Source organism: Pseudomonas sp. MYb2, assembly GCF_002979955.1.
In the GTDB taxonomy this organism is placed as follows: Bacteria; Pseudomonadota; Gammaproteobacteria; order Pseudomonadales; family Pseudomonadaceae; genus Aquipseudomonas.
Genome location: NZ_PCQC01000022.1, coordinates 1 through 57,494 on the forward strand (window position 1 = coordinate 1; position 57,494 = coordinate 57,494).

Below are 57,494 nucleotides of genomic sequence, written 5' to 3' on the forward strand. Positions count from 1 at the left end.
GTCGTCAGATTAACCGTCGCCTCACCTTTGACGGTGGCGCCATCCTTGATCTGGACTTTCTGACCTTTAGCCCCGGCTCCTGAAAGTTTGACTGTGGTGTCGACGGTCGTACCGCCCTGAGGAATCGCCACCCCTTTGGAGTCCAGGGCTTGAGTGATGGTCGGTGCGACCAGTGCCACGGCTCTGATGGTGTAAGTGCGATCCGGAAACACCGTGGCCGTGGCCGCGTTATTACTCTTGTCCAGCGAAGCCTTGAATTTGATCGTCAGCGTCGAGTCGTTGCCCAGTTCTTTCACGTAACTATTGGCAAAAGTGCGAGGCCAGAAACCCTGGCTGACCCACGTCGCATTGGCGTAACTCGCGCCGCCGCTCCACACCGTCAGGTTATGGGGGCTGCCATCGGCCTTTTTGCCTTCCAGGCTCATCCAGACGTGCTGGCCTACGTCGATCAACGTCCAGAGCAGACCATGAATTGTTGGGTTTTTGGTGCCGAGCGCGATCACATCCAGAACGTTGTTGGCATCGGCGTCGATGATCTTGGGCGTGATCAGAGCACTGGCCGGCAAGGTTTGAATGTTCAGCGTCAATGGCAGTGATGTGGTGGAGACGCCATTGCGCTCAATGGTGTAAGTCACGGTGACGGGTTTGCCCAGGCTGTAGGCGAGTACCGAACGTGGCACCGCGATTTCCAGCCCGGCGCTGACCAGCCGTTGCGGGCTGGTGTAGGAACCCGCTGGCACGGCGGTGGCGCCTGTCCATTGCACGGTCAGCTTGTCGTCAGGCAGCAGCGAACCCTGTGGCACCAGCACGCGAATCTCCGGCTGGGTCGGACTGAAGTTGTTGCCGGTCTGGCCGCGTACGGTCGGGGCGGGTAGTTCGAGCGGGCGGGAAAGGTGAACGTCCAGAGTCTTCACCGTGGAGGTACTGGAGTTACCCAACTGGTCGGTCACCACGAAGTCGAGTTCGATCTTGCCGTCGCCGATTTTTTGGAAGTCAGCGGTGAACAGCGTCACGGTCACCGGTGTCGGTGGGGAAGTGACCTCTCGGGTATACAACTCATTGCCGATCCGAAAGCGGACGAGGCTAAAAGGCTCCAGGGGGGTGAAGGTGAAACCGAACTCCACCCCTTGCGCCGCCTGTTCGGCACTCACGCCGTTGGCAACCACGTCTGGCGGGATCATCAGATCAAGGTTGACCGGCGCGCGCAGGTGATAGAGCACCAACAGATCGCGCGAGGTTTCGACGTTACCGCCGAGGCGGGTCACCTTGTAATACAGGCGATTGACCCCGTGATTCAAATGCCCGTGCGGCACATTCAGTGCGATGCGCTTTTGCTCGTCGCCGGGTTGAACGGTGGCGCTGTCCACCTGCGTAAGCTCGTTGTTTATAAACAGGGCAACCGAATCGAACGCCTCCATGGTCTGGTTGCGACTTTGCATCTCAGACCACGGGTCAACGACACATTGGAGGCCTGTCGGTTTGTCATCGTAGAGCGATCTGGGAACGCCGCCATTGGCGCGCTCGTGCGGTTTGATCGGCGATATCCAGCCTGGAAGGAAAACAGGAAACAGCACAAATGATTCGTTCAAGACCAATGACTGGATATCCACGATGTACTCCTTGGCATGACGGGTACTGCCGAATATGGCATTACCCATCACACACCAGTTCCGCCAAGCTCGCTACTGTCATATCTGACAGGTTTTTGAGTATTTAAGTCGAACGGTCGAGGGGGGCGTCCTACAACGGGTCAGGTATCGATCAGCTGCACCAGCAGATCGTCAACCTGATAATCGTTGCCGACCCCTGAGCCGACATGGCTGACGATGGCCAGAGTCATCTCGCTGGCGTTGGCGACGAAGTTGCCTGACAAGGTTGTCCAGGCCCGGTCATTGAGGGTCACCGGCCCGGTAATGGCAACGCCCCCGGCACTCAGCGACAGCGACGGTGCAGCATATTCGCCACGGAAGCGGATGCAGTTGACCGTCAACGAATACCGGCCACCGGGCTTCAGATTGGCGAATTGTTTCTGCAACACAACGCCCGCCGAGTTGTTGCTGTAGGTGTAATTTTGCGCCCTGTAGTTGCCTTGTTCGAACACGATGGTCCAGTCATTCGGCAGCGTTGCCGGACCCCGACGCCAGCCATTCCAGTCGTATTGGTCAAAATTTGTCAGGTCGTGTTTCAGCGGCGGCTCGCTGGCCTTGCCGATCCGCAGTGCCAGCAGCGGTGATTGCACAGGCGCGCGCCCGGGGTTGGTCACCTTGTAGTGCACCGTCAGAGGATTGCCGGCGAAAGGTGCGATGTAACGGCTGCCTGCATCAAAGGTCAGGGGCTGGTTGGGGTCAGTAATTGTGCGCCCGAAAATAAAGAGAAGCGTGACCCCGAGTTCATCGACGACCTGCCAAAACAGCTGCACCAACGCACCGGGTTTCAAGGCCCAGTAATCGGGGATGAACACTTTGGCCATGCTGATGTTGGCAGGCAGTTCGTCTTCCACGACCTGCTCGATCATTGGCGGGCGAAGGGTAAAGGCACCGCCCTGAATGGTGATATGGGTCGGTTTGGACAGTTGCGGCGCGCCAGTGCCTCCTGCGCTGAGGGTGTAGGTCAGTCTCAGGGAACCCCGGATCAGCGCCAGCACGCGCTCATTCTCGATTTCAAAATAAATCACGCTGCTCATCCCGTCCAGGGATCGGGTGTACGTGAACGTGACCGCTTCGCCCGTTTCCGTGAGGCCCTGCAGAGTCAGTTGCAACTGGTCATTCTTTGCATAATTGCTGAGGAAGATCACGACCCGCGCCGGTCCACCAGAAAGCAGGTCATGATTGAGTATGTTGCCCGGTGTCCTTTCGACTGCCGGAGCTGGCAGCAATGTGATTCCTGGTTTGCTTTGCAGGAGCAGTGCATCCGACCAGCCGCTCTGATTGTGTACTTTGTCTGTCAACTGATAGCGCACCACCAGCGAATCGCTTGGTGGCAATGTGGCGAGCTGTTCCGGTGTCAGTTCAAAAACGATATCTGCCGTCGCATTGGTGACTTTGAACACCAACGTCAATGTCCCGAAGGCGAGTGTCACCACATCCTCCAGCGCTTGATGCAGGTAGCGTTTGATCGTCACGGTCATGCCGGTATCGATCACGCTCTGGTCAATGATCGTTTCCGAGGCGATGGGCAGCGGCAGGCCCTGGTTGAATGGCTTGCCACCGTCGGTGTCCGGATTGCCCGGCGGAAAACTTTTATAGTACAGCTGATAGGGTATTGAGCTTTCGACGTTACCGCTGATGCGCTCCACAGTGAAAGACAGCGGCTGATTTCCCGGCTGCGGATACCTGGAATTCATGTCACTGGCCGAGATATGGAACGGCACGTCTCGGGCCACACCGTCGGCATCGAGATGTTCGACGGTTACAGGAAATGAGGCCACGGGGGCAGGGTCATCGCCGAGATAGACATCGATATGGTCACCGACAGCCATCTGCAGATAGCTGAGGATGTACACCAGCAAGCCCTGAAGATCGCTGTGTACCATGCTGTAGTTGACCCCCAGCGCACCATCGCTCAGCGGCTTGTAGCCGATGACATACGGCGGTGGTACGGAGAGCAGGCCAATGTCGCCGGACGGCGGTGGAAAGATGACGACCTGTTCTTCTGAAGCGTTGGCGCTGCTGGTTGTCTGGCTCATGAGCAATAACCCATCGTCGGAGAGGCGGATGCCCTGGGGGGCGCACTGATCTCTATCGATTAGAACCGCACTGACCGGCACCGCCTACTGTCAGATCTGACAGGTAAGCAAACGTTTAAGACGAATGGTCAAGCTGTGGCCACCCGGTGGATCCGGTTATGGATTTTCCAAACCTGAAGCCGCCCCGTGCAGGAGCTGCCGCAGGCTGCGATTTTTTGATCTTGTCTTTTAACAACAACATCAAAAGATCGCAGCCTGCGGCAGCTCCTACAGGGGGTCTTTTAAAAAGTTGGAGGCATCAGGATTTGCGCAAAGTCTTCTGCCGAAGGATATAGATCGTCACCAACACTGCACTCGTCAACATGAACCCCCGTGCCCACGGCAGAGGCACCAGGTAACACGAAAACAGAATGCTCGCCCACATCAGCCCGATCGCGTAGACCTTGCCCTTGAGCGGAATGCCGTTACCGTCGAGGTAATCGCGGATCCATGGCCCCAGTCGTGGATGTTCGACCAGCCATTGATAGAAACGCGGAGAGCTGCGCGCGAAGCAGGCTGCGGCGAGCAGGAGGAAGGGCGTGGTGGGCAGGACGGGCAGGAAGATCCCGATCACCCCCAATGCCACGCTAAGCCAGCCGATGGCCAGCAGCAAGTAGCGCAACATCAGGGGGCGGTTGCCTATGGGGTTGTCCATAGGCCGGATCTTAGTGGTGACGTGGCTTGAGGATCGCCGGTTTTTCGTCAGGCGCCTGGCACAGCAGGTACAGCGCGGTCAGTGCTTCTGGGATCTGCACGATCATGTCGTCCATCAGGTTGGCGTCCTTGGCAATGTCTTCGAACTCTGGCTGCTCGTCGAACAGGCCCGAACCGACCATGATCGGCAGGAGCATTTCGCTGACTTCATCTTCAGCGGTTTCGAACCAGGCTTCTTCACGCAGGAATACGCCTTCCATGAAACCGATGCACCAGCCGCGCAGTTCGGAGTCGTCCGGCTCTTCGCCCAGATCCAGTTCGCATGGCAGTTCGAATTCTTCATCGGATGCCAGTTGACGGGCGATGTGGGCCTTGAGGCCGATCAGCGTGGCTTCGATTTCTGCGCGCTGGGCGTCATCGGCGTAATGCGGCTCCTCGGCGAACAGGGCGTCGATCCATTCGCGCTCCGGTACGTCTTCGGCGCAGATCGACAGCGCGGTCAGATAACCGTGCGCGGCCACGTAATCCAGCGCCTCGTCATGCAGCTCGTCGGCATCGAGGAAGACTTGCAGGCGGGTCAGTTGCTCAGCGAAGGACATTACGGGGCTACCTTGGGGAATAAACAATGCGTGAATTCTAGGCCTTCTTGCGCGCTCAAGCCAGCCGAACGGCAGATTTGCCCTGATTCACCCACGTCGCTGTAGGAGCTGCCGCAGGCTGCGATCTTTTGATGTGGTTTTTAAAAGATCAAAAGATCGCAGCCTGCGGCAGCTCCTACAGGGGGACGGGGGCGCATTGTGGATTGTATCGACGGGTGTCGCCCTGTGCAGGGGAGGGCTCGGGTATACTGCCGCGTTTTGCGCTCCCTGCCCGTATTGCAGCTGTCATGCAATGCGTTCTTACGATTCTGCGGTGCAGCCTTGCCCGTCATGAACCAGCCTTGCAGGGATGTTTTTGTGATTTTTGGAGTTTTTATGCTCGAACAGGCTCAACGCGTCCTCAAGGACATCTTCGGCTACGACAGTTTCCGTGGCCGTCAGGGTGCAATCATTGAGCGCGTGGCCAGCGGCGGGGATGCGCTGGTTTTGATGCCTACCGGTGGCGGCAAGTCGTTGTGCTTTCAGGTCCCGGCGCTGCTGCGCGAAGGCTTGGCGGTGGTGGTGTCGCCGCTCATTGCGTTGATGGACGACCAGGTCGCCACCCTCGAAGAGCTGGGCGTGGCGGCAGCGGCGTTGAACTCCACGCTGAGTGCCGAGCAGCAGCGCGACCTGGCCGCGCGGATCAAGCGTGGCGAAGTGAAGATGTTGTATCTGGCGCCCGAGCGCCTGGTGCAGCCGCGCATGCTGTCGTTCCTGCAGGGCTTGAACATTGCCTTGTTCGCCATCGACGAGGCGCATTGCGTATCGCAATGGGGCCACGATTTCCGTCCGGAATACCTGCAACTGGGCCAGTTGGCCGAGCTGTTCCCGGACGTGCCGCGCATTGCCCTGACCGCCACTGCCGACAAGCGTACCCGCGAAGAAATCGTCACGCGCCTGCACCTGCAGAACGCCGAGCGCTTTCTGTCGAGCTTCGACCGCCCGAACATCTTTTACCGCATCGTGCCCAAGGAGCAGCCGCGCAAGCAATTGCTGGCGTTCCTCGCCGAGCGGCGCAGCGATGCCGGTATCGTTTATTGCCTGTCGCGCAAGAAGGTCGAGGAAGTGGCGACGTTCCTCAGTGAGCAGGGGTTCCCGGCGCTGCCGTATCACGCCGGTCTGCCCAACGAACTGCGTGCCTTCAACCAGAAGCGCTTCCTCAACGAGGAAGGCCTGATCATGGTGGCCACCGTGGCGTTCGGTATGGGCATCGACAAGCCCAACGTGCGCTTCGTCGCGCACCTCGATTTGCCAAAATCCCTCGAAGCGTATTATCAGGAAACCGGGCGCGGCGGCCGTGACGGCCTGCCGGCGGATGCGTGGATGGCCTACGGTCTGCAAGACGTGGTAATGCTCAAGCAGATGCTGCAGAACTCTGAAGGCGATGAGCGGCACAAGCGTCTGGAGCAGCACAAGCTCGACGCGATGCTCTCGCTCTGCGAAGAAACCCGCTGCCGTCGTCAGACGCTGCTTGCGTACTTCGATGAAGACATGCCCGAGCCGTGTGGCCATTGCGACAACTGTGTCGATGGCGTACAGACCTGGGATGCCACCGAGCCTGCACGTCAGGCGTTGTCGGCGATTTTCCGTACCGGCCAGCGGTATGGCGTCGGCCATCTGGTCGATGTGCTGTTGGGCAAGGACAACGAAAAAATCCGCAGTTTTGGCCATCAGCATCTGTCGGTGTACGGCGTTGGCAAGGCACTGAGTGAGAGCGAGTGGCGCTCGCTGTTCCGGCAATTGGTCGCGCGCGGTCTGGCGGATGTCGATCACGAAGGTTATGGCGGCCTGCGTCTGAATGACAGCTGCCGGCCATTGCTCAAGGGCGAAGTCACGCTGGAGTTGCGCCGCGATCTCAAACCGCAGGTCACTGCCAAAACCGCCAGCAAGAGCCCGGCCAGCCAACTGGTGCGCGGCGAAGAGCGCGAACAGTGGGAAGCCCTGCGCGCCCTGCGCCGCAAACTGGCCGAAGAACACGGCGTGCCGCCGTACGTCATCTTCCCCGACTCGACGTTGCTGGAAATGCTCCGCAGCCAGCCGACTTCGCTGGCGGAAATGGCCACGGTCAGCGGCGTCGGTGCCCGCAAGCTGGAACGCTACGGCGAGGCCTTCCTCGAAGTGCTTGGCGGCGCAGTCGAGGCGCCGAAAGCGGTGGCCGACGTGCGCCATGAACTCATCACACTGGCCCGCGCCGGCATGACGCCACTACAAATTGCCGGTCAGTTGCAGTGCTCGGAAAAGAACGTCTATACGATGCTCGCCGAAGCGATTGGCAAGCAGCAGTTGTCGCTCGAGCAGGCGCTGGACTTGCCTGAAGAGCTGATGGGCGAAGTACAGGACGCGTTCCTCGATGGCGAGGGCGAGTTACCGTCGGTCGCCGAAGTGGCGGAGCTGTTTGCCGGACGTGTGCCGGAAGGCGTGCTGTATTGCGTGCGGGCTGCATTGCAGTCGGAATTCGAGATGTAATTTGGCCGTACCCTCATCGGAACGCCGCCCGCCCAGCCCTCTCCCAAAGGGAGAGGGGGCCGACCGAGGTGTCTTGCGTCCTGCATCGACCTGAAAGCCCGAGTCGATTATGGATTCAGCGCTGAGCTGTCACGTCGGCGTAATTCCCAAATATCCCCCATTCAGTCCCCTCTCCCCCTGGGAGAGGGCTAGGGTGAGGGGGCCTCGAGATGTAACGATTCAGTACAGACCGCCACTTGCCTATAACTGCAGCTCATGCTTAGCTGGCTAATAATTAGAAATTCTTTATTTTTCAGTCTAACCGTGAGTGTTTTATGCCGTTAACCGATCAACACCGCTTTGGCATGCAACTGGCCCAGATGTCCCGTGGCTGGCGTGCCGAACTGGATCGCCGGCTGGCCGGCCTGGGGTTGTCCCAAGCGCGCTGGCTAGTGCTGCTGCATCTGGCGCGTTTCGAAGAGGCGCCGACTCAACGAGAGCTGGCGCAGAGCGTCGGTGTCGAAGGTCCGACCCTCGCACGCTTGCTTGATAGCCTGGAAAGCCAGGGCCTGGTGCAACGCCAGTCCGTAATGGAAGACCGTCGGGCGAAAAAGATCGTTCTCTGCGCGCCGGCCTTGCCGTTGATCGAACAAATCGAAACGATTGCCACGCAACTGCGTCACGAGTTGTTCGAGGGCGTCGACGAGGCGGATTTAAAGGTGTGCATGCGGGTTCACGGGCACATTCTGGGTAATCTGGAAAAATCTTGAGGCACAACCCGCTGCCGTTTTTTTGAGAGATCGCGCTGAGCAGACTATAAGAACTACTGGGCAATATCGTGTTCGTACCGGATGTGCGAACGCATAGAAGTCGGTTTTGCTTATTTAAGGGATGCTCATGCTCGCAAGTCGGTACGTGGTACTGCGCGGTGGCGCCAAATGGCTGCTGGTCGCTGGCGTATTCAGCTATTCGACCTGGTCGATGGCGTTGGGGCTGGGTGATATCACCGTTCATTCAGCCCTTAATCAGCCGCTAAAGGCCGACATCGCTTTGGTGGATGTCGGCGGGCTGACACAAAACGATCTTTCCGTGAGCCTGGCCACGGCCGATGAATTCGGCCAGGCTGGGGTCGAGCGGGTGTTCTTCCTCAACGACCTCAAGTTCACGCCGATCCTGCACGGTAATCGGCAGATGATCCGGGTGACTTCGAGTAAACCGGTCAACGAACCTTATCTGAATTTCCTGGTGCAGCTCAGTCAGCCTAACGGCCACTTGCTGCGCGAATACACTGTACTGATCGACCCACCGGGCTCGCCCGGTATTGTGCCGGCCACCGATGAGCCTGACCCACGCCCGCAATCTTCTGAATTTCCCACGGTCGAGCCGGCGATTGCGCCACCGCAAGCAGCTCAGGGCAAGCGCGAAAGTGCACCCGCGGCTGCCACCCCGCCCGCCAACGATGCATTGGCCGAACAATTGGCTGCCAGTGTGCTGCTCAATCAGCAACTGCAAGCGACCCTCGACGAGCAGAAAGCCCGACTGTTGATTCAAGAGACGCAGATCGCCGAAGGCAAGAAGCAGATCGGCGAGCTGCAAACCCGCCTCGCCGAGCTGCAGAAACCTCCGCCAGCGCCTGTCGTAGCACCGCCACCAACGGCCTCTCCCGTTGTTGCCCCTGTCGAAACCACGGACGACGGTCTGAACTGGCCGTTGCTCGGCGGCTTGCTGTTATTGCTGGGAGCCTTGGCGGCCTTGTTCCTGCGTCGCCGGCAACAACAGTTGCACGCGGGCGAACCGCTGCCATTGTCAGCGCAACCCGATGCAGCGGACGTAGACGAACCGGTACCGGCAGCCCACGTCCGGGCTCACAACGCAGCCGACCACCGCGAAGAACCCGCCGCCGGGGATGTGCTGGAAGCGGTTGGTATTTACCTGGCGTATGGGCGACTTGGTGAAGCGGTTGGCCTGTTGCGTGATGCCTCGCACAAGGAGCCCGAGCGCCGCGACCTTGGGTTGCAATTGCTCGAAGTGTTGGGCCGTCAGGGTGATAACAGCGCCTACGATCAGCAGGAAAATCATCTGCGCGCACAAGGTGTCGATGAACAGCAACTGCACGACACCCGTGCCCGTCATCCGAAACTGGTCAGCGCTGTGCCGTTGGCGCCCGTTGTCGCGGCAGCGCCGATTGCCCCGGTGCAACCGACCCCGGAAGATAATTTCGAGTTGAATCTGGGGGAGTTGTCGATGGCTTCCAGCTGGGATCTGGAGGACAGTCGGCCATCTTCAGCGCAGCCGGCGTCGGGCGAGCCGGGTCCCGGTTCAAGCCTGCAGGTCTTGCCGCAGGAGTTCGATTTGCCTGCACCAGTGGCCAGTGAAGAGTCGGAGCTTGAATGGATTCCCGAGCCTGACGCACAGCCGCTGGATAACGACTTTCTCAATGAGTTCGCTGATTCGGAATCATCGTTGGTGTTGCAACCTCTGGATCTGCAATTGTCCGAACCGGCGGAGCCCATCGGCTCGGTGAAGCTCGAACAGGCCCAGACGTGCATCGACGACGGTGATATCGACAGTGCGATTGCATTGCTCAATGAATTGCTCAAAGAGGCTGATGAGCCGTTGAAGCAAACGGCGCGGACGTTGTTAGCGGGGATTCGTTGATTTCTGATGATTTGTGGCGGACCGGATATCGCCATCGCGAGCAGGCTCACTCCTACAGTTGAAATGTATTCCAAATGTAGGAGTGAGCCTGCTCGCGATAGCAAAATGGTCAGTCGATAATGAATCAGAAAGTCTGCCCAAGGTTCAGGTACACCGCCTGCTCATTCGCATCATTCAACCCATAGCTGAAATTCAATGGCCCCAACGGCGTATCGAAGCCAATGAATACGCTCGCCGCATTGATGTAGCCGCTGTCGAACTCATTGTCGTTGTTCCATGCCCGACCGCGTTCCAGCGAAGCACCGGCGTACAGCGGGAAATCCAGCGGCAGGTAGGAGCGCGGCGTCAGCCTGCGGTAATACACTGCGCGCATCAGGCTGACATTCTGCCCCGAGACCGCATCCTCGCGGAAACCCGACAACTGCCGTGCGCCACCCAACAGGAAGCTCGACGTCACCACATTGGCATTGTCCAGCGTGCGGCCATAACGACCGCCAAGAATCAGTGTGTCCGGCCCACTGCTCATGGCTTTGTCGAGTTTGAATTCCCACTGCCGGTACCGAGTGTCCGACCCCAGGCTTGGTTCGAATTGCATCAGCGTCAGGCTGATGTCCTTGCCTTCGTGAGGGAAGTAAACGTTGTCCAGCGAATCGTAGGAGTACTTCAGCGAGTAGAAGCCTTCGGTGAAGCTTTCGCTTGGCAGATCCTGATCGCCAATGCGCACATCAGCCTTGCCCCAGGCCTCACCGACACCAAAGCGCACTTCACCGTTGTTGCCGATCTGTCGACCGAGGTTGAGGCCGAAACCGTAGCGCTCGACGCGGTATTGCGCGACCGGATCGTTATCGAGCACCGAATCGACGTTCTGTGCCTCGAACGATGCATACGGCGCAACAAAGTAGCGCGAGCCGACGTCGAGGGGCTGGTAGAACTCGGTGTACAGCTCTTGTTTGTCGCCGATTTGAGCCCGGGTCAACCATTCCGCGCCGAGGCGGTTGATGCCGTTGATACGGTAACTGGCACCGAGGTTGAAGGCGCTGTCGCCGCGCATGTCGTCCGAGAGGTTGAGGCCCACGCGCAGGTAGTCGGTGCCGCTGCGCTTGCCGCGGGCGCTGATCACCAGGGTGTGATTTTGCCCCTTGTGCACCACGCGGTACTGCACTTGCTCGAAATAGTCGAGGCCGTACAAGGTGCCCATGTCCGAATGCAGGCGACCCAGATCCAGCGGCTCGCCGATGTGCTGGCGGATGTAGTAGCGGATCACATCGTCGTCGACCTTCGAGTCGTTCTCGACCTTGATGGCAGTGATGATCGGTGTGCGCTGGCCTGGCGAGCGTGCGGCGTTGAGTTCGGCGTCCTGGGATTCTGTGGGTTTAAGGGTGGCCAGGCGTGCATCGAGGATTCGGGTCGCGCGGTAACCGGCATCGATCATGTCCTGAGCCTTGCCGAAATCGGTGACGCCATACGCTGCCAGTGCGGGTTGAATTAATACGTCGGTCGGTTTGAGTGCGGCCAGTTGTTCTTCGGAGTTGCTGCGGGTCATCAGGGTGATCGACTGATTCAACACATCGACCACCGTGGTCAATTGCTTGCGGTTGCGCAACGGCGTGCCGATATCGACCACGATGGCGATGTCGACGCCCATCGCCCGTACGACATCGAGCGGGATGTTGTCGGTCATGCCGCCGTCTACCAGCAGCCGGCCATCGAGTTCGACCGGGGCGAACACCGCCGGAATCGACATGCTGGCGCGGATCACCTGGGGCAGATGCCCCTTGCGAAACACCACTTTCTCACCGTTGGCGATGTCGGTGGCGACGGCGCGGAAGGGGATCGGCAGTTTGTCGAAGTCGCGGGTGTCACTGGTGTGGGCCAACAGGCTTTCCAGCAGCAATGCGAGGTTCTGGCCCTGAATCACCCCGAGCGGCAGGCCGAGGCTGCCATCGTCACGGAAGCTGAGTTTTTGCTTCACCAGAAAGTCGCGGTCGTCCTGTTTGCGTCGAAACGGTACGTCTTCGCGCGGTGGGGCGTCCGACAGCGCGGCTTGCCAGTCGATGTTCAGTGCGAGTTTTTCCAGCTCGTCGATCTGGTAACCCGAGGCATACAGGCCACCGACGACGGCACCCATGCTGGTGCCGGCGATCGCATCGATCTTGATGCCTTGCTCCTCCAGGGCCTTGAGCACGCCAATGTGCGCCAGCCCACGAGCAGCGCCGCCGGACAGCACGAGGCCGACCTTGGGGCGCGAAGCTTCGGTGGCTTCGACGCTGGCGTGGACGAGCAGGGGCAGTAAACCAAGCAGCAGGCAGAACAGCAGACGGCGCATTGTGAGTCTCGGGGCAAGCGATAAAGCCGGCTATTATAGCGGCGCCCTCTGTCTCAGGAGTTTCAGCGAACATGACTGTAGAAAAAGCCGAAGTTGTCATCACTTATTGCACCCAATGCCAGTGGCTGTTGCGCGCCGCGTGGCTGGCGCAGGAACTGCTCAGCACGTTTGCCGATGATCTCGGCAAAGTCTCACTGGTGCCGGCTACCGGCGGGGTGTTTCACATTACCTGCGCAGGCGTGCAGATCTGGGAGCGCAAGGCGGACGGCGGCTTTCCCGAGGCCAAGGTGCTGAAGCAACGGGTTCGCGATCAGATCGACCCTGACCGCGACCTCGGCCACAACGATCGCGCTCAGTGAGATGCGGCCTCGGCGGCGACGGTTTTTTTATCGCTGGCGCCTGACATCCGCGCCGACACCACGATGGCGACAATGATCAGCGCGCCGCCCATCAGCATGCGCAGGGTCGGGTTTTCATTGAACAACAGCCAGGCGACGGTGATGCCGTAAACCGGCTCCATCGCGAACACCACCGCCGCCGTGCGTGCTTTGATCACCGCCAGACTGGCCACGAACAGGCTGTGGGCGACGCCGGTACAGAACACGCCGAGCAGGGCAATCCACAACCAGTCCAGCGCACGGACTTCGCTCAATTGTGGTGCTGCGACCGGCAGCAGACACAGCGCTACCACGACGTTCTGACACAACGCCGCCTGCACCGCCGGAATACGCCCGGAGCTGGCGCGATTGGTCAGCGACAGCAAGGAAAACAGCAACCCCGACAGCACTGACCAGAGCAGACCGATGGTCGCGCCGCTGCCCAGATCGAACGCTGGTGTCACCAGTATCAGGCCGACACTGACCAGCACCACGAGCACGATTTCATTGGCGCGAATGCGTTCTCGGAAGATCAGCCCTTCAAGAATCACCGTGAACGCCGGGAAACTGGCAAAACCCAGGGTCGCGATGGCCACGCCGGCGATCTTCACCGAAACGAAAAAACTCACCCAGTGCCCGGCCAGCAACACGCCGCTGAGGGCCAGACGTCGCCAATCCACGGCCTGGAGTTTTTGCCAACCGCTTTGGCTGGCGAATCGGGCGAAGAAAGCCAGGGCGAGTACGGCGAAGGCGGCACGACCGAAAACGATCACGGCCGGCGAGGCGGCAGCGAGTTTGCCGAACACACCGGTCAGGCCAAACATCAAAGCACCAATGTGCAGGGCGCCGAGGGCAGTACGCGGAGTCATTGCAGTCCTTCTATCGCAAACACAATTCAACTGTTGATCGATCACACGCAGCAGCGTGGGAACGACCATTTACTGTAGGAGCTGCCGAAGGCTGCGATCTTTTGATCTTGCTTTTGATCGTTCCCACGCTCTGCGTGGTAACGCCTCTAGGGACGCTCTGCGTCCAGTGACGCGGAGCGTCACGGGCTGCATTCCCACGCGGAGCGTGGGAACGATCAAAGATCGCAGCCTTCGGCAGCTCCTACATTTAAGCGTGTAGAGGTCAGTAAGTCTGTCGGCAGACTATCGTCTTTTGTCGCGGGAATCGCGCCGAAGCTGGCCGGGTGAGGCGCCGAACTCACGCAGGACGGCGGCCGAGAAAGCACTCTGCGAGTTGTAACCGACGCGGCAGGCAATTTCACCCATGGGTAAAACCGTATCGCGCAGCAGTTGCACCGCCAGATGCAAGCGCCGACTGCGCATGTAATCCATCGGCGTCTGCCCGCATTCGGCCATGAACCGAGCATGCAGACGCGCGCTGGATAACCCGGCAACGCGCGCCAGATCGGCGACTTGCAGTGGATACCCAGCGTTTTGCTCGATGTACGCATCCAGCGCCGCGTAGGGCAGACGGCGGGCGGCGAGTTCGGCAGGTTGCGCATGATTGAGGCTGGCCAGCAGCAACACCGCGCCTTGCTGCGCGATCAGCGGATCGCTGACCGGGCTGTTCGCCAGCCAGTTGACCAATTGGCTCTGCCCCGAATCCAGCGACAGCCGGGCCGGTTGTTCGAGCAAGCGGCGACTGGCATCGGCATGTTCGCCCAGCGAATGGACCAGCCATTGGCCGTCTGGGATGTCCATCACCAGGCAACGACTGCCGTCGGGACTGCCGCAGGCGTGATGGGCGCCGGACGGGATGACCACGAAACTTTGCTGGCGCACCTGGCTGCCACAGCCTTCGACCTCGAAGTCCAGCGCGCCGGACAGCCCGAACACCAACTGGGCGTGCTCGTGGCTGTGGACGATCAGGTCGCGGGTGTACTGACGCAGGGTAAGGATCGGGCGCATGAACAGGTCTCCGGGCAGGCCTGCAGTCTACACCGAGCGGCACGTGCTGCGCTGTCACAGGACTGACTCACGCTTGTCATGGTCGATTCACCGGGCAAGCGCACTCTGGCGAAAACATCGCAGAGGGTTGCCCATGACCAGCGCCGAGCTCGCCAGACCCAGCCGCAAACAACGGGTGCGAACCCTGTGGATTTCCGACGTGCACCTGGGCACGCGCGATTGCCAGGCCGAACACTTGTCGCAGTTTCTCAAAGGCTACCATGCCGACAAAGTCTACCTGGTAGGCGACATCATCGATGGCTGGAAACTGCGCGGTGGCATGTACTGGCCGCAGGCGCATACCAATGTGATTCGCCGCTTGCTGACCATGAGCAAGCGCGGCACCGAGGTGATTTACGTTACCGGCAATCACGACGAGTTTTTACGCCGTTATTCGAAGCTGATCCTCGGCAACATCCAATTGGTCGACGAAGCGATACACGTCACGGCAGACGGCCGGCATTTGCTGGTGATTCATGGCGATCAGTTCGATGTGATCACCCGATATCATCGCTGGCTGGCCTTCCTCGGCGATTCGGCCTACGAGTTCACCCTGACCCTCAATCGCTGGCTCAACCATTGGCGTGCGCGCTATGGCTACGGTTACTGGTCGCTGTCGGCGTACCTCAAACACAAGGTGAAAACCGCGGTGAGTTTCATCAGCGACTTTGAAGAAGCCATTGCCCATGAGTGCGTTAAGCGCGAGTTGCATGGCGTGGTCTGCGGGCACATTCACCACGCCGAGATCCGCAAGGTGGGGGAGGTGGATTACCTCAATTGCGGCGATTGGGTGGAATCGTGCACGGCGCTGATCGAGCATTGGGATGGCACGATCGAGTTGTATCGGCTGGCAGATGCTCAGGCCCGGGAGGCGGAGCTGAAGGCCGCCAAAGTCGCCGAACTTGCCTAGTTCTTCGGTGATTGAGAGGGCCTCATCGCGAGCAGGCTCACTCCTACAGGGGTACGCATTTCAACTGTAGGAGTGAGCCTGCTCGCGATGAACCGCGCAGCGGTTCCCGAAGATAATCACGCTGGTGAGTGTTCAGCCATCGCGGCCTTGTAAATCGAGTTCTTCGGCTGTGCAAACAACCGCTCCATCATCGGTTCGAAAAAGCTCAACGGCAGCGTGTCATAGTCAGGATCAAACGCCGCCGCATCGTATTTGGCGCAAAACTCGGCCGTTGCCTGAAACTGCGGATGCTCTTTGAATTGCTCGCGCAGGTGCCGATCCATGCCCAGGTGATGAAAGAAGTAATAGCCCTGAAACACCCCGTGCTTCTCGACCATCCACAGATTTTCGGCGCTGACGAACGGTTTGAGAATCGCTGCGGCGATGTCCGGGTGGTTGTACGAACCCAAGGTATCGCCAATGTCGTGCAGCAGCGCGCAGACCACGTATTCCTCGTCACGGCCATCGCGCCAGGCACGGGTCGCGGTTTGCAGCGAGTGGGTCAGGCGATCCACCGGAAAACCGCCGAAATCGCCTTCGAGCAATTTCAGGTGAGTCATGATCCGTGAGGGCAACTGTTTGGCGTAGGCACTGAAGTCAGCGGCGATGATCGCCCAGTCTTCCTGCGTGCCGTCCTTCATATGGGTGAAGCGGGCATTGGCATTCATTGGCTGACCCTCATTCAGAACGCAACGCGACCAAGGATCATGTCGCGGTACATGACAAAGTCACCGAGCAGGCTGTACAGCGGATGCTGAAAAGTCGCCGGTCGGTTCTTCTCGAAAAAGAAATGCCCGACCCAGGCGAAGCTGTAGCCAGCCAATGGCACCGCCAATAGAAGCAGCCAGGCGCCTTTGGCGATGGTCATCGCGAGGATGAAAATAACCAGCGTCGTGCCGATGAAGTGCAGACGCCGGCAGGTGCTGTTGTTGTGTTCGCTGAGGTAATACGGATAGAACTCAGCGAAGCTGTTGAATTGCTTGATGTTTTCCACGACCGCGTTCTCTGTGGTTATTGTTCTGGCGACGAGTTGTTCTGCGGGTAGCTTATTTGAGTCTAGAGTGATCATTGGCGTGGGCCAGTGACAATCGGCGCCACTTTAGTATCCTTCGCAAATCAGGCCGTAACATGCGGCCCATCATGTAAAAGAATAACGCCATGAGCGAACGAACGACTTCTGCAAGCTGGGCGATGGGGATTGTCAAAGCATTGGAGATGGACGGCCTGGATTGCCGGGTACTGTTCAAGCAACTGGGGCTCGATTACACGGCTCTGGATGATCCGGATGCACGTTTCCCGCAAGATTCCATGACCCGACTCTGGCAACGGGCGGTCGAGTTGTCCGGCAACCCGGCGATCGGCCTGAATATGGGCAAAGTGGTGCGACCGGCGTCGTTTCATGTCGCCGGCTACGCATTGATGTCGAGCAATACCCTGGCCGAAGGCTTCCAGCGACTGGTGCGCTATCAGCGGATCATCGCTGAAAGTGCCGACCTGAGCTTCCGTCTGCTGGAAGAAGGTTACGCGCTGATTCTGACCGTGCACGGCGACCATTTGCCGCCGACCCGGCAAAGTGCCGAAGCCTCGCTGGCCTGTGCGTTGGGTCTGTGCGGTTGGCTGACCGGGCGCACGCTGCATCCGGTCAAAGTGCTGGTGCAGGGTGATCAGCCGGAGAATCTGGAACCCTACAAACAAGCCTTCCACGCGCCGTTGGTGTTCAACGCGCCGTACGATGCGCTGATCTTCGAACGCGCTGACATGGAGGCGCCGCTGCCCACCGCCAACGAGGCGATGGCGCTGTTGCACGACCGCTTTGCCGGGGAGTATCTGGCACGATTTTCCGAAAGCCGCGTGACCCACAAAGCGCGACAGGTGCTGTGCCGGTTGCTGCCTCAAGGTGAGCCAAAGCGCGATACCGTGGCGCAGACCCTGCATTTGTCGCAGCGTACTTTGCAGCGCCGCTTGCAGGAGGAGGGCACGAGTTTTCAGCAGTTGCTCGATGACACTCGTCGCGAACTGGCCGAGCAATATCTGGCGCAGCCAAGCATGACCTTGCTGGAAATCGCCTACCTGTTGGGTTTTGCCGACCCGAGCAACTTCTTTCGCGCGTTCCGCCGCTGGTTCGACACCACGCCCGGCGATTACCGGACGCGGTTGTTGCAGGCGCCGAACGCGATCAGTGACGCCAGAAGGCCGGAATACACAGCACAAACACCGTAATGATCTCCAGTCGGCCGAGCAGCATGCCGAATGACAGGATCCATTTGGCCGCATCCGGCAGGGTGGCGAAGTTACCCGCCGGGCCGATGGTTTCGCCAAGGCCCGGGCCGACGCCGGACACGGTACTGGCGGCGCCGGTCAGCGCGGTCATCCAGTCGACGCCGAGCAGCGACAGCAGCAGGGCGATCACGCAGATGGTGATGGCGAAGAAGAACGAAAAAGTCAGAATCGAACGGACGATCTCTTCGTCGAGGCGGTGACCGTTGTACTTTTGCTTGATCACCGCGCGTGGGTGAATCAGCTGATTAAGGTTGGCCTTGAGCAGGATATAGGCGACCTGGAAACGGAAAATCTTGATTCCGCCCGCCGTCGAACCGGAACAGCCGCCGACAAAGCCCAGATAGAAGAACAGCATCAGCGAAAAGTTGCCCCACAGGCTGTAGTCGCCGAGAGCGAAGCCTGTGGTGGTGACCACCGATGTCACGTTCAACGCCACATGGCGCAAGGCGTCCAGCCAATGCAGGTTGGTCGTCCACCAGTACCAGGTGCCGAGCACCAGCCAGGTCACCAGCAACATGCCGAGCAAACCCTGCACCTGCTGATCCTTGATCAGCGCCTTGCGGTTGCCGCGCAACGTCGCCACGTACAGGGTGAACGGCAGGCTGCCGAGGATCATGATAACCACCGCAACCCAGTGCACTGCCGGTTGCGTCCACTTGGCCAGCGACTGGTCGGAGGTCGAGAAGCCACCGGTGGAAATCGCCGACATCGCGTGGTTGATCGCATCGAACGGACTCATCCCGGCCCACCAGAACGCCAGGCTGCCGAGGATGGTGATGCCGACATAAGCCGCCACGATCAGCCGCGCCACCATGTGCGAGCGCGGCATGACCTTTTCCGAGCGGTCCGAGGACTCGGTCTGGAACAGGCGCATGCCGCCGATACGCAGCAGCGGCAGAATCGCTACCGCCATACCGATAAAGCCGATGCCGCCGATCCAGTGCAGCAGCGAGCGCCACATCAGAATGCCCGGGGACATATTGTCCAGATGATTGAGCACAGTCGAGCCAGTCGCGGTGATGCCGGACATGCTTTCGAAAAACGAGTCGGTGTAACTGATGTGCTGCGTCAGCAGAAACGGCAGCGCGGCAAAGATACACACCACCAGCCAACTGCTGACGGTCAGCAGATACATGTCGCGCGGGCGCAGATGAATGTGTTCGGGCCTGCCGGGAATCACCAGCGCGAGGCCAGCGACGAAGGTGATCATGCTCGCCCAGAGGAACGACGGCAGGTCGCTGGTGCGCTCGAAAATCACCAGGGTGGCCATCGGTACGACCATGGCCACAGCCAGGGTGATCAGGAAGATGCCGATGATGAAACCAATGATCCGTAAGGTCGGCAACGCCATGAAGTCCGCTCGGGCTGATGTGGGAAGGGCGCCATTCTACCCGTGGGGCAGGGCATGTAAACCGGCATCCTGTTGGCAGATACAGCTAGAATAGCCGCACATATTTTTCAGGAGGTGGCCGATGCAGGCTCTCGACGCGTTGCTCAACCGTGTTTCCGTTCCACGTCTGGTCGAACCGGCCCCCACTGCCGAGCAGCGCGAAGCCCTGTTTGGTGCCGCATTGCGTGCACCGGATCACGGGCATTTGCAGCCGTATCGTTTCTTGACGGTCGAAGGCGCGGCACGTGAGCAGATGGGCGAGTTGCTGGCTCAGGCTGCACAGATGCAGGAAGGCGAAGTCACCGAAGCGATGATCGACAAGGCCCGCAACGGCCCGCTGCGTGCACCGCTGGTAGTTGTAGTGATTGCCAAACTGCAGGAGCACGTCAAGTATCCGAAGGCCGAGCAGTTGCTGGCTGCAGGCTGTGCGGCGCACGGGATTTTGCTGGCGGCGTATGCGCAAGGGATTGGTGCGGTGTGGCGCACGGGGGATTTGGCTTATTCGCAGCACGTAGCCAAGGGTTTGGGGCTGGAGGAGGGCGAAGAGGTAATTGCGTTCCTTTACCTCGGCACACCGCAGAAAGAACCGCGTGTGGCGGAGAAGGTTGAGCTGGCTGAGTTTGTTAGTGCCTGGCCCGCCATCGCCTGAAGATCAAAAGCCCCTCACCCTAACCCTCTCCCGGGGGGAGAGGGGACTGATTGGGGGATGCTGTAGGAATACGCCGACCTGAACGCTCTTCGCTGAATCCAGAATCGGCGTCGGTTTGAGTCGAATTCAAAGTTGATCAAGCTTCCGAATCCATAATCGACTCGGTTTTTCAGGTCGATGTCTGACGCAAGACACCGCGGTCGGCCCCCTCTCCCTCCGGGAGAGGGCTGGGGTGAGGGTAGCTTTTAGGCTCTTAAAGTTGCACCACCGCACCCGGCACCAGCGGCAATTCCAGACTCGCGACAAATCCGCCCTGCGGATGATTGGCCAGCGTCAAACTCCCACCATGGCGCTCCGCCGCCCGCCGGGCAATTGCCAGGCCCAGGCCATGTCCCGCCGCCGTCTGCCCCGGCGCCCGGTAAAACGGCTCGCCCAACTGACTCAGATGTTCGGCTAGCACGCCCGGTCCGTGGTCACGCACACTGACGATGATTTTTTCACCCTGACGCGAGGCTTGCATCTCGATCGCCTGATCTTGCGGGTTGAAGCGCTGGGCATTGCGCAGCAGATTATCGACCGCACGCTCGATCATGGTCGGCCAGCCCTTCAGGTGCAGTTGCGGATCGGCATCGAGACGCACCGTCTGCTCGGGCGATCCAAGTTGTGCATCTTTCTGCAACGTGCCCAGCAATGCATTCAGATCCACTTCTTCAGCACTGGCATTGTCAGCATCGACCCGTGCCAGCACCAGAATTTCACTGATCAACGCTTCCAGCCGATCACACTCGCGGGTCAGTCGTGGCCAAAGTTTTTCCCGTTCTTCAGGGCTGGCCCGTTCGGCCAGCGCCAAGGCAATGCGCAGCCGCGCTAACGGTGAGCGCAGTTCATGGGAGACGTCGCGCAGCAACTGACGTTGGCTGCCGATCAGGCTTTGCAGACGCGCGCCCATGCGGTTGAAGTCAGTGGCAAGCACGCCAAATTCATCGCGACGATTGGCCAGTTTCGCCAGGCTGTTCTGCTGATAAGTGGTCTGCCCCAGATCATGCACGGCGCCGCGCAAACGGCTGAGCGGACGGGTGATCGAGAAGGTCACGAGCAAACTGAACAGGGTCAGTACCACCAGTGCGATGCCCAGCGCACTCAACGGCCAGAGCAGGCTTTCGCGGTGCCAGGCGTCGAGTTCAGGGTGGGGGATGCGGTAGATGAACAGGTAGGTGTCGCCGGTTTTTTCACTGGTGAACTCGTCGGTCAGGCGTCGCCATGGCAGACGGCGGTCATCGTTGTTCTGTCGTGCTTCGAAGGCCGCCGCGCGCCGGGGGAAAGTGCCGCGCACCACCGGATCGCCGCTTTCGTTGAGCACTTGAACGTCGATGTGATATTGGCGTTTGCGCTGTTCGAGGATGTCCTGCGCGGCTTCCTCGCCCTGGGCTTCGTAGGTTTGTGTCCACTCGCCGGCGAGGGTGTTGAGACCCGGATGACGGCTGAGGATCCACGCGTCCTGATTGAGCATGTGCCCGAGCAGAATCGACAGCCCTGCCACCAGAGCGATGGCCAGCCAGAAGCTCGCGAGAATACGCCAGAACAGTGAACGCACAGAAAATCCTCAAAACAAACACAAATCCCTGTAGGAGCGAGCCTGCTCGCGATAGCGGTGGGTCAGACAAAAATCTGTCAACTGACACACCGCTATCGCGAGCAGGCTCACTCCTACATTTGGATCGATGAAAACAGGCCCATCGGGTTTGGCCGATGGGCCATGGGTCAGAACATTATTGCGCTTTTTGCGCCTGTTGCGCTTTCCACGCTTTGAACTCGGCCCATTCGGCGCGGCGTTCAGCCTGTTTCTTCTGGATCTCGTCGAATTTCTTCTGTTGATCCGGTTTCAACACGGCGCGGACATCGGATTCGGCTTTCTTGTGGTTGGCCGCCATCTCGTCCTTCATGGCTTTCTGGTCAGCCGGCGAGAGTTTTTCCAGGTACTTGTCGACCACTTGCTTACGCTCGTGCATCTGCTCGCCCATGATCTTGCGGATCTGCTCGCGCTGCTCGCGGGAGAGGTCGAGTTGGCTGTACGGGCCTTTGCCGTGCATGCCGTGCATCTGACCGCCGTGGCGTGGGCCGTCGAGCGGGCCACCCATCGGGCCGCCGTCTTGCGGCATCGCCATGGCGACGGTTGGCAGAGCGGCAGCGAACATCAGAGCGATAAGAGTCTTGCGCATGGTGTATCTCCTTGTCTCGTTCCCGGTACGTTCCGGATGAGTTCAGATTACGGAGATCAAGGTCAGCGGCGGTCAGCGCTACGTAAAGCTTGGGTAAAGACGCTTCGCGTCCGACCTGACAAACACACTTTGTAGGAGTGAGCCTGCTCGCGATAGCGGTGTATCTGGCAAGAACATGTCGACTGACACACTGCTATCGCGAGCAGGCTCACTCCTACAAGTGGGAGGTTCAGAGGCTGTAGTAGTAACCCCGGCTGCGCAGGGCGACGATGCGCGGGCGGCCGTCGGAGTGGGGGCCGATCTTTTTGCGCAGGTTGCTGACGTGCATGTCGAGGCTGCGGTCGTACAGGGTCAGCTTGCGACCGAGGGCGAGCTGCGCCAGTTCCTGTTTGTCCAGCGGCTCGCCGGGTTGCTTGAGCAGCGCTTCGAGCAGGCGACTTTCGGAAACGGTCAGGGTCAGCTCTTTCTCGTCGATGCTGACCACGCCGCGCACCGGGCTGAAACTCAGGTCGCCCAGCTCAAGCTGAGTCGACACGGCAGCCGGATGACTGCGCCGCAATACGGCACGCAGGCGCGCGGTCAGTTCACGCGGGTCGCACGGTTTGGCCAGGTAATCATCGGCGCCCAGCTCCAGGCCGAGGATACGGTCCAGCGGCTCGCCACGGGCCGAGAGCATCAGAACCGGCAGATCAGCGTGATCGTTGCGCAGTTGCTTGAGCAGTTCCAGACCGCTGCCGTCAGGCAGCATCACGTCCAGCACCACCGCTGCCGGGGCGGTTTCAGCCAAAGCCTTGCGGGCACTCTGGCCATCGTGGCAGGCACGGACCTGAAAGCCTTCCTGGCTCAGCCAGCTACTCAGGAGTTCGCACAACTCCTGGTCATCATCAATCAATAACAGCTCGCTCATGACTCACTCAATTTAGCCATTGCCGACGTTTTCGGCTTGCTCCACTGGCAAAGATACCGCAGAGCAGCGCCAATAGCGCTACTCCTGCTCCCGTGACGAACCACTGCTGCTGGTCGGTCAACAGTCGCGGCACCGGGCTGGCCTGGGCTTCCTTGAGTTGCAGCTTGAGGCGCTGGTTCTCTTGGCGCAGCCGGGCGAGCTGGGCGCTTTCGCGGGTGTTGTCGGCAGTTTGCAGTTGTTTGCTCAATTCTTCCCGTTGCTGCTCGCTGGCCTTGAGGCGCTGCTGCAGTTCGGTGATCTGGCTGCCGGCACTCAGCGACAATGGCGTGGAGCTGCCGCCTTCGGTGGATTCCTCACCATGGGCGGGCGTCATCATCGACAACGAGACCAACATCAGACACAACGGACCCTTGCGCATCGCTACACCTGCTTCCAAATGGATATTGGGCAGGTTGTCGGCAGGCGAACGAGAATAATGAGCGATTGAGAACGCGATGAACCGACAAGGTTCATCGCGTGGGAGAGACTTGCGCAGGAAAGTTACGGCAGGACTTGCTTGAACGGCTTGACGACGACGTTGGCGTAGACGCCTGCGGCGATGTACGGATCGGCGTCAGCCCACGCCTGCGCAGCGCTCAGGGAGTCGAATTCGGCGACGATCAGGCTGCCGGTGAAACCCGCTGCGCCCGGATCATTGCTGTCGACGGCCGGGTGCGGGCCGGCCAATACGATGCGGCCTTCGCCCTTGAGCGCTTGCAGGCGTTCCAGATGCGCAGGGCGTGCGGCCAGGCGTGCTTCCAGCGAGTTGGCGACGTCGGTGGCAATGATTGCGTAGAGCATGTCAGTCCTCGGTTTTTGGTGTTGTGGTATCGGCGTCGTGCAGGTGGCGCGACAGGTAAATGCCCTGTGCGACCAGGAACAGCACGGTCATGCCGAGGCTGCCGAACACCTTGAAATCGACCCAGATGCTCTGGAAGGTGAAGGCGACGAACAGGTTGGCAGCCCCGCAGAACAGGAAAAAGGCGATCCAGGCGATGTTCAGACGGGTCCAGACCGGATCCGGCAGGGTCAGCGCGTGACCCATGATGCGTTTGATCAGCAGGCGGTCACCAATGAAGTGGCTGCCGATGAAAGCAACGGCGAACAGCCAGTTGACCACCGGCGCTTTCCATTTCAGGAAGGTCTCGCTATGGAAGGCGAGCGTCAGGCTGCCGAACACCAGACAGGCGATCAGGGTCAGCCATTGGCTCTTTTCCAGCTTGCGCTGTTTGATGAACAACGCGCCATACACCACCAGGGAACTGATGATCAGCATCGCCGTGGCGCTGTAAATACCGCCTACAGTCACTTCATGGCCAGCGATGTCGACAACCCGTGGATCAAGTTTGTAAACGATGAAGAACAGCAGAAGCGGGATGAAATCGATGAATTGTTTCACAGTGAGAGCCAGAAGCTGGATGTGGCGGCATAATAACAAACATATGGGCGCGCGATAGCGCCAGCTGATTTGAGGTTACAACTCTCCGTGAATGTAGATTTGCACTGCCATAGCACGGCCTCCGATGGCGCCCTGGCGCCTGCGGTTCTGGTTGCGCGTGCGTTCGAGAACGGCGTGCGAGTCCTGTCGTTGACTGACCACGACACCCTCGAAGGCCTGGCCGAAGCGCGCACGGCCGCCAATGAACTGGGGATGCAACTGGTCAACGGTGTCGAATTGTCCTGTACCTGGGGCGGCGCGACCATTCATGTGCTGGGCTACGGTTTTGACGTCAACGCCGCGCCGTTGGTCGAGGCGATCGCCAAATTGCACGATGGCCGCTGGCTGCGGTCGGAAGAAATAAGCCGCAAGCTCGCCCTCAAGGGCATGCCCGGTGCCCTTGAAGGCGCCCGGCAGGTGCAGCAGGAACTGGGCGACAGCGGCAACGCCCCGGCCCGTCCGCATTTCGCTGACTGGATGGTGCGTGAAGGGTTTGTAAAGGATCGCGCCGAGGCATTTCGCAAATGGCTCGGCGCCGGCAAGCTCGGTGACGTCAAATTGCATTGGCCGACGCTGGAAGACACCGTCGGCACGTTGCGCGCCGCCAATGCCTGGGTCAGCCTGGCGCACCCGTGGCACTACGATTTCACTCGCAGCAAGCGCCGAAAGCTGATTGCCGACTATATTCAAGCAGGCGGGCATGCAATCGAGGTGGTCAATGGCCATCAGCCTGCGGAACAGGTCGGCAGCCTGGCAATCCTTGCCCGTGAGTTCGGTCTGCTGGTCAGCGCCGGCAGTGACTTCCATGGCCCTGGCGGCTGGTCCGAGATCGGCCAGTACCGGCCGGTTCCCGAGGACCTTCCACCCCTGTGGTGTCGGTTCAAACATGACACAGTTATTGCCGCCGTCTGAACAGGTAGAAAATGTGAGTCAATTTTTCCAGATACATCCGGAAAACCCGCAAGCGCGCCTGATCAAACAGGCGGTCGAGATCATCCGCAAAGGTGGGGTGGTGGTGTATCCCACGGACTCTTCCTATGCGATCGGTTGCCAGATCGGCGACAAGACCGCCATTGAGCGCGTGCGCCGCCTGCGTCAGCTCGATGACAAACACAACTTCGCGCTGATCTGCAGTGACCTGTCGCAACTGGGTAACTACGCCAAGATCGACACCGGTACCTTTCGTATTCTCAAAGCCCATCTGCCGGGGCCTTACACCTTCATCCTCAATGCCACCCGCGAAGTGCCCCGGCTGTTGCTGCATCCGAAGAAACGCACCATCGGCCTGCGCGTACCTAGCCAGCCGATCGCGCTGGCACTGCTGGCCGAACTTGGCGAGCCGCTGATGAGCGTGACCCTGATCATGCCTGGCGATGAAGACCCGCTGAGCGATCCCCACGAAATGCGCCAATTGCTTGAACACCAGGTGGACCTGATCATCGATGGCGGTTTCGGTGGTATCAAAGCTTCCACCGTGATCGACCTGACCGGCGATGACCCGGAAGTCGTGCGCGTCGGTTGCGGCGATCCGACGCCGTTCATGGTCGAGGCCTGAATGTCCGCAGTGGAAACCGTAGTCGATCCCCAGGCCGGCGCCCAGCAGGAGCTGCCGTTTGCCATGGTCTATGGTCAGGCGGTCATGGAAATGCCGCTGGACCTGTATATCCCGCCGGATGCGCTGGAAGTCTTTCTTGAAGCTTTCGAAGGCCCGCTCGACCTGCTGCTGTACCTGATCCGCAAACAGAACATCAACATCCTCGACATCCCTGTGGCGGAAATCACCCGCCAGTACATGGGCTATGTCGAGTTGATGCAGTCGGTGCGTCTGGAACTCGCCGCCGAGTATCTGGTGATGGCCGCGATGCTCGCCGAGATCAAATCGCGCATGCTCCTGCCGCGTGCCGAAACCGTCGAAGACGAAGAAGATGACCCGCGCGCCGAACTGATCCGCCGCTTGCAGGAATACGAGCGCTTCAAGGCCGCCGCTGAAGGCATCGACGGCTTGAGCAGGGTCGGTCGCGACGTGATCGTGCCCAAGCTCGACGCCCCGGAAGCCCGCGCGCGCAAGCTGTTGCCGGACGTGGCGCTGGAAGAGATTTTGATGTGCATGGCCGAAGTGCTGCGCCGTGGCGATATGTTTGAAAGCCACCAGGTCAGCCGTGAGGCATTGTCCACCCGCGAGCGCATGAGCGATGTGCTGGAACGGCTCAAGGGCGGCGGTTTTGTACCGTTTGTCGAGCTGTTCACCGCCGAAGAAGGGCGACTGGGTGTGGTGGTGACCTTTATGGCGATCCTTGAACTGGTCAAGGAATCCTTGGTCGAGCTGGTGCAGAATGAGCCGTTCGCCGCGATCCACGTGCGAGCCCGAGCCGAATAACGAGTCGAAACATGAACCTGACTGAACCCCGCGAGCTGGCGCCCCTGCTTGAAGCCTTTCTGTTGGCCTCGGGAAAGCCGCAATCCCTTGAGCGCCTGTTTGAACTGTTTGAAGAAGGCGAGCGGCCTGAGCCTGCAGTCTTCAAGAAAGCCCTGACGCTGCTGGGCAAGTCCTGCGAGGGCCGCGCCTTCGAACTCAAGGAAGTCTCGTCGGGCTACCGTTTGCAGATTCGCGAGAAGTTTTCGCCGTGGGTCGGCCGACTCTGGGAGGAGCGCCCGCAGCGCTATTCCCGTGCGCTACTGGAAACGATCGCGTTGATCGCCTATCGCCAGCCGATCACCCGTGGCGAGATCGAAGACGTGCGCGGTGTGGCGGTGAACAGCAACATCGTCAAGACCTTGCTGGAGCGCGAGTGGATTCGTGTTGTTGGTTATCGTGATGTGCCGGGCAAACCGGCAATGTTTGCGACTACCAAGATGTTTCTCGATCACTTCAACCTGAAAAACCTCGAAGACCTGCCGCCATTGGCCGAACTGCGCGAAATGGAAACCGACCCGGTGCTCGATTTTGACGACGCACCGGTGCCGCAGAGTTTGCAGGAGTTGGCCGACGCCAGCGCCGAGCCCGAGGAGGAGAAAGAGGAAACCAGTTTCCATACGCTGTTGCTGGAACTGGACAGCATGGAGGAGGGGATCAAGACCGACTTCGACGATTTGCTGCGCGATGCGGCGGATGGTGAGGCACCGACGGTTGAAGCAGAAGTTGAGTCTGAGCCTGAGCCACAGATCGCCGAGCCAACCATCGAAGTTGAACTCGAAGCTGTGCCCGAAGCCGAACCGGAAGAGGACATTCTCGGCGTCGCTGAGGCCCGCGAGAAATTGTTGGCCGCCGTCGCTGCCCTCGAACAACCCACGCCCGAACCCGAGCTAAGCGAAGAAGAAGCCGAAGCCCGCGCCCTGGCCGAAGCGATCGAAGCCGAACGCCGCGAGTTCGAAGACTGATCCGATTCCAAGGACACCGCGAACCCCCTGTAGGAGTGAGCCTGCTCGCGATTGCGGTGTATCTGCCAAGAAGATGTCGACTGACACACCGCAATCGCGAGCAGGCTCACTCCTACAAAGGATTTGTGTTTTTCCGGAGAAGGCGATGAGTTCCACCAAAGACCCCTGCATCAGCGTCTGCAAATTCACCGACGACATCTGCCTCGGCTGTGGCCGCAGCAAACGCGAAATCAAGGCCTGGAAGAAACTCGACAAGGACGACAAGCGCACCGTACTGGCCGAAGCCGCACTGCGCCTGATCAAACTTGGTGGCGCCGGTCGGCGGAAAAAGAAATAACTGTCGATCGATCAGCTAGTCTCTGATGCGCGACGGCGCACATCCGCGTATGATTCGCGACCCTTCGCCGATCCCTTCGGCCGAGAACCCAGATTTCAATGCTTCAGGCGCTCAATTCAGAGCGCCTGAACAGACCACACCGGGAGGTGCCCAGATGAGTGACATCAATCAGAAAGACGACCAGGAAATCGGCCCAGCAGGCGAAAAACTGCAGAAAGTCCTCGCCCGTATCGGCGTCGGCTCGCGCCGTGACGTGGAATCCTGGATCAGCCAGGGCCGGATCAAGGTCAATGGCAAAGACGCCACCCTCGGCCTGCGCGTCGACATGCACGACGCCATCACCATTGATGGCAAGGTGATCAAGCGCGAAGAGGCGGCCGAATCGGTACGCCGCGTGATCATGTACAACAAACCCGATGGCGAGATCTGCACCCGTGACGACCCGGAAGGCCGTCCGACCGTGTTCGACAAGCTGCCGCGTCCGAAAGAAGGCCGCTGGATCAACATCGGTCGTCTCGACATCAACACCACTGGTCTGCTGATGTTCACCACCGACGGTGAGCTGGCCAACCGCCTGATGCACCCGTCCTACGAGATGGACCGTGAGTACGCCGTGCGTGTACGCGGTGAAGTCGACGACGAAATGATCGAGCGTCTGAAAGCGGGCGTGGTGCTGGAAGACGGCCCGGCCAAGTTCACCGACATCAAGCAGGCGCCGGGTGGCGAAGGCTTCAACCACTGGTACCACTGCGTGGTGATGGAAGGTCGTAACCGTGAGGTTCGTCGCCTGTGGGAATCGCAAGGTCTGGTGGTCAGCCGTCTGAAGCGCGTGCGTTTCGGTCCGGTGTTCCTCAATTCCGACCTGCCGATGGGCCGCTGGCGCGAAATGAGCCAGTACGAAGTCGACATTCTCAGTGCTGAAGTCGGCCTGACGCCGGTGGCGATGCCGCAACTCAACGCCAAGAGCAAAGACAAGCTTGAGCGTATGCAGCGCAAATCGTCGCGCCCAATGGGCAAGACCGAGCGCGTACGCACGCTGCGTCCAGCCGCTGGCGCGCCGACCGGCCCACGTCCTAGCCGCGAGCCGCAGATCGAAGGCGAGCGTCCAGGTCGCAAGCCGGTTGCCCGCGACGGCGAGCGCGCTCCGCGTCCGGCCAACGGTCGTACTGAGCGTGGCGAGCGTGGTGCACCTGCCGGTCGTGGCACGCCAGTGGCGGATCGTCCAGCAGACACCACCAACAAGCGCCCGGCCAAGCCTGCGCCGAAGCGTCCGGGGATCAAGCTGGCTGATGGCGACAAGCCGTCGGGCAAGCGTCGCGGCGCACCGGCAGGGTCTGGTCAGCGTCCGGGGTTTGGTCGCAAGAAGCCTGAGTGATCGGGTTTAGCGCCGAATGAAAAAACGCCAACCGCAGGGTTGGCGTTTTTTTTCGTCTGGCGCACACCGATCGTTCCAACGCTCTGCGTGGGAATGCCTCAACGGACGCTCCGCGTTCGGCTCTAGAGGGACGCGGAGCGTCCCGGGCTGCATTCCCACGCGGAGCGTGGGAACGATCAGGTGCCGGCCCTAAAACACAAATCGCCCATCAAACACCGGCTTGTCATCCAGCGCCAAAACTCCGCCCGAGAAGATCAGGTCGAGGTGATGACTGCCCTTGGCGCCACCGCCCAATCCAAGGTGCAAGCCACAATGCCGCTCCTCAAACCCGGCATTGCGCGCATACAAATCCTTCACGCCTTCATTGGTGCCAATCCCCAACTCTTCAATCCGCCGGTTCGAAGGATTGGCGTCCAGGTATTTGTTGAAATCATGCTCCAGCCCCGGCACATCAGTGGCGATGCGGCTGATGGTCGAATTCTCGATCCACAGTTCCAGCGGCGATTCCAGCACGCCGTATTTGCGCGCAAACGGGATGGTGCTGAGGAACGTGCCCTTGAATTTCACATGGCCGTTTATGGCCTCGCTGTGCGTGGCGATTTCACCCGGCGCGAGGTCGAAGTTGCCGACACCGTTGATGTCGGTCCATTTCTTGATGCTGCTCAGCGGTGTTTCAAACCATGAGCCGTCATCGTCCTTGAAACTCAGCGTGGTTGCGTGGGACATGCGCTGGATCAAATGGCTGTTCAGCCCGGCAATCCGCTGCGGCGTGACGCTGAAGGTGTCGTAGAAATACTCGCCGTAGTCCTTGAACAGCAGCGACTTCTTCCAGTTTTCCGCCATCACGCCTTGCAGCGCACGGACAAACTCCGGGCCTTCTGGGCGCGGGTTGGGCAGGGTGGAAGAGTCGTAGAAGAAAATGTACAGATCGCTGTCGGTGATTGCCGAAGTCAGCGTCGCGGTGCTGTCGAGGTCCAGGCGCCGGGCGCTGAACGTGAAGCGTGGATGATCGCCAGCCTGTTCGGCGATGGCGCCGGTCAGCGCTGCGTAATCAGCCGTATGGCCGAGCAGTACCTTTGCCGAGTCGAGGCCGGCAAGGGCTGGGTGATGTTCGAGGTAGTAAAGGAAATGCGAGATCGCGCGGGGCTTATCCATGAGTCCTCCCTGACTGACCGTGAAGAAAGCGGCAGGCACGACCGGCCGGATCGTGCCTGCCCGGGATGTCTTACAGAGGCCACATCGCCGTGCCGAACGGAACCACCGCGTCGGCTTGCATCATTTCCACAGCCGCCTCGTGGGTCGGTGCTTCAAACCATTCGTCCAGTTGCAGTTCGGTGTCCAAGTCTTTTTCCAGTTGCATGGTCGATCTCCTAGATGACTTTCACGGTTGTGACTGGCCGGTCGAGGTGGCCGGCGAGACGTGAAGAACCTAGTTCAAGGTTTTTTGTAATGCAAAAAATTATTTATTTAAAATTTAAATAGACTTTTTGTTCTGTTTTTAGGCTGCGTTTTTCTTATTTAAAAACAAAAAACTAGCGACCAATTTCATTAGCAAGCTTGCTACCGTCAATTTGCAGACGTCCTACAGAAATCTCTGAAGAGGAAATTATTCGTTACGTAGCGTAAAGAAATATTTACGAAAACCGCGGTAAAACCCAGTGAATCAACCTCGGTGCGGGCGCTGTAAGGAAAAGCTGCCGAAGCCTTGCCTGCCAGGCGCCTTGCGAGGCTCTGGCGCGCTTGTTTCAAAGGCATTTGCAGGGTGTGATGCGCCCCATGCCTGTCGTGCAGGTGCATAACAAGAAGGAGGCGCAATGAACGCCGTGACTGATTTCCACTTCTCTCCGTGGGACGGTTTTTTCCTCGTCCGCGTCGATGGCTTGCAAAGGCCTGACTCAATTTTTGCAGCCGCCCGAGGTTCTCGTGGCGGACACACGCAATCCCGGCAACCGCCACGCTGATCCAGCGGGGTCTGGCAGCAGGGGGTTAGCGGTGTACAATGCGCCGCGTTTTAACTGTGACCCTCTGCGTAATCGCGCAAATCTCAAGGCTAACCGCCTTGTTCACTCCGTGGCGCCACAAGCGTTTCGGGTTCGATTTCGTCACAGATAAAAACAAACAGGTGACGCATGACCGTTGTAAATGAGCTGAACTCCTGGTGCCTGCGCTGGGGTTTGATCGGGGCTGCCTGAAATCGCAACCTTGCAGCAACGTCTACTGAACATCATCAAACCTTGCGTGAGACCTTTTTCATGAGTGGACAACCCTCGCAATCAGGTACGCTTAAACGCGGCCTGAAAAATCGCCACATTCAACTGATCGCCCTCGGTGGCGCGATCGGTACCGGATTGTTCCTCGGCTCGGCCGGGGTGCTCAAATCCGCCGGCCCGTCGATGATCCTCGGCTATGCCATCTGCGGCTTCATCGCCTTCATGATCATGCGCCAGTTGGGCGAAATGATCGTCGAAGAGCCGGTGGCCGGTTCCTTCAGCCATTTCGCGCACAAGTACTGGGGTGGCTTCGCCGGCTTCCTGTCGGGCTGGAACTGCTGGATCCTGTACATTCTGGTGGGCATGTCGGAGCTGACCGCGGTCGGCAAGTACATTCACTACTGGGCGCCGGACATTCCGACCTGGGCTTCTGCGGCAGCCTTCTTCGTGCTGATCAATGCGATCAACCTGGCCAACGTCAAAGTCTTCGGTGAAGCCGAATTCTGGTTCGCAATCATCAAGGTCGTGGCAATCGTCGGCATGATTGCGCTCGGCAGCTACCTGCTGGTCAGCGGCAACGGCGGCCCGCAAGCTTCGGTAACCAACCTGTGGTCGCATGGCGGGTTCTTCCCCAACGGCGTCAGCGGTCTGGTGATGGCCATGGCGATCATCATGTTCTCCTTCGGTGGTCTGGAAATGCTCGGTTTCACCGCAGCGGAAGCCGACAAGCCAAAAACCGTGATCCCGAAAGCGATCAACCAGGTGATCTACCGGATCCTGATTTTCTACATCGGTGCACTGGTGATCCTGCTGTCGCTGACCCCATGGGACAGCCTGCTGGAAACCCTCAATGCGTCCGGTGATTCCTACAGCGGCAGCCCGTTCGTACAAGTGTTCTCGATGCTCGGCAGCAACACCGCCGCGCACATCCTCAACTTCGTGGTACTGACTGCGGCATTGTCGGTGTACAACAGCGGCACCTACTGCAACAGCCGCATGCTACTGGGCATGGCCGAGCAGGGCGATGCGCCGAAAGGTCTGGCGAAGATCGACAAGCGCGGCGTGCCGGTGCGTTCGATTCTGGCTTCGGCGGCGGTGACCGTGATTGCCGTGTTGCTGAACTACCTGATCCCGCACAGTGCGCTGGAACTGCTGATGTCGCTGGTGGTTGCGACGTTGGTGATCAACTGGGCGATGATCAGCTTCTCGCACTTCAAGTTCCGTCAACACATGAACAAAACGAAGCAGACGCCGCTGTTCAAGGCCCTGTGGTACCCGTACGGCAACTATGTCTGCCTGGCGTTCGTGGTGTTCATCCTTGGCGTGATGCTGTTGATCCCGGGGATTCAGATCTCGGTGTACGCGATTCCGGTGTGGGTCGTGTTCATGTGGGTTTGCTACGTGATCAAGAACAAGCGCAGTGCGCAAGCTGCGGTGCCTGCGACCGCCAAATAATCGCGCGCGCAGAAACAACAAACCCGGCCAAGTGCCGGGTTTGTCATTTTCAGGATTCACACAAAACCCCTGTAGGAGTGAGCCTGCTCGCGATAGCAGTGTGTCAGGTACAAATTCGTCTACTGATACACCGCTATCGCGAGCAGGCTCACTCCTACAGGGGATCTTCGTCAGGCCTCGCATCGGTTTCGCGGTATCCTGCACGCTCTGAATACGGACGCTTCTCCATGCTGGTGATTTCCAACAATGTGCATCTGCCGGATGTCGAGATCGAATTGACCGCCATCCGCGCGCAAGGCGCCGGCGGGCAGAACGTCAACAAGGTCTCCAGCGCCATGCACCTGCGCTTCGACATCCCGGCCTCGTCCTTGCCCGAGTTCTACAAGGAACGGCTGCTGGCGCTGCGCGACAGTCGCATCACCAGCGACGGCGTGTTGATCATCAAAGCGCAGCAATATCGTACGCAGGAGGCCAACCGCGCCGATGCGCTGGAACGACTGGTCGAGCTGATCCTCAGCGCCACCAAAGTCGAAAAGAAACGTCGCCCGACCAAACCGACCCTCGGCTCCAAGAAGCGTCGGCTTGAATCGAAGACCAAGCGCGGCAGCATCAAGGCCGGGCGCGGCAAGGTGGATTTCTAGTCCTCGCGATACTTGGTGGTGTGCTTGTACAGATACACGCTTAACGCCAGTCCGCTCAACGCGGCGAGGGCGGCGAAGAGGAAGATCGAGGCAAAACCGAAACCCGCCGCAATTGCACCGGCCAGTGGGCCGGTGATCCCCAGCGATAAATCGATGAACAGTGAATAAGCGCCGACCGCCGCGCCACGGCTGGATGCCGGTACCAGGTTCACCGCCTCCACGCCCAGCGCCGGGAACACCAGCGAGAAGCCGAAACCACTCAACGCCGCACCGGCCAATGCCCAGTGCGCGTCCGGCGCCAGCCACAACAGCAGCAGGCCGAGGGTTTCCACCGACAGGCAGGCAATCGCCACGCGGAAGCCACCGAGGCGATTGATCAAGTTGCCAAACAGCAGGCGCGCGCCAATGAAGCTGGCGCCGAACAGGCTCAGGCACAGCACCGCGTTTTCCCAATGCTGCGTCGCGTAATACAGGGTGATGAACGTGGCGATGGTGCCGAAACCGATCGAGCCCAGCGCCAGGCCGCACCCGTGGGGAAACACTTTGCCGAGCACATGCATGAACGGCAGGCGCTCGCCGGCGACAATCGGTGCCGGTGTTTTCGGCCAGGCCAGCAGCAGGCCCAGCGCGGCGAGCAAGATGATGCTGACGCCCATGCTCCACAAACCCAACTGGCCGACCAGCCACACGCCGAACGGCGCGCCGACCGCCAGTGCGCCGTAACTGGCGATGCCGTTCCAGGAAATCACCTTGGCCGTATTTGCCGCGCCCACGCGGCCAATGCCCCAGCCAATCGAGCCTGAGCCCACCAGGCTTTCGGCGCTGCCCAATACCAGTCGACCGATCAACAGGCTGATCAGGCTGAGTGTCGGCAGGTTCGGTGTCCACGCCGAAATCAGCATGAACACGCCGCTCAAACCACAACCGGCGAGGCCAATCATCACGGCGCGTTTGCTGCCCTGGTTGTCGATGATCTTGCCGGCATACGGGCGGCTGAGCAGGGTGGCGAGGTATTGCACGCTGATCACCAGGCCGGCGATCACCGCGCCGAAACCGAGATCGCTGTGGACATAGCCGGGCAGCACCGCCAGCGGAATGCCGATGTTCAGGTAACCGATAAAGGTGAAGAGGACGATGGAAACGACTTGCAGCGTAACCGCCAGGGGGCGCTGGGGCTCGGACATAGAGGACGACATGGGTAACGATCCACGGGAACGGCAGATTAGATAGGCTGCTTATGATACCGGCGCGGAGCACTCTGGGGCGGGAAAAGTAAAACTATTTACCCGGTGGTCGCTTCAGGACTTGGCCGGGGCAACCAGTTGCGTGGTGACCAGCGCCGCCAGGGCATTTTCTTCGCTGCCAAATCGAGCGAGCAGGGCGGCTTGTTTCTCGGGAGAGAGCCGGTTCCAGATGTCGATCATTTTCTCGGTGGCGCCGATCAGTACGGCGGCTTGGCTTTCAGAGAATTCGTCGGTCATGGCGGGCTCGAAGTTTCAGGCAGTGTGGAAAGCGCATGTTAGCGCTTTCCACACGGTCTGTACGACGGGTCTTACTCTTCGTTGTCGGCCGGACGGCTCTCAACGGCTTCTTTCGGCTCGGGCTGCCCCGCGCCGGCTTGTTGCGTGGTCGTCTGCTCAGGTACGTGCAGGCTTGGGAAGGGGAGATTAGGAATCTCGTGCATGGTTGCGCTCCTCGCTAAGTCTGTTGATAGATCTGGTCGATCCGCGCTTTTGGAAAGCCTGCGCAGGATACAGCAGGAAAAATGACAATCAGACTTTTAATTCAAAATAATGCGACAGATGGCCGCAGGGGAGGCCCAGAGGAGAGATTGATCGCTCCAACGCTCTGCGTGGGAATGCCTCAATGGACGCTCTGCGTCCGCTGTTGGGACGCAGAGCGTCCCGGGCTGCATTCCCACGCGGAGCGTGGGAACGATCAACTGTAGGAGCTGCCGGAGGCTGCGATCTTTTGATCCTGCTTTAGAAACAAGATCAAAAGATTGCAGCCTTCGGCAGCTCCTACAGGTTATTGCGGTGTTATTGGCTGACGTCAGCGATAGCCTGAGCCAGCAGCGCAAGGCGGGTGGCATCGATACCGGCGACGTTCGCCCGGCCCGAGCTGACCATGTACACGCTGTGATGCTCGCGCAGTTGTTTGACTTGCTCCGGCGACAGGCCGGTGTAGGAGAACATGCCGCGCTGCACGCCAATGTGCGCAAAACGCTCACGCAAACCGTGAGGCTCCAGCGCTTCGACCAGGCCGCTGCGCAGTTGCGCAATGCGCAAACGCATGGCTTCCACTTCATCGGCCCAGCGCGCTTTCAGCTCCGGGGCGGCGAGGATGGTCGCGACTACAGCAGCACCGTGATCCGGTGGCGTCGACCACAGGTTACGGGCGATGTTGGCCAGTTGGCTGCGGATGTCGATGAGCTTGTCGGCGCTTTTCGCGCAGACGATCAGTGCCCCGGTGCGGTCGCGATACAGGCCGAAGTTCTTCGAGCAGGAGCTGGTGATCAGCAGCTCGGGAACTTCGGCGGCGAACAACCGGGTCGACCACGCATCCTGTTCCAGACCGTCGCCAAAACCCTGGTAGGCAAAGTCAATCAGCGGCAGCAGATTGCGACTGTGCACTACGTCGAGCACGCGCCGCCAGTCGTCATGGTTCAAGTCGAAACCGGTCGGGTTGTGGCAGCACGCGTGCAGCAGCACCACATCGCCTTTGGGCACTTCATTGAGCACGGCGAGCATGGCTTCGACGTCGAGACGGTTGTCACTGCCCACGTATGGGTAGTGGCTGACCTTGACCCCGGCCGCGGCGAAGATGGTTTCGTGGATCGGCCAGGTCGGGTTGCTCAGCCATACGCCTTTGCCCGGCAGGCATTGGGCGATGAAGTCAGCGGCCAGACGCAGGGCACCGGTGCCGCCAGGTGTCTGCGTGGCGCCGGCACGTTGTTCGGCGATCAGCTTCGAGTCAGCGCCGAGCACCAACTCATTGATGACTTTACCGAACAGCGGGTTGCCGTGGCCGCCGATGTAAGTCTTGGTGTCCTGGCTTTCGACCAGGCGCGCTTCGGCGATTTTCACCGCCTCAGGGATCGGCGTCAGGCCTTGGGCATCCTTGTAGACGCCAACGCCCAGGTCGAATTTGCGCGGGTTGCTGTCCTGCGCATACGCCTCCATCAAACCGAGGATCGGGTCGCCGGGGACCCGGCCGATGGCGTCGAAGTGCATTACTTGCGTCCTTCTGCGGTCTTGGCCACTTCGTCAGTGCGCGCGGCCATGATGAAGTCGTTGCGGTGCAGGCCTTTGATCGAGTGGCTCCACCAGGTCACGGTGACTTTGCCCCACTCGGTCAGCAGGCCCGGATGATGACCTTCGGCCTCGGAGATTTCGCCGACGGCGTTGGTGAACGCCAGTGCGTGCTTGAAGTTCTTGAACAGGAAAACTTTCTCCAGCTGCATGATGCTGTCGCGAACTTCGATGTTCCAGTCAGGGATCTGCTTGATCAGGATCGGCAGTTCTTCGTCGCTGACTTGTGGCGCATCGGCGCGGCAGGCTTCGCAGTGGGCTTGGTTCAATGTGGACATGGTCTGTTCCTGAATTCGATTCTTGTTGGAAATTACTATCTTTGCACGCAAGTCGCGAGCGGGTTCTGCTCAGGCCGCTTTCGGCTTGGGCGGAAATTTCGGCGCGTGCAGACCCAGCTGCATGCCTTGTCTGACCATGGCCATAATATCTTCATGAGCCACGTCGAACAGGCGCTTGAGGTTCGGCAGGACAAAGTACAGCGGTTGCAGGATGTCGATGCGGTACGGCGTGCGCATCGCTTCGAGCGGGTCGAAGACTTGATGCTCAGGCTCGCCCGACAGCGAATAAACGGTTTCTTTTGGCGAAGACAGAATGCCACCACCATAGATGCGTTTGCCTTGCGGGGTGTCGACCAGGCCGAACTCGATGGTCATCCAGTACAGGCGCGCCAGATAGACGCGTTCTTCTTTGGTCGCCTGCAGGCCGAGCTTGCCGTAGGTGTGGGTGAATTCGGCGAACCACGGGTTGGTCAGCAGCGGGCAGTGGCCAAAGATCTCGTGGAAAATGTCCGGCTCTTGCAGATAGTCCAGTTCTTCGCGGGTACGGATAAAAGTCGCGACGGGAAACTGCTTGCTGGCGAGCAATTCAAAAAATGTCTGGAACGGAATCAGCGCCGGGACACGGGCGACCTGCCAACCGGTGGTCTCGCCGAGCACCTTGTTGATCTCGCCGAGTTGCGGAATGCGGTCGTGGGGCAGACCGAGTTTTTCGATACCGTCCAGGTACTCCTGGCAGGCACGCCCTTCGATCACTTTCAACTGGCGGGTGATCAGCGTGTTCCACACCGCGTGTTCTTCGGCGGGGTAGTCGATAAAACCTTGCGCATCGGGCTCGCGGGCCACGTATTGCGTCTGCTTCATACTGCTCTCCTGCTAGGGGAATTCGTTCTTGTTATGTCCAGCGATGGATTCAGAATTACCTGAGAGTAGGGTGGTATGCAGTAGGTGGTTACGCGCTCGCGTAGGAAAAATCGGTGGATTTCGTAAACTATTCGTTACGCTTTAGGCGTTATCGCGCATTTACAGTGATTCGCAGGTTTGAAAAGGCCAGCGACTGTCACATAATCTTGACAATTATCTGCGCGCCGCCACAGAAAAGTCCGGCGCCGTTCTCCTGTAGGAGTGAGCCTGCTCGCGATAGCGGAGTATCAGTCAGCATCAATATCAACTGACCCAAAGCCATCGCGAGCAGGCTCACTCCTACAAGGTTCTTCATCGTTAATTCGGGCGATTTATATGCGCATCAAAGTCCACTGCCAGAACCGCATCGGCATCCTGCGCGACATCCTCAATCTGCTTGTGGAATACGGGATCAACGTCGCGCGCGGCGAGGTCGGTGGCGAGCACGGCAATGCGATCTATCTGCACTGCCCGAACCTGATCAACATTCAGTTCCAGGCTCTGCGGCCGAAGTTCGAGGCGATTGCCGGGGTGTTCGGCGTCAAGCGGGTAGGGCTGATGCCGAGCGAACGTCGGCACATGGAGCTGAACGCCTTGCTCGGCGCGCTGGAGTTTCCGGTGTTGTCGATCGACATGGGCGGCTCGATCGTCGCGGCCAACCGTGCGGCGGCGCAGTTGCTTGGCGTGCGGGTCGATGAAGTGCCCGGGATCCCGCTGTCGCGCTACGCCGAAGATTTCGATTTGCCGGAACTGGTGCGCGCCAACAAGTCGCGGATCAACGGCATGCGCGTCAAGGTCCGGGGCGACATCTTTCTCGCCGACATCGCGCCACTGCAATCGGAACACGACGACAGTGAGGCCATGGCCGGCGCCGTGCTGACCCTGCACCGCGCGGATCGCGTCGGTGAGCGCATCTACAACGTGCGCAAGCAGGAGTTGCGCGGCTTCGACAGTATTTTCCAGAGCTCGAAAGTCATGGCCGCCGTCGTGCGTGAAGCGCGTCGAATGGCGCCGCTCGACGCGCCGCTATTGATAGAAGGGGAAACCGGCACCGGCAAGGAATTGCTGGCGCGGGCCTGTCACCTCGCCAGCCCGCGTGGGCAATCGCCATTGATGGCGCTCAATTGCGCAGGGCTGCCGGAATCAATGGCTGAAACCGAACTGTTCGGCTACGGCCCTGGCGCGTTTGAAGGTGCGCGTGCCGAAGGCAAGCTCGGGCTGCTGGAGTTGACCGCCGGCGGCACGTTGTTCCTGGATGGTGTCGGTGAAATGAGCCCGCGTTTGCAGGTGAAATTATTGCGCTTTCTGCAGGACGGTTGCTTCCGTCGAGTCGGCAGTGATGAAGAGGTTTATCTGGATGTGCGGGTGATCTGCGCGACCCAGGTGGATTTGTCCGAGCTGTGTGCACGCGGCGAGTTTCGCCAGGATTTGTATCACCGCTTGAACGTGCTGTCCCTGCACATTCCACCGCTGCGCGAATGCCTCGACGGTTTGACGCCGCTGGTCGAGCACTTCCTCGATCAGGCCAGTCGGCAGATCGGATGTTCGCTGCCGAAACTGGCGCCGGCGGCGATGGACCGGCTCAGTCATTACCACTGGCCGGGCAACGTGCGGCAACTGGAAAACGTGTTGTTCCAGGCGGTTTCGCTGTGTGATGGCGGCACGGTGAAGGCTGAGCACATTCGTCTGCCGGATTACGGTGTGCGTCAGCCGCTTGGCGATTTCTCGCTGGAGGGCGGGCTGGACGAGATTGTCGGGCGTTTCGAGAAAGCGGTGCTGGAGCGCTTGTATTCCGAGTATCCGAGCAGTCGACAGTTGGGCAAGCGATTGGGGGTTTCACACACCACCATTGCCAACAAGCTGCGCGAGTACGGGGTCGGTAAGGATAGCGAAGCTTAAGAGCAAAAGATCGCAGCGTGCCGCAGCTCCTACAGGAGTACCGATTCCTGGTGTAGGAGCTGCGGCACGCTGCGATCTTTTGACCTGTTGCCGCCAAGCGGCATAACACCGCCGGTTTTTCGACTTCGATACATTTCAGATTCCCCCGCAAAATCCCCCAAGTCCTTTGTTTACCGGGTCGCGCGCCGCCAGAAAAAAGTTGGTCTGCAAATTGCTTATGGCTCAGCAGTACAGCGGTGGGCGGCAAACGTCCGGCATGCAGAGGAAAGAGTGTGGACAAGTACCTTTATGTGGCAATGACCGGCGCCAGCCAGAACGCACTGGCGCAAAAGGCGCATGCCAACAACCTGGCGAACATCTCCACCAACGGTTTTCAGAAGGACCTGGAACAGGCCCGTTCGATGCCGGTGTTTGGTGACAGCTTTCCGGCGCGTGCATTTGCCATGAGCGAGCGTCCGGCCACTGATTTCTCGCCGGGCTCGCTGGTGGAAACCGGGCGTGACCTCGACGTCGCCGTAACCGGCAACGGCTTCATTGCCGTACAGAACCCCAATGGCGGTGAAAGCTACGTGCGCACCGGCAGCCTCAATATCGATGCCCTCGGCGTATTGCGCGCCGGTAACGGCATGGCCGTGATGGGCAATGGCGGACCGATTGCCGTGCCACCCGAGCAGCAGGTCGAAGTCGGCGAAGACGGCACCATCAGTATTCGTGCGATGGGCGAAGGCCCGCGCGTCATGGCGGAAGTCGACCGGATCAAACTGGTCAATCCGGACATCAAGAACATGAACAAGGGCCTCGACGGCTCGATTTACACCAAGGACGGCCAGCCTGCGCCGGCCGATGCCAACGTCAAACTGGTGTCGGGATTCCTCGAGTCGAGCAACGTCAACGCCGTGGAAGAAATGACCTCGGTGCTGGCGCTGGCCAAGCAGTTCGAGTTGCACATCAAGATGATGAACACCGCCAAAGACGACGACCAGGCCATGGCTCGGGTCTTGCAGATCAGCTAATTATCAGAACGTCGCGCCGTAAAACAGGCGCACGAGGAGAATTGAATGCTTCCGGCTCTATGGGTTGCCAAAACCGGTCTGTCCGCCCAGGACACCAACCTGACCACCATTTCCAACAACCTGGCGAACGTGTCGACCACGGGCTTCAAACGTGACCGCGCCGAGTTCCAGGACCTGCTGTATCAGATCAAGCGTCAGCCAGGTGCTCAGTCGACCCAGGACAGCGAATTGCCGTCGGGTCTGCAACTGGGTACCGGTGTGCGCATTGTCGGCACGCAGAAAAACTTCACCGCCGGCAGCTTGCAAACCACCGAGCAGCCGCTGGACATGGCCATCGACGGTCGCGGTTTCTTCCAGATCCTGCAGCCGGACGGCACCACGTCTTACACCCGCGACGGTACCTTCCATCTCGACTCCAATGGCCAGATCGTCAACGCCAGCGGTTTCGCGCTGGAGCCTGCGATCGTCATTCCGAACAACGCGCAGAGCTTCACCGTCGGCACTGACGGCACCGTGTCCATCACGGTTCCGGGCAACCCTGCCGCGCAGGTGATCGGCAACCTGCAAACCGCCGACTTCATCAACCCGGCCGGTCTGCAAGCGGTCGGCAACAACCTGTTCCTGGAAACCGCCGCTTCCGGCGCGCCGCAAATCGGCACGCCGGGCCTGAACGGTTTCGGCACCACGCTGCAGAACACCCTGGAAGGTTCCAACGTCAGCACCGTTGAAGAGATGGTCAACATGATCACCACTCAGCGCGCTTACGAGATGAACTCCAAGGTGATCTCCACCGCCGACCAGATGCTCTCGTTCGTAACGCAGAATCTGTAATCAAGTCTATGAGGCAGCCATGAGGCTGCCTGCAACACCGTGAGGTAGGGTCATGAAACGCTTTGTATCTGTTCTGGCATTGGGTGGGGTCGTCTCGCTCGCGGGCTGCGTCGCACCGACGCCCAAGCCCAATGACCCTTACTACGCACCGGTGTTGCCGCGCACGCCGTTGCCGGCTGCCGCCAACAATGGCTCGATCTATCAGGCCGGGTTCGAGCAGAACCTGTACAGCGACCGCAAGGCCTTCCGGGTCGGTGACATCATCACCATCACCCTGAACGAGCGCACCCAGGCGAGCAAGAACGCCAACTCGCAGATGGACAAGAACAGCGACAACAAGATCGGCCTGACGTCGTTGTTCGGTTCCAGTCTGACGACGAACAACCCGATCGGCAGCAACGACCTGAGCCTGAACGCCGGCTACAGCGCCGACCGTTCGACCAAGGGCGACGCCAAGTCGGGGCAGAGCAACAGCCTGACCGGTTCGATCACCGTGACCGTCGCTGACGTGCTGCCCAACGGTATCATCGCCGTGCGCGGCGAGAAGTGGCTAACGCTGAACACCGGTGACGAACTGGTTCGCATCGCCGGCCTGGTGCGCGCCGATGACATCGCCACCGACAACACCGTGTCGTCGACCCGGGTTGCCGATGCGCGCATCACCTATTCCGGTACCGGTGCGTTTGCCGATACGAGTCAGCCAGGCTGGTTCGACCGTTTCTTCCTCAGCCCGCTGTTCCCTTTCTAGGTGGCTACGTTGAACTTCAAGAGCCTCATGCTCGCTGCGGCGCTGATGTCCGCAGCCTTTGGTGCACACGCCGAGCGGCTGAAAGACATCGCCAGTATTTCCGGCGTGCGTTCCAACCAGTTGATCGGTTACGGCCTGGTGGTCGGGCTTAACGGCACCGGTGACCAGACCACGCAGACCCCGTTCACCCTGCAGACCTTCAACAACATGCTCTCGCAGTTCGGCATCAAAGTGCCGCCGGGCTCGGGCAACGTGCAGTTGAAGAACGTCGCAGCGGTGTCGATCAGTGCCGACTTGCCGGCGTTTGCCAAACCGGGTCAGCAGGTCGATATCACTGTCTCCTCGATCGGTAACTCCAAGAGCCTGCGCGGCGGCACCTTGTTGCTGACCCCGCTCAAGGGTATCGACGGCAACGTCTACGCCATCGCTCAGGGCAACCTGGTGGTTGGCGGTTTCGATGCCGAAGGTCGCGACGGTTCGAAGATCACCGTCAACGTTCCGTCGGCCGGTCGCATCCCTGGCGGTGCGTCGGTGGAGCGTTCGGTGCCGAGCGGTTTCAACCAGGGCAACAGCCTGACGCTGAACCTCAACCGCTCCGACTTCACCACCGCCAAGCGCATCGTCGACAAGATCAACGACATGCTCGGCCCTGGCGTCGCACAAGCGATCGACGGCGGTTCGATCCGTGTCACCGCGCCGCTCGATCCAAGCCAGCGCGTCGACTATCTGTCGATCCTCGAAAACCTTGAGGTCGATCCGGGTCAGGCGGTGGCGAAAGTCATCATCAACTCGCGTACCGGTACCATCGTCATCGGCCAGAACGTCAAGGTTTCGCCGGCCGCCGTGACCCACGGCAGCCTGACCGTGACCATCACTGAAGACCCGATTGTCAGCCAGCCGGGCCCGTTGTCCAATGGCCAGACGGCTGTGGTGCCTCGCTCGCGCGTCAATGCCGAACAGGAAGCCAAGCCGATGTTCAAATTCGGTCCGGGCACCACCCTTGACGAGATCGTGCGTGCGGTGAACCAGGTCGGCGCGGCGCCAGGTGACTTGATGGCGATCCTCGAAGCTCTGAAGCAGGCCGGCGCGTTGCAAGCCGACCTGATCGTGATCTGAGGACGGCAATCATGGATATGCGTAAAGGCAGTCTGGTCAGCAACGCCGATTCGGGTTCGTACTCCGACCTCAATCGCCTGAATCAGCTCAAGGTCGGCGACAAGAACAGCGACGGCAACATGCGCAAGGTTGCGCAGGAATTCGAGTCGTTGTTCATCGGCGAAATGCTCAAGTCGATGCGTTCGGCGACCGAGACCCTGGGTCAGGATAATCCGCTCAACACTCCGGCGGCCAAGCAATATCAGGAAATGGCTGACCAGCAAATGGCCGTTTCCATGGCCCGCGAGGGCGGTGGTATCGGCCTCGCTGACGTGCTGATGCGCCAGATGTCGAAGAACAAACCGATGGCCCCGGGTGAAGCCGCCGCTGCGTCCGCCGCCAAGCAAGAAGAAGCCAGGGCGAAAGCCGCTGCCGTGGCCACGCCGATTGCCGCCGGCACCACCGCCACCAACGGTCCGTTGTCGCGGGTCAATGGCGAACGTCCGCTGTGGGCATCGCGTTCCGGGCGGGTGTCGAACACCGCCGATGTTTCCCACAGCAATGACATGGCGATGATCAACAAGCGTCGCCTGGCCTTGCCTCCGAAACTGGCTGATCGTCTGCTCGCCGGTCTGGTGCCGTCGGCCGCGACGAACGCCACGCCTGCGCCGAATACCTTGTTGCCGCGCGCCACGAGCGCTGTCGCCACCGGCTCTGGCCCGTTGTACAACGGCGACTGGCTGGCCCGCGCCGAAAGCGAAAAAGCTGGCGGCGGACAGATGCAGATTTATGGCCGCGCCATGGCGCAAATTCCGCTGGCGCCGGCGAAGAAGGCCTTCAGTTCTGCCGACGAATTCGTCAACACCATGTTGCCGATGGCCAAGGAAGCCGCCGACCGTATCGGCGTCGATCCGCGTTACCTGGTGGCGCAGGCGGCACTGGAAACCGGCTGGGGCAAGTCGGTCATGCGCGCCCAGGATGGCAGTAGCAGCCACAACCTGTTCGGCATCAAGGCAAGCAACAACTGGAAGGGCGATTCGGCCCGGGCGATCACCAGCGAGTTCCGTGACGGGCAGATGGTCAAGGAGACGGCCGAGTTCCGTTCCTACGCCTCGTACAAGGACAGTTTCCACGATCTGGTGACTTTGCTGCAGAGCAATAATCGCTATCAAGATGTCGTGAAGTCTGCCGATAACCCAGAACAGTTTGTACGCGAGTTGCAAAAGGCCGGTTACGCCACCGACCCGAACTACGCGACAAAGATTTCGCAGATAGCCAAGCAGATGAACAGTTTCCAAAACTACGCTGCGGCGGGTGTATCCACCACGCCTTTATAAGGCACAAGGTATAAGGTCTGAACCATGAGTTTGCTCAATATCGGGATGTCGGGACTGTCGGCCAGCCAGTCCTCTTTGGCTACGACAGGCAACAACATTGCCAACGTCGACACCGCCGGTTATTCGCGTCAGCAAACCGTGCAGGGCACCAAGTCCTCGCAGCAGTTCGGTAACGTCTTCATCGGCACGGGCACCACCCTGGCCGACGTGCGCCGGGTCTACAACTCGTACCTGGAAAGCCAGTTGCACACGGCGACTTCGCTCGACAGCGAGTCGGCCTCGTTTCTGGCCCAGGCCACACCGCTGGATTCGATGCTGTCGGACACCAACACCGGCCTGACCGGCGTGCTGCAAAAATTCTTCACCTCGATGCAGGGTGTTTCGACCTCGGCGACCGACGACACCTCCCGTCAGTCGGTGCTGACTGGCGCGCAGGCCCTGACCAATCGTTTCAATACCCTCGCCAAGCAGCTCAACGACCAGAACACCAGCATCAACGGCAGCCTCGGCGACATGGCGGCTCAGGTGAACAAGCTGGCCAGCTCGATTGCCACTCTGAACCAGAAGATCGGTGAGATTTCCACCAGCGGCGGCGCGCCGAACGACCTGCTCGACAGCCGTAACGAAGCCGTACGCCAATTGTCCGAGCTGACCGGTGCGCAGGTCGTCGAGCGCGGCACCAGCTTCGACATCTACGTCGGCAGCGGTCAGCCGCTGGTGATCGGCAACACTACCAACACCTTGAGCACCGTGCCGCTCAAAGACGATCCGTCGCGCATGGGCATTCAGATGGATCGCGGCTCGAGCACCCTCGACATCACTTCGGTGATGAGTGGTGGCGAAATGGGCGGTCTGCTGACGTATCGCAAGGAAGTTCTCGATCCTTCGCTCAACGAGCTGGGTCGTGTTGCACTGGTGGTGGCTGATCAGATCAACAGCCAGCAAGCACAAGGCATCGACAAGAACGGTGACTTCGGCGCGGCGCTGTTCAACAACATCAACAGTGCTGCACTGGTCAGCCAGCGCAGCATCGCGGCGTCGGGCAACAGCACAGGTTCGGGCAACCTTGATGTCACCATCAAGGACACCGGCAAGCTGACCACCAGTGATTATCAGGTCACGTTCACCAGCGCCACCGACTACACCGTCAAGCGTTCCGACGGCACCGATCTGGGCGCGTTCAGCACCACGACCACGCCACCTCCGGTGATCGACGGCTTTAGCCTGTCGCTCAATGGCGGTGGGTTGAGCGCCGGTGACAGCTTCAAGGTGACGCCGACCCGCAACGCGGCGGCAAGCATCCAGACTGTTCTCAGCGATCCGAAGAAAATCGCGGCGGCCGGTCCATTGACCGGTGTTGCCAGTGCTGCCGGCCTGGGTACTTACACTCAGCCGACGCTCAGCGACTCCATCAATATCTACAACCCGACCGCCCAGGCAGACATGCAGGCGGCGCTGAAGAATTCGACGCCAGTCAAACTGGTGTTCGGTGATGCCAGTGGGGGCAGCCAGTCGTACAAACTGGTGGATACCAAGGGTGCCACCATCAGCAGCGGCACCATCGTTCCCGGCCAGGCGAACACACTGAACCTCAAAGTCGGCATCGTCGATGCCAGTGGCAACCCGGTGATGGACACCTCTGTCACGCCCAACGTGCAGAAGACTTTCACCGTGCAGACCACGGTCGGCGGCACGCCGAAGTCCGGCGAAACCTTCACCATGAATCTCACCGGTGCGGCGTCTTCGGACAACCGCAACGCGCAGGCACTGGTCGGCCTGCAAACCAAGCAGACCGTCGATACCGGTTCGGCGAGCAAGGGCATCAGCCTGACCGACGCCTATAACAAGCTGGTCACCAACGTCGGTACCAAGACTGCTCAAGGCAAGTCCGACAGCGCTGCGACCTCGGCGATTCTCGATAACGCCAAAGGTGCCCGCGACTCGTTGTCCGGGGTCAACCTGGATGAAGAGACCGGCAACCTGGTCAAATACCAGCAGTACTACACAGCGTCTTCGCAGATCATCAAAGCTGCGCAGGAAACTTTCGCCACGCTGATCAACAGCCTTTAAGGAGTCGTAATTCATGCGCATTTCCACCGCCCAGTATTACGGAACGCAAGCTTCGGACTATCAGCGTAACTTCAACAAGGCCGTTGCCACCGCCAGTGAGGCGAGCAGCCTGACGCGCATCAACACCGCTTCCGACGATCCGGTCGGCGCCGGTCGTCTGCTGCAACTGGGTCAGCAGGCGGCGATGCTTGATCAGTACAAGACCAACGTCAACACCACCAAAAGTGCATTGACCGTGCAGGAGTCCACGCTGGACTCCATCACCACGGCGCTGGCTCGCGCCAAGGAAATTTCTCTGGCGGCCAACAACGGCACGATCACCGACAAGGACCGCCAGGCTTTCGCCTCGGAACTGGGCGAGATCCAGAAGCAAGTGCTGGGCCTGATGAACTCCAAGGATGCCGACGGCAACTACCTGTTCTCCGGTTCGAAAACCAGCACTGCCCCGTATTCGCAAAACAGCGACGGCACTTATACCTACAACGGTGACCAGACCACCATCAACCTGGGCATCGGCGATGGCCTGTCGGTCGGCACCAACACCACCGGTTGGGATGCTTTCCAGCAAACCATCAACACTGCCCGCACCAACGTCACCCGCACCGCTCCGGCGGTGGATGACGGTCGTGTCGTGCTGTCCAACGGTACGATCGGCACTGAAGCCACCTACAACGCCAAGTTCACCGCTGGGCAGCCGTATACCGTGAGTTTCGTCAGCAGCACGCAGATGCAGATCACTGACGCCCTGGGTAACGACGTGACCGCTGAGGCCAGCAAGAACGGCGTGATCAGCAACACCAGTGGCGCCAACCAGAGCTTCAGCTTCCGTGGCGTCGACATGCAGCTGAACCTCAACCTGAAGGCCGGAGACACCAACCCGGACGCAGTCATTGCCGGGCACAGTTTTCAGCTGGCAGTGACCCCGGACACGTTCACCACCTCGCGTAGCCCGGGCAACACTTCGACAGCGGTGATCAGCGGTTCCAGCATCACCGACCAGGCTGCCTACACCGCAGCATTCCCGCAGGGCGGCGCGGTTCTCAAATTCACCAGCGCCACGGCGTTCGACCTGTACGCGGCGCCGGTCACTGCGGACAGCAAGCCGGTGTCTTCGGGCACTGTGGCGGGCGGTAACGCGACCGCAGCCGGTGTGACGTTTGCCTTGGGTAACACCCCGGCAGCCGGCGATCAGTTTTCGATCCAGCCGAATGACCATCAGACCCAGAACGTGCTCGACACCCTCGGTCAGATGATTACCGCGCTGAACACACCGATCGATGGCGATCCGGTCGCCAAGCAAAAGCTGCAGGGCGCCATGGAAGCCGGTATCGGCAACATCGACGCCGCGGCCAACCAGATTGGCACCGCGGTCACTTCGATCGGTGCCCGTGGTCAGTCGCTGGATATGCAAGCTGTCACCAACGACAGCCTGAGCACCGCTAACACCACGACGCAGGGTTCGATCCGCGATTCCGATCCGGCCGAAGTCATGACCCGCCTGACCTTGCAGCAGACCATGTTGCAGGCTGCGCAATTGGCGTTCAGCAAGATCAGCCAGCTGGGTCTGTTCAACAAGATCTGACGATAACGGGCGCGCAAGCGCCCGGAACTTCGGCTCTTGAGTTTTTAATGTCTTTTTTCGCGGTTTCAGAGGGCTCGCAATTCCGGGCGGGTTCCCGCCGCTTGCGAGTCCGCCGTGAATTCACTTCCCCTTGTCAGCCTTGTCATTCCTGCCTTCAATCCGCGCTTCTTCGAGCGGGCATTGCGCAGCGCCGTCAGTCAGGGTTACGGCAATCTTGAAATCATTGTGTGCGATGACAGTCGTGGCGATGAAATCCAGACCATTGTCGCGGCATTGGCTGAGCAGAGCGGGGTGGCGGTGCGTTACGTGCGCAATCCGCAGACCTTGGGGATGGTTGGCAATCTGCAGGCCTGCCTGGATCAGGCGCAGGGCGAATTCATCAAGTTTCTGTGCGACGACGATCAGCTGTTCGCCAGCTGCATCGAGCGTCAGGCCGACGTGCTCGCTCATCATGACGAAGTCAATCTGGTGCTGGCCCAGCGTCTGTTCTGGGACGCCGACGACATGGTCCTGCCTTCACGGCTGGAAAACACACCGCTGTCACCGATCAGTGGCTTGTTCAAGGGTGATGACCTGCTGGCCCTCTTCGAGACGTTCCCGTCGAACCTCCTCGGTGGTTTCAGTAACGCAATGTTCCGTCGCACTGACGTTGTCGAGTTACTGCCGGCGCTGACACAGCCGGGTCACTGTTTTGTCGCGAGCCTCGATTTCGCCTTGTTCGTGTGTTTGCTGCGACGCGGCAACGCGGTGATCTCCAATCATGTGTTGAGTGTCGAGCGTCTGTACCCGGATCGCCTGAGTGGCCAGCAAGCCATGAAGGATGCTTTGCTCGTCGAGCGGCAATGGCTGCTGCAAATGCTCAAGGCGCGCAGCGGAGAGTCGGCGCCTGCGAAAGGGTGGGCGCGTTATGTGCCATTGCCCAACGCGGATGAGTCGCCCCGGGTCTGGACAGAGCTGCCGCTGAGCCGAACGCTCGGTACCAAACAGAGCGCCCAGATCTGGCAGGTTGGCGCTGACAGCCAGAGTTTTTCCGAGCTCTATGCGCAATGGCTGGCGTGCCGCAGGCTCAGCGACGTCCAGAGCAGATTGCTGCCGGACACTCTGGCGGGCTGGCCGTCCACGCCGCGAATCGTGCCCATCGTGATGGATGAGCAGGGCAGTCCGGCGGCGCTGGAACGTACGCTGGAAAGCCTCGCCGCGCAGGTCTATCCACCCGAGTTGACACTGGTATTGTCCAGGGATTGCACTGAGCCGGTACTGGATGGGCGTGTGTTCCATTTGCCGTTGCAGGACGATTACCTGCAACAGATCAATCAGCTGCTGCCGCAGCTGGAAGGCGCTGACTGGTTTTATCTGCTGCGCGGCGGTGATCGCCTGGTGCCCCCAGCCTTGCTGATGATGGCCGAGCGCATCGCCTTCAACAGCGCCATGCACTGCCTGTACAGCGATGAAGGCAGCTTGCGTTCTGGGGAGTCGGCGGAGCCGGCATTCAAGCCTGATTTCAACCTGGATCTGATGCGCACCTATCCGTATGTCGGCCGCGCGCTGGCGTTCCAGCGCGAGACCTTTCTGGCGCTCGGCGGCTTTGATTCGACGTTCACCGAACTCGCGCCCCACGACATGCTCTGGCGTATGGTTGAGGATCAAGGCACGCAGGTGGTGGGGCATCTGGCCGAGATTGCCATCGAATCGTCCTTCGACCTGGCCCAATGGTTGTCGCTGCCCGCCGTGACGCACAACAACGAACGATTGCTGTCGGCGCATCTTGATCGCCTGGGAATCGCCCACGATCTGCGTCGTGGCAGTGTCGAGTTGCTCAATCGGGTCGATTACCGGCATGCGCAGCGGCCGTTGGTCTCGATCATTATTTCGACTCGCGACCAGATTGCGGCCTTGCAACGCTGCGTCGAGAGCCTGCTGGAAAAAACCACGTACAGCGAGTACGAGTTGTTGCTGGTCGACAACGCCAGCGAGACTGCCGAGGCACGTGCCTGGCTGGACGGCATGGCGCAACTGGGCAGCGAGCGCGTGCGCGTGCTGACCTACCCGCAGCAGGGTAACGTCGCCGCATTGCGCAACTTTGCCGTGGCTCAGGCGAGGGGCGAATACGTCCTGCTGCTCAATCCCTACACCGTGATCACTCAGGGTGACTGGCTCGACGAGTTGCTCAATCACGCCCAGCGCCCGGAAGTCGGCATCGTCGGTGCCAAGATCTTCAATCCCGATGGCTATGTGTTGCATGCAGGTCTGGTGCTGGGTATGCAGGGGCCGGCCGGTCTGCCGTTTTATGGTCAGGCGATGCAGTCATCCGGCTACATGTTCCGCCTGCAGGTGGTTCAGGACCTCAGTGCCGTCGGTGCCGATTGCCTGATGGTGCGCAAGTCGGTATTCGATGCGGTTGACGGTCTGGATGAGCAGAGTCTGCCGCGCATGCTGCATGAAGTGGATCTGGCGCTACGCGTGGCCGGCCAGGGGTATCTCGTGGTGTGGACGCCCTATGCGGTGCTGGCGCTTGGCGCGCAGCCGGTCGAGGCGGTCATCAATGAAGAAGGCGTCTCGCACAATCAGCAGGAAGAAACGTTCTTCAAGCGCTGGATGCCGGTCATTGCCCGCGACCCGGCCTACAATCCCAATCTGTCGTTGCACAAGCACACGGGTTCGAGCTTCACCCTCGAGCCGGGCCTGCGCACCGGATGGAGTCCGTTCAGCAATAGCACCCTGCCGAAGATTCTCGGGTTGCCGCTCAACGCTTCCGCGATCGGGCACTATCGTGTCACTCAACCGCTGATAGAACTCGAAGCGGCAGGCCGGGTGCAGGGGCAGATTCGCTATAGCGTGAACCTGCCGCCGATTGTTGAAATCGAGCGTCTGGCGCCTGATGTGATCGTTCTGCAAGGTCGTTATACCGTGTCATCGGTCAACGAAATGCCGGTGCTGTGCAACTACTTCAACGCCCGCAGCATCTATGAGCTCGACGATTACGTCATCGATGTTCCGCATCGCAATGCGCATATTCGCAATATGCCCGACAAGTATGAAATGGAGCGCATTGTTCGCCGTGCGATCGGCATGTGCGACCGTGTCGTGGTCTCGACTCAGCCATTGGCCAATGCCTTGTCGGACATGCATCAAGACATCCGCGTGGTGCCGAACATGTTGGCCAAAGAATTCTGGAGCAACCTGCGCGGCCAGCGCCGGACCTCGAAAAAACCGCGCGTCGGCTGGGGTGGCGGCACCAGTCACCATGGTGACCTGGCGGTGATCGCAGATGTCGTGCGCGAATTGGCAGATGAAGTCGACTGGGTGTTTTTCGGCATGTGCCCGGACGATCTGCGTCCTTACATGCATGAGTTCCACGGCGTGATCGGCCTCGACGCCTACCCGGCAAAACTGGCCAGCCTCAATCTGGATCTTGCTTTGGCGCCGCTGGAATTCCATATTTTCAACGACTGCAAAAGTAACCTGCGTCTGCTGGAGTACGGTGCCTGCGGTTACCCGGTGATCTGCACCGACACTGAGGCCTACCGCGGCTACCTGCCGTGCACGCGAGTCAAGACCAACACCACGCAAGAATGGCTGCAGGCAATCCGCATGCATCTGGCCGATCCGGACGCCAGCTACCGCATGGGCGACGAGTTGCGTGAAGTCGTGCTGCGCGACTACGTGTTGCGCGGCGATAACCTGCGTTACTGGGAGCAGGGCTGGCTGGCGGATTGATCGATCAGCTCCGGCTACCTAAAAAACAGGCGACTTTTTCAGTCGCCTGTTTTTTTTTGCGTCGTGTATTCGTCTTTGTATCAATCCCAATACATTTTTCGCAGCGGCTCAAGTTGCGATCCTTTCCTGTCGATATCAACACATTCGTAGTTTTTTATTGTTCGCCGCGATGACGTGATCGCCACGCGAACCGGTACCGGTTCACAACAAGGCAAGGAAGAAACAATGGCTGTTATTAACGGGACAAACGGCGCGGATACGCTGACGGGTACCAGTGGTGATGACGAGATCAACGCCTTGGGTGGCAATGATGTGATCAAGGGCAGCGGCGGTGCGGACAAGATCGATGGTGGCTCTGGTGTTGATACGGTTGATTATTCGAACTCGAACGCCGGCGTAAATGTTGAGGTTCGCTTCGGTACGGGAGCAGTTGGCAAGGGTGGGGATGCCGAAGGTGATCTTCTGACCGGCATCGAGAACGTGATCGGCTCGGCGTTCAACGACGTCCTGACTTCTGGCCCTGATCACACCGCCACGGCCATTCGCCTGGAAGGCGGGGCGGGCGATGATATCTACTACATCAACACCGGCGTTACGCCAACCATCGTCGAGCAGGCTGGTGGCGGTAACGATGAGGTGCGTGTAACAACAATCAATCCAAGTGGCACGCGGCTGGCGGTGAACGTCGAGCGTCTGACCTATATCGGCGACAAAGCCTTTATCGGTTACGGCAACGACAGCGACAACGTCATCACCGGCGGTTCGGGCAACGACACGCTGTACGGTGGCGCGGGTGCCGACCAGTTCATCGGTGGAGCTGGTTATGACACTGTCAGTTATAGCGACAGCACGGCGGCGATGGTCATCAACCTGAAAACCAATGTCTATTCCGGTATCGGTGCCGGGGACACCTTTACCGGTATCGAAGCGGTCAAGGGTTCGGGGCTCGACGATATCTTCTACGGTGGCGCCGCCGCTATGGGCGTTGACGGTGGCACCGGTCAGGACCTGATCAGTTACGAGTTTTCGGACGCTGCGATCACCCTCGACCTGATCAGCAATGTCAACTCTGGAGAAGCCGCGAGCGACACTTTCGCCAGCATCGAACTCTTTCAGGGCAGCCACTTCGATGACACGTTGTCAGGTTCCCGACTCGCTGATGTTTTCATCGGAGGTTTGGGTGCGGATGTAATCGATGGTCGCGAGGGACAAGATACGGCGATGTACATCACCAGCACTAGCGGGGTGACCATCAACCTGTTGACCAATATCAACGAGGGTGGCGATGCGCAAGGCGATGTATTGCGCAATATCGAGCGTGTCGTGGGCAGTCACCTCAATGACAGCCTGACCGGCGATGCTGGCATCAACTACCTGGAAGGTGGATTGGGGGATGACATCATCTTCGGTGGTGACGGCAACGATTACCTCTACGGCGGACTGGTTTCCTCGATCGGGCCGTTCTCCCTCGACGGGCAGGTCAACGGGCCGCAGGCCGACACAATATATGGCGGCAAAGGCAACGACACCATTTTCACGGCAAGCAATGATGTAGGAAGCCGCGTGTATGGCGAGGCCGGTGGCGATGTCATCACCGTGGTTCACGGCATGGCAGACGGTGGCGAGGATGGTGACCTGCTGACCGGTACAGGCTTGGGCTTTGCATTGTTTGGCGGTGCGGGGAACGATCAACTGGTGTTGAAGTCCAGCGGTTTTGCCAACGGTGGCGAGGATAACGACCTTTACACAATCGGCACCCCGGGTCTTGTGACCATCCAGGATGACGGCGCGAGCCGCGAGGACAAACTGGTGCTGTCGTATATCAGCAGTTCCCAACTGTTGATTGATCGTGTCGGTGATGATCTGTATCTGCATCGCTCGAGTTTCGCACCGGGCACGACGCCGCAGGAAGGTGTGCAGCTCAAGGGCTGGTTCGCAGGCTTCGATACCATTGAGCAAATTCAAACGGCGAACGGGCAAATCATCAACCTGCCAGCCAATAGCGATGCGTTTGCCATGTTTGGTTGACCGCTGAATCGAGCACTGTCGATCCTGCAACGGGATTGAAGGTGCAGGCATGGAGGGCGAACCTGATAATTATCATCGGGTTTGCACTTTTTTTTACCTTGCAGCCCGGTCTTCACGGGACTCATCGAGCTGGCGCGTTTCCTGCAAGTCCCCCGCAAATCGCCATAAAACGAGCGCTCGCGGTCATCCCACCGGCGCCCGAAGCGGCAAAAGGTTGAGGCAGACGGCCCGCAAAGCTCAAGAAAGCATTGCGCAGCCCGGTGACGAACGAGAGGGGAGACGATGAAGGCAGTAATTTTGGCGGGTGGCCTCGGCACGCGCATCAGTGAAGAGTCGCACCTCAAGCCCAAGCCGATGATCGAGATCGGCGGCAAGCCAATTCTCTGGCACATCATGAAGCAGTATTCCGCCCACGGAATTCACGACTTCGTGATCTGCCTGGGCTACAAGGGTTACGCGATCAAGGACTTCTTCGCCAACTACTTCCTGCACACCTCCGACGTCACTTTCAACATGCGCGAAAACCGCATGGACGTGCACCAGAACTACAGCGAACCGTGGAGCGTCACGCTCATCGACACCGGCGAGGAAACCATGACCGGTGGCCGTCTGCTGCGTGCCGGTCGTTACCTGAAAGATGAAGAGGCGTTCTGCTTCACCTACGGCGACGGCGTTTCCGACCTGAACATTCGTCAGTTGGTCGAATACCACAAGGCTCATGGCCGCCTTGCGACCGTGACGGCCGTGCAACCGCCAGGGCGCTACGGTGCGCTGGAGCGTCAGGGCGATCAGGTTCTCGGCTTCACCGAAAAACCCCGTGGTGATGGCGGTTGGATCAACGGCGGATTTTTCGTGCTGTCGCCGAAAGTGTTGCCATATATCGCTGGCGATGAAACCACCTGGGAAGCCGAGCCATTGGCCCGTCTGGCTCAGGATGAGCAGCTCAAAGCCTTTGAACACGATGGCTTCTGGCAGCCCATGGACACCCTGCGCGACAAGAATCATCTCGAAGCGCTGTGGCAGAGCGGGGAGGCCCCATGGAAGCAATGGGCCTGAGTGCGGATTTCTGGCACGGCAAACGTGTTCTCGTTACCGGTCACACCGGTTTCAAAGGCAGTTGGCTGACCCTGTGGCTGCAAAGTCTCGGCGCGCAAGTCAGCGGTTTTTCCCTCGATCCGTCGACCGAGCCGAGCCTGTTCGAACTGGCGCGGGTCCATGAAGGCATCAACGACCAGCGCGGCGATCTGCGTGACCTCGGTGCCTTGCTGGAAATCATCGCCGACATCGAGCCGGAGATCGTTTTGCATCTGGCCGCGCAGCCATTGGTGCGCGAAGGCTATCGCGATCCGCTGGGCACCTATTCCAGTAACGTCATGGGCACGCTGAACCTGCTCGAAGCGATTCGTCAGGTCGGTTGCGTGCGCGCCTGTGTGTTAGTCACCACCGACAAGGTCTACGCCAACAAGGAATGGCTGTGGCCATACCGCGAAGACGAAGCCCTCGGTGGCCACGATCCTTACAGCAGCAGCAAGGCTTGCTGTGAGTTGCTTGCGCAGTCTTATGCCGCGTCGTTTTTTCCGGCCGACAAGTACGCCGAACACGGTCTGGCCCTGGCCACGGCGCGTGCCGGTAATGTTCTGGGCGGCGGTGACTTCGCCCCCGAGCGACTGATTCCCGACGTGCTCAAAGCGTGGAGCGCCGACGAACCGGTGACCCTGCGTTACCCGCAAGCCGTGCGCCCGTGGCAGCACGCGCTGGAACCGCTGGCCGGTTACCTGCAGCTGGCCGCCGGTCTCTACGAACAAGGCCCGGAATTCGCCGGGGCGTGGAACTTCGGCCCGGGTGAGGCGGACATGTGCAGCGTTGGCGAAGTGGTCGAATTGCTTGCCAGCCGCTGGCCGCAGGCGCGCGGACTACGCATCGAAAAAAGCGAACTGCACGAGGCCGGCCTGCTGCGTCTGGACAGCAGTCGCGCGCGGCAACTGCTGGGCTGGCAACCACGCTGGACCTTGCAGGCATGCCTGACCCAGACACTCGACTGGCACCTGGCGTGGCAGAACGGCGATGACATGCGCACCGTCACCCTCGGCCAGTTGAACCTGTACCGAGGCGCGCTGTGAGCGAGTTTTCCTTGCAGGCGTTGCCGCTGGCCGGCCTGTTCAGCGTCCAGCACAAACGCTTCGAAGACCAGCGCGGACACTTCGCCCGGCTGTTTTGCGAAGGCAGTCTGAGCGCGTTCGGCAGCGAATTCCATATCCGCCAAATCAACCATTCCTGCACCCGCGAGAAGGGCAGTGTGCGCGGTCTGCATTATCAGAATGGCAACGCCCCGGAAGCCAAACTGATCACCTGCCTGCGCGGTGAAGTGTGGGACGTGGCGGTCGATCTGCGCCCCGACTCGGAAACGTTTTTGCACTGGCACGCCGAGCATCTGAAGGCCGGCGACGGTCGCAGCCTGCTGATTCCGGCCGGGTTCGCCCACGGTTTCCAGACCCTCACCGAGGACGCCGAACTGCTTTACCTGCACAGCGCCGATTACGCGCCGGAGCACGAGGGCGGTCTGTCGGTCAATGATCCACGGCTGGCGATTGCCTGGCCGTTGCCTGTCAATAATTTGTCAGCGCGTGATTCCAGCCATCCC

At 59.8% G+C, this 57,494-nt stretch carries 51 protein-coding genes and 1 pseudogene (1 of these 52 running past the window's edge); 28 read left to right on the plus strand and 24 right to left on the minus strand.

Annotated elements, in window-relative coordinates:
- The 4 genes and pseudogenes from CQ009_RS25785 to CQ009_RS25800 form a co-directional block, all read right to left on the minus strand.
- Positions 1 to 1,439, minus strand: a pseudogene (locus CQ009_RS25785) (hypothetical protein); the annotation flags it as partial.
- Between the two features lie 311 nt (positions 1,440 to 1,750).
- Positions 1,751 to 3,685 (minus strand): hypothetical protein, encoded by a 1,935-nt coding sequence (locus CQ009_RS25790; protein WP_105709102.1) that lies wholly within the window; start codon positions 3,683 to 3,685, stop codon positions 1,751 to 1,753.
- 298 nt (positions 3,686 to 3,983) lie between these two features.
- Positions 3,984 to 4,379, minus strand: coding sequence for a YbaN family protein (locus CQ009_RS25795; RefSeq protein ID WP_064390799.1), 396 nt, complete (start codon positions 4,377 to 4,379; stop codon positions 3,984 to 3,986).
- Between the two features lie 10 nt (positions 4,380 to 4,389).
- Positions 4,390 to 4,977, minus strand: a complete 588-nt coding sequence (locus CQ009_RS25800; protein WP_064390800.1) for a YecA family protein — start codon at positions 4,975 to 4,977, stop codon at positions 4,390 to 4,392.
- A gap of 375 nt (positions 4,978 to 5,352) precedes the next feature.
- Between CQ009_RS25800 and recQ the strand changes: the two genes are divergently transcribed.
- The 3 genes from recQ to CQ009_RS25815 all read left to right on the plus strand — a co-directional run bounded on the left by recQ (position 5,353) and on the right by CQ009_RS25815 (position 10,119).
- On the plus strand, positions 5,353 to 7,482 hold the full coding sequence (gene recQ, locus CQ009_RS25805; RefSeq protein WP_105709103.1) for a DNA helicase RecQ: 2,130 nt from the start codon (positions 5,353 to 5,355) through the stop codon (positions 7,480 to 7,482).
- Positions 7,483 to 7,796: 314 nt separating this feature from the next.
- Complete coding sequence (locus CQ009_RS25810) at positions 7,797 to 8,231, plus strand: MarR family transcriptional regulator (RefSeq protein WP_016984207.1); 435 nt, start codon at positions 7,797 to 7,799, stop codon at positions 8,229 to 8,231.
- Positions 8,232 to 8,358: 127 nt separating this feature from the next.
- Positions 8,359 to 10,119 carry a FimV/HubP family polar landmark protein gene (locus CQ009_RS25815; RefSeq protein WP_105709104.1) on the plus strand — a complete coding sequence of 587 codons (1,761 nt, stop codon included), beginning with the start codon at positions 8,359 to 8,361 and terminating at the stop codon, positions 10,117 to 10,119.
- Between the two features lie 124 nt (positions 10,120 to 10,243).
- Here CQ009_RS25815 and CQ009_RS25820 read toward each other — a convergent pair whose 3' ends face one another.
- Positions 10,244 to 12,445, minus strand: coding sequence for a patatin-like phospholipase family protein (locus CQ009_RS25820; RefSeq protein WP_064390803.1), 2,202 nt, complete (start codon positions 12,443 to 12,445; stop codon positions 10,244 to 10,246).
- 71 nt (positions 12,446 to 12,516) lie between these two features.
- On the opposite strand from CQ009_RS25820, the gene CQ009_RS25825 reads away from it, so the two are divergent.
- The gene (locus CQ009_RS25825) at positions 12,517 to 12,804 is read left to right on the plus strand and encodes a SelT/SelW/SelH family protein (protein WP_064390804.1); all 288 of its coding nucleotides are present in this window, start codon (positions 12,517 to 12,519) and stop codon (positions 12,802 to 12,804) included.
- Here the strand turns inward: CQ009_RS25825 and CQ009_RS25830 are convergent.
- Positions 12,798 to 13,691 carry a DMT family transporter gene (locus CQ009_RS25830; protein ID WP_105709105.1) on the minus strand — a complete coding sequence of 298 codons (894 nt, stop codon included), beginning with the start codon at positions 13,689 to 13,691 and terminating at the stop codon, positions 12,798 to 12,800. The two genes, CQ009_RS25825 and CQ009_RS25830, sit on opposite strands and share 7 nt — an antisense overlap.
- 282 nt (positions 13,692 to 13,973) lie before the next feature.
- Entirely contained in the window at positions 13,974 to 14,738 is a 765-nt protein-coding gene (locus CQ009_RS25835; protein WP_105709106.1) for an AraC family transcriptional regulator, read from the minus strand.
- Positions 14,739 to 14,871: 133 nt separating this feature from the next.
- Between CQ009_RS25835 and CQ009_RS25840 the strand changes: the two genes are divergently transcribed.
- Entirely contained in the window at positions 14,872 to 15,687 is an 816-nt protein-coding gene (locus tag CQ009_RS25840) for a UDP-2,3-diacylglucosamine diphosphatase (RefSeq protein ID WP_064390807.1), read from the plus strand.
- Between the two features lie 116 nt (positions 15,688 to 15,803).
- Here the strand turns inward: CQ009_RS25840 and CQ009_RS25845 are convergent, their stop codons facing one another.
- Entirely contained in the window at positions 15,804 to 16,394 is a 591-nt protein-coding gene (locus tag CQ009_RS25845; RefSeq protein WP_105709107.1) for an HD domain-containing protein, read from the minus strand.
- A gap of 14 nt (positions 16,395 to 16,408) precedes the next feature.
- Positions 16,409 to 16,720 (minus strand): DUF962 domain-containing protein, encoded by a 312-nt coding sequence (locus CQ009_RS25850; RefSeq protein ID WP_064390809.1) that lies wholly within the window; start codon positions 16,718 to 16,720, stop codon positions 16,409 to 16,411.
- A gap of 164 nt (positions 16,721 to 16,884) precedes the next feature.
- Between CQ009_RS25850 and CQ009_RS25855 the strand changes: the two genes are divergently transcribed.
- Positions 16,885 to 17,946 carry an AraC family transcriptional regulator gene (locus CQ009_RS25855; protein ID WP_201783041.1) on the plus strand — a complete coding sequence of 354 codons (1,062 nt, stop codon included), beginning with the start codon at positions 16,885 to 16,887 and terminating at the stop codon, positions 17,944 to 17,946.
- Here CQ009_RS25855 and CQ009_RS25860 read toward each other — a convergent pair.
- Positions 17,903 to 19,357, minus strand: a complete 1,455-nt coding sequence (locus CQ009_RS25860) for a TrkH family potassium uptake protein (protein WP_064390811.1) — start codon at positions 19,355 to 19,357, stop codon at positions 17,903 to 17,905. The two genes, CQ009_RS25855 and CQ009_RS25860, sit on opposite strands and share 44 nt — an antisense overlap.
- A 121-nt stretch (positions 19,358 to 19,478) precedes the next feature.
- On the opposite strand from CQ009_RS25860, the gene CQ009_RS25865 reads away from it, so the two are divergent.
- Positions 19,479 to 20,045, plus strand: a complete 567-nt coding sequence (locus tag CQ009_RS25865; protein WP_105709108.1) for a nitroreductase family protein — start codon at positions 19,479 to 19,481, stop codon at positions 20,043 to 20,045.
- Between the two features lie 253 nt (positions 20,046 to 20,298).
- Here the strand turns inward: CQ009_RS25865 and CQ009_RS25870 are convergent, their stop codons facing one another.
- The 6 genes from CQ009_RS25870 to CQ009_RS25900 form a co-directional block, all read right to left on the minus strand.
- A complete protein-coding gene (locus tag CQ009_RS25870; RefSeq protein ID WP_105709109.1) occupies positions 20,299 to 21,639 on the minus strand; it encodes a HAMP domain-containing sensor histidine kinase in 1,341 nt (446 codons plus the stop codon).
- A 175-nt stretch (positions 21,640 to 21,814) separates the two neighbouring features.
- On the minus strand, positions 21,815 to 22,264 hold the full coding sequence (locus CQ009_RS25875; protein ID WP_064390814.1) for a Spy/CpxP family protein refolding chaperone: 450 nt from the start codon (positions 22,262 to 22,264) through the stop codon (positions 21,815 to 21,817).
- Positions 22,265 to 22,493: 229 nt separating this feature from the next.
- A complete protein-coding gene (locus CQ009_RS25885; protein ID WP_064390815.1) occupies positions 22,494 to 23,171 on the minus strand; it encodes a response regulator transcription factor in 678 nt (225 codons plus the stop codon).
- Positions 23,172 to 23,178: 7 nt separating this feature from the next.
- Positions 23,179 to 23,589, minus strand: a complete 411-nt coding sequence (locus tag CQ009_RS25890) for a translation initiation factor 2 (RefSeq protein WP_064390816.1) — start codon at positions 23,587 to 23,589, stop codon at positions 23,179 to 23,181.
- Positions 23,590 to 23,711: 122 nt separating this feature from the next.
- Positions 23,712 to 24,011 carry a YciI family protein gene (locus tag CQ009_RS25895; protein ID WP_007919677.1) on the minus strand — a complete coding sequence of 100 codons (300 nt, stop codon included), beginning with the start codon at positions 24,009 to 24,011 and terminating at the stop codon, positions 23,712 to 23,714.
- A gap of 1 nt (position 24,012) precedes the next feature.
- Positions 24,013 to 24,609 (minus strand): septation protein A, encoded by a 597-nt coding sequence (locus tag CQ009_RS25900; RefSeq protein ID WP_105709110.1) that lies wholly within the window; start codon positions 24,607 to 24,609, stop codon positions 24,013 to 24,015.
- Positions 24,610 to 24,696: 87 nt separating this feature from the next.
- Between CQ009_RS25900 and CQ009_RS25905 the strand changes: the two genes are divergently transcribed.
- The 6 genes from CQ009_RS25905 to rluB all read left to right on the plus strand — a co-directional run bounded on the left by CQ009_RS25905 (position 24,697) and on the right by rluB (position 29,738).
- Positions 24,697 to 25,560 (plus strand): PHP domain-containing protein, encoded by an 864-nt coding sequence (locus CQ009_RS25905; protein WP_064390817.1) that lies wholly within the window; start codon positions 24,697 to 24,699, stop codon positions 25,558 to 25,560.
- A 13-nt stretch (positions 25,561 to 25,573) separates the two neighbouring features.
- Positions 25,574 to 26,203, plus strand: a complete 630-nt coding sequence (locus tag CQ009_RS25910) for an L-threonylcarbamoyladenylate synthase (RefSeq protein ID WP_105709141.1) — start codon at positions 25,574 to 25,576, stop codon at positions 26,201 to 26,203.
- A gap of 123 nt (positions 26,204 to 26,326) precedes the next feature.
- On the plus strand, positions 26,327 to 27,025 hold the full coding sequence (locus CQ009_RS25915) for a ScpA family protein (RefSeq protein WP_172828192.1): 699 nt from the start codon (positions 26,327 to 26,329) through the stop codon (positions 27,023 to 27,025).
- 11 nt (positions 27,026 to 27,036) lie between these two features.
- Positions 27,037 to 28,026: an SMC-Scp complex subunit ScpB gene (scpB, locus tag CQ009_RS25920; RefSeq protein ID WP_105709111.1), complete on the plus strand. Its 990-nt coding sequence runs from the start codon at positions 27,037 to 27,039 to the stop codon at positions 28,024 to 28,026.
- Between the two features lie 145 nt (positions 28,027 to 28,171).
- On the plus strand, positions 28,172 to 28,363 hold the full coding sequence (locus CQ009_RS25925; RefSeq protein ID WP_105709112.1) for a DUF1289 domain-containing protein: 192 nt from the start codon (positions 28,172 to 28,174) through the stop codon (positions 28,361 to 28,363).
- Positions 28,364 to 28,517: 154 nt separating this feature from the next.
- Positions 28,518 to 29,738, plus strand: coding sequence for a 23S rRNA pseudouridine(2605) synthase RluB (gene rluB, locus CQ009_RS25930; protein WP_064390821.1), 1,221 nt, complete (start codon positions 28,518 to 28,520; stop codon positions 29,736 to 29,738).
- 189 nt (positions 29,739 to 29,927) lie between these two features.
- Here the strand turns inward: rluB and CQ009_RS25935 are convergent, their stop codons facing one another.
- Positions 29,928 to 30,893, minus strand: a complete 966-nt coding sequence (locus CQ009_RS25935) for a hypothetical protein (protein WP_064390822.1) — start codon at positions 30,891 to 30,893, stop codon at positions 29,928 to 29,930.
- A gap of 70 nt (positions 30,894 to 30,963) precedes the next feature.
- Positions 30,964 to 31,098, minus strand: coding sequence for a hypothetical protein (locus CQ009_RS30280; RefSeq protein WP_064390823.1), 135 nt, complete (start codon positions 31,096 to 31,098; stop codon positions 30,964 to 30,966).
- A gap of 892 nt (positions 31,099 to 31,990) precedes the next feature.
- On the opposite strand from CQ009_RS30280, the gene CQ009_RS25940 reads away from it, so the two are divergent.
- Together CQ009_RS25940 and arfB are read left to right on the plus strand one after the other, a co-directional pair.
- Positions 31,991 to 33,403, plus strand: coding sequence for an amino acid permease (locus CQ009_RS25940; protein WP_064390824.1), 1,413 nt, complete (start codon positions 31,991 to 31,993; stop codon positions 33,401 to 33,403).
- 227 nt (positions 33,404 to 33,630) lie between these two features.
- Positions 33,631 to 34,044: an alternative ribosome rescue aminoacyl-tRNA hydrolase ArfB gene (arfB, locus tag CQ009_RS25945; protein ID WP_105709113.1), complete on the plus strand. Its 414-nt coding sequence runs from the start codon at positions 33,631 to 33,633 to the stop codon at positions 34,042 to 34,044.
- Here arfB and CQ009_RS25950 read toward each other — a convergent pair.
- The 6 genes from CQ009_RS25950 to phhA form a co-directional block, all read right to left on the minus strand.
- The gene (locus CQ009_RS25950; protein WP_177330960.1) at positions 34,041 to 35,228 is read right to left on the minus strand and encodes an MFS transporter; all 1,188 of its coding nucleotides are present in this window, start codon (positions 35,226 to 35,228) and stop codon (positions 34,041 to 34,043) included. The two genes, arfB and CQ009_RS25950, sit on opposite strands and share 4 nt — an antisense overlap.
- Before the next feature lie 114 nt (positions 35,229 to 35,342).
- Positions 35,343 to 35,525 (minus strand): hypothetical protein, encoded by a 183-nt coding sequence (locus CQ009_RS25955; RefSeq protein WP_038364048.1) that lies wholly within the window; start codon positions 35,523 to 35,525, stop codon positions 35,343 to 35,345.
- A gap of 71 nt (positions 35,526 to 35,596) precedes the next feature.
- The gene (locus CQ009_RS30285) at positions 35,597 to 35,728 is read right to left on the minus strand and encodes a hypothetical protein (protein ID WP_016987951.1); all 132 of its coding nucleotides are present in this window, start codon (positions 35,726 to 35,728) and stop codon (positions 35,597 to 35,599) included.
- Positions 35,729 to 36,083: 355 nt separating this feature from the next.
- The gene (locus CQ009_RS25965; protein WP_105709114.1) at positions 36,084 to 37,277 is read right to left on the minus strand and encodes an amino acid aminotransferase; all 1,194 of its coding nucleotides are present in this window, start codon (positions 37,275 to 37,277) and stop codon (positions 36,084 to 36,086) included.
- Positions 37,277 to 37,633, minus strand: a complete 357-nt coding sequence (locus CQ009_RS25970; protein WP_003222798.1) for a 4a-hydroxytetrahydrobiopterin dehydratase — start codon at positions 37,631 to 37,633, stop codon at positions 37,277 to 37,279. The genes CQ009_RS25965 and CQ009_RS25970 overlap by 1 nt, the downstream gene beginning before the upstream one ends.
- Before the next feature lie 69 nt (positions 37,634 to 37,702).
- On the minus strand, positions 37,703 to 38,494 hold the full coding sequence (gene phhA, locus CQ009_RS25975) for a phenylalanine 4-monooxygenase (RefSeq protein WP_105709115.1): 792 nt from the start codon (positions 38,492 to 38,494) through the stop codon (positions 37,703 to 37,705).
- Positions 38,495 to 38,869: 375 nt separating this feature from the next.
- On the opposite strand from phhA, the gene CQ009_RS25985 reads away from it, so the two are divergent.
- The 13 genes from CQ009_RS25985 to CQ009_RS26045 form a co-directional block, all read left to right on the plus strand.
- Positions 38,870 to 40,432 (plus strand): sigma-54-dependent transcriptional regulator, encoded by a 1,563-nt coding sequence (locus CQ009_RS25985; RefSeq protein ID WP_105709117.1) that lies wholly within the window; start codon positions 38,870 to 38,872, stop codon positions 40,430 to 40,432.
- 272 nt (positions 40,433 to 40,704) lie between these two features.
- Positions 40,705 to 41,445: a flagellar basal body rod protein FlgF gene (locus tag CQ009_RS25990; protein ID WP_064390829.1), complete on the plus strand. Its 741-nt coding sequence runs from the start codon at positions 40,705 to 40,707 to the stop codon at positions 41,443 to 41,445.
- Positions 41,446 to 41,490: 45 nt separating this feature from the next.
- Positions 41,491 to 42,276 carry a flagellar basal-body rod protein FlgG gene (gene flgG / locus CQ009_RS25995; protein WP_003222804.1) on the plus strand — a complete coding sequence of 262 codons (786 nt, stop codon included), beginning with the start codon at positions 41,491 to 41,493 and terminating at the stop codon, positions 42,274 to 42,276.
- Between the two features lie 52 nt (positions 42,277 to 42,328).
- Positions 42,329 to 43,024 carry a flagellar basal body L-ring protein FlgH gene (gene flgH, locus CQ009_RS26000; RefSeq protein ID WP_064390830.1) on the plus strand — a complete coding sequence of 232 codons (696 nt, stop codon included), beginning with the start codon at positions 42,329 to 42,331 and terminating at the stop codon, positions 43,022 to 43,024.
- A gap of 27 nt (positions 43,025 to 43,051) precedes the next feature.
- Positions 43,052 to 44,140: a flagellar basal body P-ring protein FlgI gene (locus CQ009_RS26005; RefSeq protein WP_161806659.1), complete on the plus strand. Its 1,089-nt coding sequence runs from the start codon at positions 43,052 to 43,054 to the stop codon at positions 44,138 to 44,140.
- 11 nt (positions 44,141 to 44,151) lie between these two features.
- Positions 44,152 to 45,456, plus strand: a complete 1,305-nt coding sequence (gene flgJ / locus CQ009_RS26010; RefSeq protein WP_105709118.1) for a flagellar assembly peptidoglycan hydrolase FlgJ — start codon at positions 44,152 to 44,154, stop codon at positions 45,454 to 45,456.
- 24 nt (positions 45,457 to 45,480) lie between these two features.
- On the plus strand, positions 45,481 to 47,526 hold the full coding sequence (gene flgK, locus CQ009_RS26015; RefSeq protein ID WP_064390833.1) for a flagellar hook-associated protein FlgK: 2,046 nt from the start codon (positions 45,481 to 45,483) through the stop codon (positions 47,524 to 47,526).
- Positions 47,527 to 47,539: 13 nt separating this feature from the next.
- Positions 47,540 to 49,108, plus strand: coding sequence for a flagellar hook-associated protein 3 (locus CQ009_RS26020; RefSeq protein ID WP_064390834.1), 1,569 nt, complete (start codon positions 47,540 to 47,542; stop codon positions 49,106 to 49,108).
- A 114-nt stretch (positions 49,109 to 49,222) separates the two neighbouring features.
- Positions 49,223 to 52,825 carry a glycosyltransferase gene (locus CQ009_RS26025; protein ID WP_105709119.1) on the plus strand — a complete coding sequence of 1,201 codons (3,603 nt, stop codon included), beginning with the start codon at positions 49,223 to 49,225 and terminating at the stop codon, positions 52,823 to 52,825.
- A gap of 225 nt (positions 52,826 to 53,050) precedes the next feature.
- On the plus strand, positions 53,051 to 54,853 hold the full coding sequence (locus CQ009_RS26030; protein ID WP_105709120.1) for a calcium-binding protein: 1,803 nt from the start codon (positions 53,051 to 53,053) through the stop codon (positions 54,851 to 54,853).
- A gap of 282 nt (positions 54,854 to 55,135) precedes the next feature.
- Positions 55,136 to 55,909: a glucose-1-phosphate cytidylyltransferase gene (gene rfbF / locus CQ009_RS26035; RefSeq protein WP_007966191.1), complete on the plus strand. Its 774-nt coding sequence runs from the start codon at positions 55,136 to 55,138 to the stop codon at positions 55,907 to 55,909.
- On the plus strand, positions 55,891 to 56,973 hold the full coding sequence (gene rfbG / locus CQ009_RS26040; protein WP_105709121.1) for a CDP-glucose 4,6-dehydratase: 1,083 nt from the start codon (positions 55,891 to 55,893) through the stop codon (positions 56,971 to 56,973). Before rfbF ends, rfbG begins: the two co-directional genes overlap by 19 nt.
- On the plus strand, positions 56,970 to 57,494 hold the 5' portion of the coding sequence (locus tag CQ009_RS26045) for a dTDP-4-dehydrorhamnose 3,5-epimerase family protein (protein WP_105709122.1). The gene runs 36 nt beyond the window's last position; only the first 525 of its 561 coding nucleotides appear in the window; it begins with the start codon at positions 56,970 to 56,972; its stop codon lies beyond the right edge, outside the window. Before rfbG ends, CQ009_RS26045 begins: the two co-directional genes overlap by 4 nt.

Bases quoted from the DNA above. Each gene is read 5' to 3' on its own strand.
- CQ009_RS25890 (WP_064390816.1), bottom strand. From the start codon at position 23,589: ATGCGCAAGGGTCCGTTGTGTCTGATGTTGGTCTCGTTGTCGATGATG.
- CQ009_RS25955 (WP_038364048.1), bottom strand. From the start codon at position 35,525: ATGACCGACGAATTCTCTGAAAGCCAAGCCGCCGTACTGATCGGCGCC.
- phhA (WP_105709115.1), bottom strand. From the start codon at position 38,494: ATGAAGCAGACGCAATACGTGGCCCGCGAGCCCGATGCGCAAGGTTTT.
- CQ009_RS25825 (WP_064390804.1), top strand. From the start codon at position 12,517: ATGACTGTAGAAAAAGCCGAAGTTGTCATCACTTATTGCACCCAATGC.
- CQ009_RS25800 (WP_064390800.1), bottom strand. From the start codon at position 4,977: ATGTCCTTCGCTGAGCAACTGACCCGCCTGCAAGTCTTCCTCGATGCC.
- CQ009_RS25795 (WP_064390799.1), bottom strand. From the start codon at position 4,379: ATGGACAACCCCATAGGCAACCGCCCCCTGATGTTGCGCTACTTGCTG.
- CQ009_RS25820 (WP_064390803.1), bottom strand. From the start codon at position 12,445: ATGCGCCGTCTGCTGTTCTGCCTGCTGCTTGGTTTACTGCCCCTGCTC.
- CQ009_RS25950 (WP_177330960.1), bottom strand. From the start codon at position 35,228: ATGTCCGAGCCCCAGCGCCCCCTGGCGGTTACGCTGCAAGTCGTTTCC.
- CQ009_RS25865 (WP_105709108.1), top strand. From the start codon at position 19,479: ATGCAGGCTCTCGACGCGTTGCTCAACCGTGTTTCCGTTCCACGTCTG.
- CQ009_RS25875 (WP_064390814.1), bottom strand. From the start codon at position 22,264: ATGCGCAAGACTCTTATCGCTCTGATGTTCGCTGCCGCTCTGCCAACC.
- CQ009_RS25845 (WP_105709107.1), bottom strand. From the start codon at position 16,394: ATGAATGCCAATGCCCGCTTCACCCATATGAAGGACGGCACGCAGGAA.
- CQ009_RS26005 (WP_161806659.1), top strand. From the start codon at position 43,052: ATGCTCGCTGCGGCGCTGATGTCCGCAGCCTTTGGTGCACACGCCGAG.
- CQ009_RS25940 (WP_064390824.1), top strand. From the start codon at position 31,991: ATGAGTGGACAACCCTCGCAATCAGGTACGCTTAAACGCGGCCTGAAA.
- CQ009_RS25985 (WP_105709117.1), top strand. From the start codon at position 38,870: ATGCGCATCAAAGTCCACTGCCAGAACCGCATCGGCATCCTGCGCGAC.
- CQ009_RS25790 (WP_105709102.1), bottom strand. From the start codon at position 3,685: ATGAGCCAGACAACCAGCAGCGCCAACGCTTCAGAAGAACAGGTCGTC.
- CQ009_RS25860 (WP_064390811.1), bottom strand. From the start codon at position 19,357: ATGGCGTTGCCGACCTTACGGATCATTGGTTTCATCATCGGCATCTTC.
- CQ009_RS25810 (WP_016984207.1), top strand. From the start codon at position 7,797: ATGCCGTTAACCGATCAACACCGCTTTGGCATGCAACTGGCCCAGATG.
- CQ009_RS30285 (WP_016987951.1), bottom strand. From the start codon at position 35,728: ATGCACGAGATTCCTAATCTCCCCTTCCCAAGCCTGCACGTACCTGAG.
- CQ009_RS25835 (WP_105709106.1), bottom strand. From the start codon at position 14,738: ATGCGCCCGATCCTTACCCTGCGTCAGTACACCCGCGACCTGATCGTC.
- CQ009_RS25935 (WP_064390822.1), bottom strand. From the start codon at position 30,893: ATGGATAAGCCCCGCGCGATCTCGCATTTCCTTTACTACCTCGAACAT.
- CQ009_RS25925 (WP_105709112.1), top strand. From the start codon at position 28,172: ATGAGTTCCACCAAAGACCCCTGCATCAGCGTCTGCAAATTCACCGAC.
- recQ (WP_105709103.1), top strand. From the start codon at position 5,353: ATGCTCGAACAGGCTCAACGCGTCCTCAAGGACATCTTCGGCTACGAC.
- CQ009_RS25855 (WP_201783041.1), top strand. From the start codon at position 16,885: ATGAGCGAACGAACGACTTCTGCAAGCTGGGCGATGGGGATTGTCAAA.
- flgJ (WP_105709118.1), top strand. From the start codon at position 44,152: ATGGATATGCGTAAAGGCAGTCTGGTCAGCAACGCCGATTCGGGTTCG.
- CQ009_RS26020 (WP_064390834.1), top strand. From the start codon at position 47,540: ATGCGCATTTCCACCGCCCAGTATTACGGAACGCAAGCTTCGGACTAT.
- rfbG (WP_105709121.1), top strand. From the start codon at position 55,891: ATGGAAGCAATGGGCCTGAGTGCGGATTTCTGGCACGGCAAACGTGTT.
- CQ009_RS30280 (WP_064390823.1), bottom strand. From the start codon at position 31,098: ATGCAACTGGAAAAAGACTTGGACACCGAACTGCAACTGGACGAATGG.
- CQ009_RS25830 (WP_105709105.1), bottom strand. From the start codon at position 13,691: ATGACTCCGCGTACTGCCCTCGGCGCCCTGCACATTGGTGCTTTGATG.
- CQ009_RS25885 (WP_064390815.1), bottom strand. From the start codon at position 23,171: ATGAGCGAGCTGTTATTGATTGATGATGACCAGGAGTTGTGCGAACTC.
- rluB (WP_064390821.1), top strand. From the start codon at position 28,518: ATGAGTGACATCAATCAGAAAGACGACCAGGAAATCGGCCCAGCAGGC.
- CQ009_RS25895 (WP_007919677.1), bottom strand. From the start codon at position 24,011: ATGCTCTACGCAATCATTGCCACCGACGTCGCCAACTCGCTGGAAGCA.
- CQ009_RS25965 (WP_105709114.1), bottom strand. From the start codon at position 37,277: ATGCACTTCGACGCCATCGGCCGGGTCCCCGGCGACCCGATCCTCGGT.
- rfbF (WP_007966191.1), top strand. From the start codon at position 55,136: ATGAAGGCAGTAATTTTGGCGGGTGGCCTCGGCACGCGCATCAGTGAA.
- CQ009_RS25815 (WP_105709104.1), top strand. From the start codon at position 8,359: ATGCTCGCAAGTCGGTACGTGGTACTGCGCGGTGGCGCCAAATGGCTG.
- CQ009_RS25970 (WP_003222798.1), bottom strand. From the start codon at position 37,633: ATGTCCACATTGAACCAAGCCCACTGCGAAGCCTGCCGCGCCGATGCG.
- flgH (WP_064390830.1), top strand. From the start codon at position 42,329: ATGAAACGCTTTGTATCTGTTCTGGCATTGGGTGGGGTCGTCTCGCTC.
- CQ009_RS25840 (WP_064390807.1), top strand. From the start codon at position 14,872: ATGACCAGCGCCGAGCTCGCCAGACCCAGCCGCAAACAACGGGTGCGA.
- flgG (WP_003222804.1), top strand. From the start codon at position 41,491: ATGCTTCCGGCTCTATGGGTTGCCAAAACCGGTCTGTCCGCCCAGGAC.
- flgK (WP_064390833.1), top strand. From the start codon at position 45,481: ATGAGTTTGCTCAATATCGGGATGTCGGGACTGTCGGCCAGCCAGTCC.
- arfB (WP_105709113.1), top strand. From the start codon at position 33,631: ATGCTGGTGATTTCCAACAATGTGCATCTGCCGGATGTCGAGATCGAA.
- scpB (WP_105709111.1), top strand. From the start codon at position 27,037: ATGAACCTGACTGAACCCCGCGAGCTGGCGCCCCTGCTTGAAGCCTTT.
- CQ009_RS26030 (WP_105709120.1), top strand. From the start codon at position 53,051: ATGGCTGTTATTAACGGGACAAACGGCGCGGATACGCTGACGGGTACC.